54 protein-coding genes and 2 pseudogenes (1 of these 56 running past the window's edge) are annotated in these 57671 nt (G+C 45.2%); 46 read left to right on the top strand and 10 right to left on the bottom strand.

Features of this window, described 5'->3' with window-relative positions; genetic code table 11:
* From clpX to FYJ59_RS10545, 5 genes are all read left to right on the top strand, one after another.
* A protein-coding gene (gene clpX, locus FYJ59_RS10565; protein WP_154496923.1) for an ATP-dependent Clp protease ATP-binding subunit ClpX crosses the window boundary here: on the top strand, positions 1-366 show its end. The gene continues 1233 nt to the left of window position 1, outside the view; only the last 366 of its 1599 coding nucleotides appear in the window; the start codon falls outside the window, past its left edge; it ends in the stop codon at positions 364-366.
* An 849-nt stretch (positions 367-1215) separates the two neighbouring features.
* Entirely contained in the window at positions 1216-1434 is a 219-nt protein-coding gene (locus FYJ59_RS10560) for a cation transporter (RefSeq protein WP_117467562.1), read from the top strand.
* Between the two features lie 78 nt (positions 1435-1512).
* A complete protein-coding gene (locus FYJ59_RS10555; protein WP_154496921.1) occupies positions 1513-3384 on the top strand; it encodes a heavy metal translocating P-type ATPase in 1872 nt (623 codons plus the stop codon).
* A gap of 63 nt (positions 3385-3447) precedes the next feature.
* A complete protein-coding gene (locus FYJ59_RS10550; RefSeq protein ID WP_154496916.1) occupies positions 3448-4134 on the top strand; it encodes a hypothetical protein in 687 nt (228 codons plus the stop codon).
* Between the two features lie 376 nt (positions 4135-4510).
* Entirely contained in the window at positions 4511-4747 is a 237-nt protein-coding gene (locus FYJ59_RS10545; protein WP_154496914.1) for an Lrp/AsnC family transcriptional regulator, read from the top strand.
* Here the strand turns inward: FYJ59_RS10545 and FYJ59_RS10540 are convergent, their stop codons facing one another.
* On the bottom strand, positions 4748-6475 hold the full coding sequence (locus tag FYJ59_RS10540; RefSeq protein ID WP_205839520.1) for a S8 family peptidase: 1728 nt from the start codon (positions 6473-6475) through the stop codon (positions 4748-4750).
* Between the two features lie 127 nt (positions 6476-6602).
* On the opposite strand from FYJ59_RS10540, the gene FYJ59_RS10535 reads away from it, so the two are divergent.
* From FYJ59_RS10535 to guaA, 5 genes are all read left to right on the top strand, one after another.
* The gene (locus tag FYJ59_RS10535; protein WP_154496907.1) at positions 6603-8879 is read left to right on the top strand and encodes a glycosyltransferase family protein; all 2277 of its coding nucleotides are present in this window, start codon (positions 6603-6605) and stop codon (positions 8877-8879) included.
* A gap of 14 nt (positions 8880-8893) precedes the next feature.
* Entirely contained in the window at positions 8894-10354 is a 1461-nt protein-coding gene (locus FYJ59_RS10530) for a hypothetical protein (RefSeq protein WP_154496905.1), read from the top strand.
* Positions 10355-10356: 2 nt separating this feature from the next.
* Positions 10357-12675, top strand: a complete 2319-nt coding sequence (locus tag FYJ59_RS10525; RefSeq protein ID WP_154496902.1) for a glycosyltransferase family protein — start codon at positions 10357-10359, stop codon at positions 12673-12675.
* A 137-nt stretch (positions 12676-12812) separates the two neighbouring features.
* Positions 12813-13673 carry a polysaccharide deacetylase family protein gene (locus FYJ59_RS10520; protein WP_154496900.1) on the top strand — a complete coding sequence of 287 codons (861 nt, stop codon included), beginning with the start codon at positions 12813-12815 and terminating at the stop codon, positions 13671-13673.
* Between the two features lie 63 nt (positions 13674-13736).
* Complete coding sequence (guaA, locus tag FYJ59_RS10515) at positions 13737-15281, top strand: glutamine-hydrolyzing GMP synthase (RefSeq protein WP_154496898.1); 1545 nt, start codon at positions 13737-13739, stop codon at positions 15279-15281.
* A gap of 177 nt (positions 15282-15458) precedes the next feature.
* Here the strand turns inward: guaA and FYJ59_RS10510 are convergent, their stop codons facing one another.
* A complete protein-coding gene (locus FYJ59_RS10510; RefSeq protein WP_154496894.1) occupies positions 15459-16019 on the bottom strand; it encodes a helix-turn-helix domain-containing protein in 561 nt (186 codons plus the stop codon).
* A 416-nt stretch (positions 16020-16435) separates the two neighbouring features.
* On the opposite strand from FYJ59_RS10510, the gene FYJ59_RS10505 reads away from it, so the two are divergent.
* The 8 genes from FYJ59_RS10505 to FYJ59_RS10465 all read left to right on the top strand — a co-directional run bounded on the left by FYJ59_RS10505 (position 16436) and on the right by FYJ59_RS10465 (position 23846).
* Positions 16436-16615, top strand: coding sequence for a helix-turn-helix domain-containing protein (locus FYJ59_RS10505; RefSeq protein WP_154496892.1), 180 nt, complete (start codon positions 16436-16438; stop codon positions 16613-16615).
* A 15-nt stretch (positions 16616-16630) separates the two neighbouring features.
* Positions 16631-17722: a site-specific integrase gene (locus FYJ59_RS10500; protein WP_154496890.1), complete on the top strand. Its 1092-nt coding sequence runs from the start codon at positions 16631-16633 to the stop codon at positions 17720-17722.
* Positions 17707-18030, top strand: coding sequence for a plasmid mobilization protein (locus FYJ59_RS10495; RefSeq protein ID WP_154496888.1), 324 nt, complete (start codon positions 17707-17709; stop codon positions 18028-18030). The genes FYJ59_RS10500 and FYJ59_RS10495 overlap by 16 nt, the downstream gene beginning before the upstream one ends.
* The gene (locus FYJ59_RS10490; protein WP_154496886.1) at positions 18027-19184 is read left to right on the top strand and encodes an AAA family ATPase; all 1158 of its coding nucleotides are present in this window, start codon (positions 18027-18029) and stop codon (positions 19182-19184) included. Before FYJ59_RS10495 ends, FYJ59_RS10490 begins: the two co-directional genes overlap by 4 nt.
* 110 nt (positions 19185-19294) lie before the next feature.
* Entirely contained in the window at positions 19295-19528 is a 234-nt protein-coding gene (locus FYJ59_RS10485; protein ID WP_328597232.1) for a complexin-2, read from the top strand.
* A gap of 434 nt (positions 19529-19962) precedes the next feature.
* Positions 19963-21453, top strand: a complete 1491-nt coding sequence (locus FYJ59_RS10480; protein WP_408646203.1) for a MobA/MobL family protein — start codon at positions 19963-19965, stop codon at positions 21451-21453.
* A gap of 86 nt (positions 21454-21539) precedes the next feature.
* Positions 21540-21839, top strand: a complete 300-nt coding sequence (locus tag FYJ59_RS10475) for a TnpV protein (RefSeq protein WP_328597230.1) — start codon at positions 21540-21542, stop codon at positions 21837-21839.
* A gap of 219 nt (positions 21840-22058) precedes the next feature.
* Entirely contained in the window at positions 22059-23846 is a 1788-nt protein-coding gene (locus tag FYJ59_RS10465) for a flagellin N-terminal helical domain-containing protein (RefSeq protein WP_235898003.1), read from the top strand.
* Between the two features lie 446 nt (positions 23847-24292).
* Here FYJ59_RS10465 and FYJ59_RS10460 read toward each other — a convergent pair.
* Positions 24293-24529: pseudogene (locus FYJ59_RS10460) on the bottom strand (recombinase family protein); the annotation flags it as partial.
* A 447-nt stretch (positions 24530-24976) separates the two neighbouring features.
* Between FYJ59_RS10460 and FYJ59_RS10450 the strand changes: the two are divergent.
* The 15 genes from FYJ59_RS10450 to FYJ59_RS10380 all read left to right on the top strand — a co-directional run bounded on the left by FYJ59_RS10450 (position 24977) and on the right by FYJ59_RS10380 (position 35238).
* The gene (locus tag FYJ59_RS10450) at positions 24977-25780 is read left to right on the top strand and encodes an SDR family NAD(P)-dependent oxidoreductase (RefSeq protein ID WP_154496878.1); all 804 of its coding nucleotides are present in this window, start codon (positions 24977-24979) and stop codon (positions 25778-25780) included.
* Between the two features lie 144 nt (positions 25781-25924).
* Positions 25925-26464, top strand: coding sequence for a rubrerythrin (rbr, locus tag FYJ59_RS10445; RefSeq protein ID WP_154430663.1), 540 nt, complete (start codon positions 25925-25927; stop codon positions 26462-26464).
* Positions 26465-26619: 155 nt separating this feature from the next.
* Positions 26620-26985, top strand: a complete 366-nt coding sequence (locus tag FYJ59_RS10440) for a response regulator (RefSeq protein WP_154496876.1) — start codon at positions 26620-26622, stop codon at positions 26983-26985.
* Positions 26986-27080: 95 nt separating this feature from the next.
* On the top strand, positions 27081-27356 hold the full coding sequence (locus FYJ59_RS10435; RefSeq protein ID WP_154430665.1) for a hypothetical protein: 276 nt from the start codon (positions 27081-27083) through the stop codon (positions 27354-27356).
* Between the two features lie 259 nt (positions 27357-27615).
* On the top strand, positions 27616-28131 hold the full coding sequence (locus FYJ59_RS10430) for a type III toxin-antitoxin system ToxN/AbiQ family toxin (RefSeq protein WP_154496874.1): 516 nt from the start codon (positions 27616-27618) through the stop codon (positions 28129-28131).
* Positions 28132-28404: 273 nt separating this feature from the next.
* On the top strand, positions 28405-28887 hold the full coding sequence (locus FYJ59_RS10425) for an NUDIX hydrolase (RefSeq protein WP_154496872.1): 483 nt from the start codon (positions 28405-28407) through the stop codon (positions 28885-28887).
* A 100-nt stretch (positions 28888-28987) separates the two neighbouring features.
* Complete coding sequence (locus FYJ59_RS10420; RefSeq protein ID WP_154496870.1) at positions 28988-29125, top strand: hypothetical protein; 138 nt, start codon at positions 28988-28990, stop codon at positions 29123-29125.
* 150 nt (positions 29126-29275) lie between these two features.
* The gene (locus tag FYJ59_RS10415; protein ID WP_154496868.1) at positions 29276-29668 is read left to right on the top strand and encodes a hypothetical protein; all 393 of its coding nucleotides are present in this window, start codon (positions 29276-29278) and stop codon (positions 29666-29668) included.
* 167 nt (positions 29669-29835) lie between these two features.
* On the top strand, positions 29836-30270 hold the full coding sequence (locus FYJ59_RS10410) for a MarR family winged helix-turn-helix transcriptional regulator (RefSeq protein ID WP_154496866.1): 435 nt from the start codon (positions 29836-29838) through the stop codon (positions 30268-30270).
* 211 nt (positions 30271-30481) lie between these two features.
* Positions 30482-30766, top strand: coding sequence for a co-chaperone GroES (gene groES / locus FYJ59_RS10405; protein ID WP_075681758.1), 285 nt, complete (start codon positions 30482-30484; stop codon positions 30764-30766).
* A 46-nt stretch (positions 30767-30812) separates the two neighbouring features.
* Positions 30813-32426 (top strand): chaperonin GroEL, encoded by a 1614-nt coding sequence (gene groL, locus FYJ59_RS10400; protein WP_154431023.1) that lies wholly within the window; start codon positions 30813-30815, stop codon positions 32424-32426.
* A 73-nt stretch (positions 32427-32499) separates the two neighbouring features.
* A complete protein-coding gene (locus FYJ59_RS10395) occupies positions 32500-33006 on the top strand; it encodes a MarR family winged helix-turn-helix transcriptional regulator (RefSeq protein WP_075681754.1) in 507 nt (168 codons plus the stop codon).
* Positions 32984-34321, top strand: coding sequence for a citrate/2-methylcitrate synthase (locus tag FYJ59_RS10390; RefSeq protein WP_154431022.1), 1338 nt, complete (start codon positions 32984-32986; stop codon positions 34319-34321). Before FYJ59_RS10395 ends, FYJ59_RS10390 begins: the two co-directional genes overlap by 23 nt.
* 366 nt (positions 34322-34687) lie before the next feature.
* Complete coding sequence (locus FYJ59_RS10385; protein ID WP_154431021.1) at positions 34688-34972, top strand: type II toxin-antitoxin system RelB/DinJ family antitoxin; 285 nt, start codon at positions 34688-34690, stop codon at positions 34970-34972.
* On the top strand, positions 34957-35238 hold the full coding sequence (locus FYJ59_RS10380) for a type II toxin-antitoxin system YafQ family toxin (RefSeq protein WP_154496864.1): 282 nt from the start codon (positions 34957-34959) through the stop codon (positions 35236-35238). Before FYJ59_RS10385 ends, FYJ59_RS10380 begins: the two co-directional genes overlap by 16 nt.
* 228 nt (positions 35239-35466) lie before the next feature.
* Here FYJ59_RS10380 and FYJ59_RS14450 read toward each other — a convergent pair whose 3' ends face one another.
* Entirely contained in the window at positions 35467-35649 is a 183-nt protein-coding gene (locus tag FYJ59_RS14450; protein WP_328597233.1) for a DUF3021 family protein, read from the bottom strand.
* A 368-nt stretch (positions 35650-36017) separates the two neighbouring features.
* Here FYJ59_RS14450 and FYJ59_RS10370 point away from each other — a divergent pair, with 368 nt between their 5' ends.
* Genes FYJ59_RS10370 through FYJ59_RS10350 form a run of 5 tightly spaced genes read left to right on the top strand, consistent with a single transcriptional unit; the run spans position 36018 to position 41018 of the window.
* A complete protein-coding gene (locus tag FYJ59_RS10370) occupies positions 36018-37355 on the top strand; it encodes a TrkH family potassium uptake protein (protein WP_154496859.1) in 1338 nt (445 codons plus the stop codon).
* 15 nt (positions 37356-37370) lie between these two features.
* Positions 37371-38018, top strand: a complete 648-nt coding sequence (locus FYJ59_RS10365) for a potassium channel family protein (RefSeq protein WP_154496857.1) — start codon at positions 37371-37373, stop codon at positions 38016-38018.
* A 15-nt stretch (positions 38019-38033) separates the two neighbouring features.
* Positions 38034-38288 (top strand): HMG-box domain-containing protein, encoded by a 255-nt coding sequence (locus tag FYJ59_RS10360; protein ID WP_118505246.1) that lies wholly within the window; start codon positions 38034-38036, stop codon positions 38286-38288.
* A gap of 59 nt (positions 38289-38347) precedes the next feature.
* A complete protein-coding gene (locus FYJ59_RS10355) occupies positions 38348-40324 on the top strand; it encodes a DUF4118 domain-containing protein (RefSeq protein ID WP_154496855.1) in 1977 nt (658 codons plus the stop codon).
* On the top strand, positions 40317-41018 hold the full coding sequence (locus tag FYJ59_RS10350; protein WP_154496853.1) for a response regulator: 702 nt from the start codon (positions 40317-40319) through the stop codon (positions 41016-41018). Before FYJ59_RS10355 ends, FYJ59_RS10350 begins: the two co-directional genes overlap by 8 nt.
* Here FYJ59_RS10350 and FYJ59_RS10345 read toward each other — a convergent pair.
* Genes FYJ59_RS10345 through FYJ59_RS10335 form a run of 3 tightly spaced genes read right to left on the bottom strand, consistent with a single transcriptional unit; the run spans position 40994 to position 43282 of the window.
* The gene (locus tag FYJ59_RS10345) at positions 40994-41473 is read right to left on the bottom strand and encodes a hypothetical protein (RefSeq protein ID WP_154496850.1); all 480 of its coding nucleotides are present in this window, start codon (positions 41471-41473) and stop codon (positions 40994-40996) included. The genes FYJ59_RS10350 and FYJ59_RS10345 overlap by 25 nt on opposite strands.
* Positions 41466-41765, bottom strand: a complete 300-nt coding sequence (locus FYJ59_RS10340; protein ID WP_154496848.1) for a hypothetical protein — start codon at positions 41763-41765, stop codon at positions 41466-41468. Before FYJ59_RS10340 ends, FYJ59_RS10345 begins: the two co-directional genes overlap by 8 nt.
* A 26-nt stretch (positions 41766-41791) precedes the next feature.
* On the bottom strand, positions 41792-43282 hold the full coding sequence (locus FYJ59_RS10335; RefSeq protein ID WP_154496846.1) for a methyl-accepting chemotaxis protein: 1491 nt from the start codon (positions 43280-43282) through the stop codon (positions 41792-41794).
* Positions 43283-43492: 210 nt separating this feature from the next.
* Between FYJ59_RS10335 and feoB the strand changes: the two genes are divergently transcribed.
* Positions 43493-45835: a ferrous iron transport protein B gene (gene feoB / locus FYJ59_RS10330; protein WP_154496844.1), complete on the top strand. Its 2343-nt coding sequence runs from the start codon at positions 43493-43495 to the stop codon at positions 45833-45835.
* 33 nt (positions 45836-45868) lie between these two features.
* Here feoB and FYJ59_RS10325 read toward each other — a convergent pair whose 3' ends face one another.
* Positions 45869-46744: a LysR family transcriptional regulator gene (locus FYJ59_RS10325; RefSeq protein ID WP_154496839.1), complete on the bottom strand. Its 876-nt coding sequence runs from the start codon at positions 46742-46744 to the stop codon at positions 45869-45871.
* Positions 46745-46946: 202 nt separating this feature from the next.
* Between FYJ59_RS10325 and FYJ59_RS10320 the strand changes: the two genes are divergently transcribed.
* The 5 genes and pseudogenes from FYJ59_RS10320 to FYJ59_RS10300 all read left to right on the top strand — a co-directional run bounded on the left by FYJ59_RS10320 (position 46947) and on the right by FYJ59_RS10300 (position 52582).
* Positions 46947-48284 (top strand): sodium-dependent transporter, encoded by a 1338-nt coding sequence (locus FYJ59_RS10320; protein ID WP_154496837.1) that lies wholly within the window; start codon positions 46947-46949, stop codon positions 48282-48284.
* A gap of 13 nt (positions 48285-48297) precedes the next feature.
* A pseudogene (locus FYJ59_RS14520) lies at positions 48298-49139 on the top strand (aldehyde dehydrogenase family protein).
* A 139-nt stretch (positions 49140-49278) separates the two neighbouring features.
* A complete protein-coding gene (locus FYJ59_RS10310; protein ID WP_154496835.1) occupies positions 49279-50214 on the top strand; it encodes a hypothetical protein in 936 nt (311 codons plus the stop codon).
* Between the two features lie 132 nt (positions 50215-50346).
* Positions 50347-51507: an aromatic amino acid transport family protein gene (locus FYJ59_RS10305; RefSeq protein WP_154496833.1), complete on the top strand. Its 1161-nt coding sequence runs from the start codon at positions 50347-50349 to the stop codon at positions 51505-51507.
* Between the two features lie 58 nt (positions 51508-51565).
* Positions 51566-52582, top strand: a complete 1017-nt coding sequence (locus FYJ59_RS10300) for a metallophosphoesterase (RefSeq protein ID WP_154496831.1) — start codon at positions 51566-51568, stop codon at positions 52580-52582.
* Positions 52583-52613: 31 nt separating this feature from the next.
* On the opposite strand, the gene FYJ59_RS10295 is transcribed toward FYJ59_RS10300, so the two are convergent.
* Together FYJ59_RS10295 and FYJ59_RS10290 are read right to left on the bottom strand one after the other, a co-directional pair.
* A complete protein-coding gene (locus tag FYJ59_RS10295; RefSeq protein ID WP_154496828.1) occupies positions 52614-53153 on the bottom strand; it encodes a hypothetical protein in 540 nt (179 codons plus the stop codon).
* 118 nt (positions 53154-53271) lie between these two features.
* Positions 53272-54237, bottom strand: a complete 966-nt coding sequence (locus FYJ59_RS10290) for a tRNA dihydrouridine synthase (protein WP_154496825.1) — start codon at positions 54235-54237, stop codon at positions 53272-53274.
* A gap of 215 nt (positions 54238-54452) precedes the next feature.
* On the opposite strand from FYJ59_RS10290, the gene FYJ59_RS14295 reads away from it, so the two are divergent.
* Positions 54453-55763, top strand: a complete 1311-nt coding sequence (locus FYJ59_RS14295; RefSeq protein ID WP_328597229.1) for a glycoside hydrolase family 28 protein — start codon at positions 54453-54455, stop codon at positions 55761-55763.
* A 73-nt stretch (positions 55764-55836) separates the two neighbouring features.
* A complete protein-coding gene (locus FYJ59_RS10280) occupies positions 55837-57309 on the top strand; it encodes a C69 family dipeptidase (RefSeq protein ID WP_154496822.1) in 1473 nt (490 codons plus the stop codon).
* Positions 57310-57671 lie beyond the last annotated feature (362 nt).

The following is a 57671-nucleotide window of genomic DNA, read 5'->3' as shown; positions in this document are numbered from 1 at the left end:
ACTCTGCAGGGACTGAGCAAGGAGATGCTGGTGAAGATCCTGAAAGAGCCGAAGAATGCCATTTTGAAACAGTACCAAAAGCTCCTGGAACTGGATGAAGTGAAACTGGAGTTCACGGACGATGCCCTGGATGCCATTGCCGAAAAGGCCATGAAACGTGACACCGGCGCCAGAGCCCTGCGTTCCATTATTGAGGATTTCATGCTGGATATCATGTACGAGATCCCCAAGGATGACAATATCGGAAGAGTCACCATTACCAGAGAATACATCGAAGGTACCGGCGGACCTATCATTGACATCCGCAGTAATGAGATCCTGGAGCCTGTGGAGAATCTGAAGCAGATTCCGGTGGAAGAGAAATAAATTGAAAGTTAGTGAAATACCACCCGGATGACTTTGTTGTCTTCCTGGGTGGTATTTTGGTTTTGCTGTTCCGATCTTTACCGCCTGAAATCTATTTTGTGCTGTATAAGCAGTAAGTTTGAAGTGATTTTCTTTTATAGTGACTGATACTTACTGCCGGAATGGAAGCATCCTATGCCGAAGCGGTAATTGTCAGAACGTTTTCATGAATTCTTCAATAAAAATACTGCTTGGATTTCTAAAAGCACTTTCAGGGCAGTAATATGCTTGCCCTACTAAGCAGGGAGTTAGCGAAACAGCCCCGTAGCCCTCTTTCTATTGCTTTGGTGAAAATCGCATCAAAATAGCAAAATCCGTACAAAAAAACTTCTAAATCAGGAATTTTTGTACGGAATTTCTTCATTTTGCACGCTCAGCGAAAATAACAGCTTTTTACATGGCAAAATCTCCTGTTTTTGTATTTTTTTAGCAGAAAATGGTGTTTTTAATACAAACAGATCTCCCCGGGTGGCAGATGGCATCCGCAATGAGCCACGCTATTCATAAGATTGGCAGCAAAAGGCGCTGCCAATCTTATGAATAGCGCGGCGTTCGCCGCATCACGGCATAAGTAAAGACAGCGATTTGTGCGCAAGCGCCCATCGCTGTCCTCACTATGCCTATGCGCGGCTCATTGCTCGCGTAAACTTTCAATTTACAAAACATTTAAAAACAGTATTGACTTTTTCCCGGCATATGGTAATATAAACATATGAACAGTGGCTCATATGAATGAATGTTAAAACTAAATGCAAATCATTAGCATCTAAAAAGCAGGAAATGCTAATGAAGAAAGAGGAGGATATTATCATGAAGAAAACTTACAAGATCGAAGTAGATTGTGCAGCATGTGCTCTGAAGATGGAGGATGCAGCGAAGAAGGTAGAAGGCGTTACCGATGCAACTGTTAGCTTCATGACCCAGAAGATGAAAGTGGAATTCGCTGACGGCAGCGATGAGAAGGCCGTTATGGAGAATGTGGTAAAAGCCTGCAAGAGAGTAGAGGACGATTGCGAGATTTATTTATAGGATGAATTCCGGAAGGAGAGCAGATACTCTCTTTACCGGGAGACTTGATAATTTTGTAGGAAAGCAAGGAGGATTCCTATGACAAAGAAACAGAAAAAAGTATTGATCCGCATTATTGTAGCGGCAATCTTATTAGTTATTTTACATTTTGTTCCGCTGGAAGGACTGTGGCTGGGATTGCTGTACCTGATCCCTTACGCGGTGATCGGATATGATATTTTAAGAAAAGCCGTTCTGGGCATCATGCATGGTGAAGTGTTTGATGAGAATTTCCTGATGGCAGTAGCGACAGTAGGTGCTATGGGACTGGGAGAATATTCCGAGGGCGTGGCAGTTATGCTGTTCTACCAGATCGGCGAATTGTTCCAGTCGGTCGCTGTAGGCAAAAGCCGCCAGAATATCAGTGCACTGATGGATATCCGTCCCGACTATGCTAATATCGAGGCCGAAGACGGCAGTCTGGAGCAGGTAGATCCTGATGATGTAGAGATCGGAACCATTATCGTGGTATGCCCAGGTGAGAAAGTTCCCATCGACGGTGTGGTTGTGGAAGGCACTTCCACTCTGAATACCAGTGCCCTGACCGGTGAAAGTGTTCCCAGAGAGATCACTGTGGACCAGGATGTGATCAGCGGCTGTGTGAACCTGACAGGACTATTAAAGATCCGTACTACCAAGGAATTCGGAGAATCTACGGTATCCAAGATCCTGGATCTGGTAGAGAACTCCAGCATGAAGAAGTCGAAATCTGAGAACTTTATTACGAAGTTCGCAAGATATTATACCCCGGCTGTCTGCTACAGTGCCCTGACCCTGGCCATCCTGCCTCCTGTGATCAACCTGATCATGGACAACCCGGCAGCCTGGAGCACCTGGATCATCCGTGCTATGACCTTCCTGGTAATCAGCTGTCCCTGCGCGCTGGTCATTTCCATTCCTTTGAGCTTCTTCGGAGGAATCGGTGCGGCAAGTGCCTGCGGCATTTTGGTGAAGGGATCCAACTATCTGGAAGCGATGTCTGAGACTAAGTATGTGGTATTTGACAAGACCGGTACCCTGACCAAAGGTGTATTCGATGTAACGGGTATCTATCCCGGTCAGGGATTTACAGAGGAAGAACTGCTGGAGTATGCTGCTTATGCGGAGAGTTATTCCAGTCATCCCATCAGCAAGAGTCTGAAGAACGCTTATGGAAAAGAACTGGATGCCTCTAACGTCAGTGATGTGGAGGAGATCAGCGGACATGGTGTAACTGCCAAAGTGAACGGCAGACAGGTGGCAGCCGGCAATGCAAAGCTGATGAAGAGCCTGAACCTGGCTTATACGGAAAATACCGGTGTAGGTACAGTGGTTCATGTGGCGGTAGACGGTAACTATGCAGGATACATCCTGATCTCCGATGTGATCAAGGATGGCGCGAAGGAAGCAATTTCCTCCCTGAAAAATTCCGGCGTGAAGAAATGCATCATGCTGACCGGTGACAGCAAAACAGTTGCAGAACATGTGGCCGGTGAGTTAAAATTAGATGAGGTACACAGTGAGCTGCTTCCCGCAGACAAGGTAAGCTGCGTGGAGAAGCTATTGCAGGAGAAGGGTGCGAAGGAAAAACTGGCATTCGTGGGCGATGGTATCAACGATGCACCGGTATTGTCCCGTGCTGACATCGGTATCGCCATGGGAGCACTTGGTTCTGATGCAGCCATTGAAGCTGCAGACGTGGTCCTGATGGATGACAATCCTGCCAAGATTGCCCTGGCTATGCGGATTTCCCGCAAATGTCTGCGTATCGTCTACGAGAACATCGTATTTGCGCTGGCAGTCAAAGCCATCTGCCTGATCCTGGGTGCGCTGGGTATCGCCAACATGTGGGTTGCTATCTTCGCAGATGTAGGAGTGATGGTACTGGCTGTTCTCAATGCCATCAGATGCCTGCGCATTAAAAACAATTAACCGGATGCAGTAAAAATATGTCGGCGTCATGAGATAGCCGGTATTCCGGGAGAACAGGTGAACATGCAGACTTTTTTTTCAGAAATTACAGCACTGTGCAGTTACGAACAATTTCTGCACAGTGTGATGGAAAAATATCATTATGATCCGGAAGAATATCCCAATCTGAAGAGGCTGGCAGGTGAGATGATCCCCTGCCTGGAGACAGAAGCGGGATGGCAGGACAGAGAAATCAAAGAGACTTTTCCCGGGAGGGATCAGTCTTTTTTGGCTGTAGGCATTACCCTGGGAAAAGGGATCGATGCACTGCAGGAAAAGTATTTGCAGAACGGATTTCTGACAGAGAGTTATATGATCGAGTTGCTGTCCGGTGAATTATTATTAAAAAGCTACCGGGCTTATACAGAGTGGGTGGCTGTACATCGGAATCTGCATGTTGCCAGACTGCATTTTTTAGGTGGGGAGATTTCTGAGACTTCGGAACCCCAAATAGGCAGTCTGCTGCGGCTGTCGAACCTGCCCATGCTTCTGCAGGAGCTTGCATTGCCGGTTACCTGTAATGCAGCATATTGCATGATCCCGAAAAAAAGCGTGGTATTTTATGCGGAGCTGACGAAGGATCCTTTTACCAAATGTGCAGGAATCTGTCTCGGGTGCGGCAGGAGAGTCTGCCCGAACCGCCCGAACCGCCCGTTGTCCTATGGGTATGCCAGGATTTTTTCCAAAAACACTGATGAAAATGGAAGATAACGTACAAAACAGAAGCCTCTATTGCCCGAAATATTAAAATTCTGATAAGATTTATCAGACGACTTGTAAGTAAGAAAAGAATATGGTATGATGCAATCACTTTCAAAGAGGAGAGATATCGCGTGTGCGATGTTTCTCCTTTTTTTGTGTATACAATGAGACAAATACAGATTCTTGTGCAAGCACAAATCTGTATTTGGCGAATGTACATCATCGAGCTTTTAAGCGAGATGGTGTACAAGGTATACAAATCGAGTAGGAGCTATCCTACTCGATTGTAGGATGAGTTGTGCATGGGCTTGTGCCTGTGTATAGGATGGGATTTATACATGCGTATACGATGGGCGAGTGAAAGACTTGGGAAAAGAGGTGGATTATGGAAGTTTTTTTAGAGGTGACGATGCAGCATAAAAAATATCATGCCGGGTTTATGGACAAAATGCGGCAGCAGCCGGAGGTTACATCCTGCTATCAGGTGGAAGGGGAATATGATTTCCTCGTAAAAGCGGATGTGACCTCGGAAAAGGAACTGGAAAAACTGGAGCGCAGCGTGCGTAAGATTAACGGCGTCTGCAGTGTGCAGCCGGTCTATGCCCTGCAAGAGATCATATAGTCATACCCGGAGCAGGGCATTGAAGGTTTCCTCTAAATTCAGTCTGCCGTAGCCCCATTCCCGGTTGGGGTAGTTCAGATCCTGCGTACGCACGGCACCGCGTATGAAATAACTGCGGATTTCCCGGCTTTCCGCCAGCCGGTTATTGCCCTCAATGACTGACCATTGGAAAAACTGTGCTACGGCTCCGGCAGTGATAGCGGCAGCCATGCTGCTTCCCGTACGGCATCCGTCAATGGTGGAGATATTGACTCCGGGAGCGGATAAGTCCGGACGGATCTGCCCGGTGCGTCCGAAGCCTCTGCCGGATTCTGCGTAAAAACTGTTATTTTCCGCATTGTAAGCAGAAATGCTCAGAACCTCCGGCGCCATCGAGGGCTCCGTCAGAGTCATGTCGGGATCCGGATTGAGAAAATATACCGGAGTAGACAGAAATTCTGTGATAGGCAGCCACATGTGAAAATTACCGTTATATAAACTACCGGAAGCAGAGACATGAAAGGTCCAGATACCGGGGGTAGGATCCTGGATGCGTACAAGGATCAGTTCCTCGCCGGAATTTTCTTCCACAAGAGCAGAGTCGATAGTGACTCTGCTTTTTTCATAAATAAAGGAATAGGTCACACTTTGCTGCAATCCCAGGCGCAGTTCAGGAATATTTTCCCCGCCGGGAGTGCGGATGCTCAGATTAAAAGCATCCGGCAGAGCACCCCAAAGCTCCAGCCAGAATCCGATACAGCCTTCGCTGACCCGGATCTCCACATTCCGGGAATCCTCCCCAGGTGTCTGAGCGCTTAGTCTTCCATGGTAATGGTGTGAGGCGTTCCCTTCATTTCCCCCGCAGACGACGGCGGCACGGCTTCTGCGGACAGCGAGAGAAGAGAGATACCGTGACAGGGAGGAATTGCCCGCGTGATCTCCCTGGTTGGTTCCCAGACCCAGACAGATGACTACCGGACGCTCGAAGAGCCGCACGAAGGATTCCGCGTATTTGATGCCCAGCATAATATCATTTTCCTGATAGGCGGGAACACCCTCGGGCACCAGATAAAAGCTGCGCAGATATTGCTTACATTCCTTGAGCTTCACCACGACGATGTCGGCACCCGGTGCAGCACCGATATAAGGATTGCCTTGTCTGACGACACTGCCGGCTGCGACTCCGGCGAGGATACTGCCGTGTCCGTTTTCGTCCCGGGAGGGAACGATGGAATAAGGATCCTCGGAACGCAACGCCAGGTTAATATCCTCTCTGCGGTATTCAGAACCATATTTTAACCCATCAGGGGGCGCTCCGGTCTGAACCGTCTGATCCCAGATCGCCAGGACACGGCTGTTGCCGTTCTCGTCCAGAAACACAGGATTTTGGTAATCAATACCGGTATCGATAAAACACAGGATCACGCCCTGCCCCGTGAGACTTAGGGGCGGACGCTGTACCTGGGTGATCCCACTGGCGATCAGGTCTGCCGGATCAAAGGGAGCGGCACCGGGTGGCGTCTCACCGGAGGGAGATAGCTGCATGAGCCCATAAAGCTTCGGCATATTGTGATAGGGGAAAAAATCAATCTTCGGATTGCGGATTCCCAGATTGCCCAGATACAAAATCAAAAAATCTTCTCCGATGCGTTCATAACAATTATTGTCATCTCCCAGAAATTCCGATGCGGAAAAGTCTGTGATAATGTCATAGGTGTCCTCTGACAGGATCATTTCCTTGCAGTCCATGGCGTTGCTCCATACCATACGAAGGAGTTAGATTAACCTATGCGTAAGGTCCGTCTTTGTTGCATATTGATTGATATAATGATAGAATAAATTGAATATTATAACGAAAGAAACAGGGGCTTTACATATGGAATTTATTCAGAAAATCAGAGCACTGCAGATAGGGAAAAGAAAAACTTTCCGAAGAGTTCTGCTGGTGGAAATACTGCTGATGCTATTGGGGATCGTCGGCTTGTTTGGCAGAAATGAGGTGTATGAATATCCGTCCGAAGGGGTAACGGTAAATACCGGAGTCTATCAGGACAATATGACGATAGAGCATATTTCATTAAAGCCGGGTCTCTACCGGATCCAGCTGCATTATGATACGGATACCAATATGAAGAATTTCTGTATCATTGAGGATGATACTGTGGGATACCGGATGCTCCGCAACAGCGGAGAGCACCTCTATCAGGGACTGCATGAGACGGATTATCCGTTATGGCTGCTGCAGAAGTCGGATAATATACGTGTTACTGTTACCTACGGTGGAGAAGGGAGCTATACGATCACGGGGCTTACCATTCGGGAAACCAACGGTCTGGCAGTCATTTTCCTGTTTGGTGTTGTGGTGCTCTCCATTCTGTGGAATCTGTTATATACTTATGTGCAGTACGACAGAGAGTATTCGTTATCTGTTCCGCAGAAGGGAATTCATTTCGGTCTGGTACTTCTTTTGCTGTTCAGTTCTCTGCCTCTGTTGCAGGATGCCATGCTGTCCAGTGGAGACCTGGGATACCATATGCTTCGTATGATGGGCATCAAGGATGGCATTCTGGCAGGACAGTTTCCGGTGCGGATCGCCCCCAAATGGCAGCAGGGTTACGGCTATGCATCTTCGATCTTTTACGGGGAGACACTTTTGTATGTGGGTGCACTGTTCCGTCTGATCGGCTTTTCTTATATTACCAGCTACCGTCTGTTCCTTTTGTTCATCAACGCACTTACCATACTGATAGCTTATTACAGCTTTCGCAAAATATTTGAAGACCGTTATATCGGTTTTTTGTGTACAGTACTTTATACTTTGTCGGTATATCGTCTTTCCAAGACGTTTATCTGTGGATCATTGGGGGAGACCTTCGGAATACTCTTCCTGCCGTTGATCGCTTATGGATTTTATCGTGTGTTTACTCAGGACATAGCGAACAAAGAATATCGTTATTCCTGGATTCCGCTGACGATAGCTTTTACCGGACTGGTGCAGTCGCATCTGCTGACGGGAGAACAGGTGGGAGCATTTACTATCCTGCTTTGTCTGATCCTGATCAAAAAGGTATTCCGCAAGGAGACGTTCTGTTCTCTGGCAAAAACGGTGATCTACAGTGTGCTGCTGAGTGCGTGGTTCTTAGTACCTTTTGCTGACTATATGCTGCGGGGTGATTTTACGATCCAGAATGTCTCCGGCAGAACGATCCAGTACAGAGGCTTATACCTGCCCAACATATTGTTTACCTTTTTCCGGAACGGCTACAATGTATTCTATGCAGATAACGGAATGGCAGAGAGTCAGCCGATGGGAATGGGAATCGCACTGACTGTGGCACTGTTACTTTGGGCGGGAATGCTCTTTTTCCGTAAAACCGCACACCTGCGAAAGGAAGAAAAGGCACTGGGCAACATTGCAGGAGGCTTTGCCGTTCTGGCTATGTGTATGTGTCTGTCGGTCTTCCCATGGGACAAGATCCAGAGCCTGAATGGCATTACCGCGATGCTGGTGTCCAGTATTCAGTTCCCTAACAGATTTCTGACGATTGCAACACTGTGTGCAGTACTGGTGGCAGGTGTTGTGGCCAAAGAGATCAAGGGACAGTACGAGACGCACGGATTGCAGCTCTATTTTGCCGGAATGATGGTATTGACTCTGTGCAGCAGTATTTACCTGATGGATGATATGCTTCAGACGGGCAACAGTTACCGGATCTACGGAGAAGAAGGAATGGGAAGCGGTTATATTGCCGGGGCGGAATATCTTCCCTACGGCGCAGATGCTACATTGTTCTGGACCCATGATCCTTATGCCGGAGAGATGGTCGCTATTACAGATTATCATAAGGACGGAATCAAAATTGAAATGCATTGTCAGAACCGGGGCGATAAAACAGAAATTGTGGAATTACCGCTTTTGTATTATTATGGCTATCGGGCATATGACAAGATTACCGGACAGGAACTGACTATCACCACCAGTGATAATTTCGCAGTGTGCGTGGAAGTTCCGGCAGGCTATGAGGGAACTGTTCAGGTAACATTCGTAAGCCCTTGGTATTGGAGAGTGGCAGAAGTGGTGAGTTGTCTCAGCCTGCTGGGTCTGATCGCGGGTGTGGCGATGGAGAAAAAACGGGAGAGAAAAAATTCATGAGGATGATAGAAAAAATGAAATCAAAGGGAAATAGTACCTTCTGGTGTTTGGTTGGTATTTTTCTGACAGGAGCGCTCCCGTTGTTTACAAATTATTGCCTGAATTCCGCAGAGGTTCCGTACCAGCTGGTACGTATTGAGAATATGAAGGATTATCTATCGGCGGGGATATTCCAGATGGCAATGCCTGTAAACTGGCAGTATGAGCATGGTACGGCAGGACTTGACGGAAATCTGTTCTGGCTGCTGCCTGCGCTTCTGCGAATGACAGGAGCTACACTGGAAAGTGTTTACCGGATGTTTCTGGTATGTATTTATGCAGTGACAGTGTGTCTTTCCTACAAGGCACTGGCAGAAGGCTTTCCGAGTAAAAAAATAGCGGTGATCGGTACGGCACTGTATTGCTGGGCACCGTGGTATCTCGATACTCTATATGGAAGGGCCGCTATCGGGGAAGCATTAGGCTACGCTTTTCTGCCGGTGATGCTACTGTTCCTGGTAAGGGCAGTCAGCCGGAAACAGGGAAAACTGCCACAATGGCTTCTCCTGGCCATAGCAGTCACTTTATTGCTGCAGTCCTCTTTTGCAGTACTGGAAGTGGGAATGCTGTTGTTAATATTCTGCTGCATATATTATCGCAGACAACTGTTAGGAAAAGAAGGATGGCTGACATTAGGAAAGGCAGTGGTGGCGACACTTGTGTGCAATCTGTGGTTTCTACTGCCGCTGCTAAGATACCTTGTGGCGTACCGTGATGTGGCGAGATATGTGGGAAGCCGTCCTTTTCAGGAAAAGGGAGCTTTTCTCCTGCATTATCTGACCTTCTTTTTGCGGGGAGGCGCCACCTACGATTATAAGAGTAATGGATTATTGGATACGGCAGCCATTGGTGTCGGTCCGGCACTTACGGGACTCTTCTTTTTCCTACTGTGGCTGAAATTCAGTGGAGTGCTGCAGAAGAAAAACAGTAAAGAAGACAGCACTGCCGGATTATTCTGGTGTGGAATGTTGGGAATCCTTCTCAGCCTCGGAAGCTTTCCCTGGGATTGGCTCAGACAGAATGCCGTGTTCCAGATATTGACATTTAGCATGCAATCTCCCGTGATCTTTATGATTCTGGCAATCTGTGGACTTACGTTTATGGGATGTGGTCTTATGAAAGATTATCGGCAGAGAAGGTCTGCAACGGAAGCGACGATTCTGGAGGCAGCAGTGATCGCAGTGGCTTTTGTAGCAACACAATTCCTAACGAATAAACTGCTGCTTGACAGAGCTCCTCTGTGGATCCGTCAGAAAGAAGATCTGCCGGATGTGGTTCTGGTCGAAGCTTCGCAGTTTCAGATGAGTGCCGCAGCCGGTGCAACGCAATGGGGAGCGGTGATGATCAGTACGCTTGGTATTGCGGGAATTATTATCTACTGTATTATTGTACGGAAGAAGGATACAAAACAAAAAGTACGAAAGGAGGCAGCATAAAAATGGATATGTGGAAGAAATCCGAAATTCTGAACAATAAGAAATTCCGCATCCTGCTGCTTCTGGAAGTCCTGTTGCTGCTGGTGCCTGTGATCGGAATTTTGCGCGGCAACAAGACCATCAGTACTCTGTCAGATGCGCAGGTGACAACGGAAGAAGGAGTGGTCCGGGAGGAGAACGGATATTCGGTGGATGGAAGCATCAATATCGATGGTCCCTGGCTCGAAATGAGCGGTTTTTCCATGGCACCCGGCACCTATTGCTATTATGTGACATATGAATCGGAAGATAACGGTGTAAATAAGATCAATATTACAAGCAATGGTAAAATCTACAGAGAACTACTGGAAAATGAACTTTCGCTGTATTCCGGAAGAACGGAAAGCTCTTGTGAGGTCTATGTGACAAGCCGTCTGAAAGCGGATGAAGTAAACATCCACGCAGACTACTACGGAACCGGAAAGCTTACTATTACGGATATCCGACTGGTGAAAACCACTGCGTCCTACAGAATGCTGCTTGTGATGTTCCTCCTGGGATTTTTGCTGCTGGATTCTATGATCATGTTGTATGTGTATATGGGAAAATATCCTCTTGCACTGGAAAAGAAACTGGTATACTTCGGAATTCCCGCATTGGCGATCCTGGCTTCCCTGCCGTTATTTGTGGATTATATTATAGTGGGAGCCAATCTGGGCTTTCATCTGCTTCGTATCGAATTTCTAGGGCAGAGTATGGCACAGGGCATTTTCCCTACCAGAGTAGAGCCAATGTGGCTATACGGGCATGGCTATGCCAATTCGCTGTTTTATTGTGATACATTTCTGGTGATTCCGGCACTGCTTCGTCTGATCGGATTCCCTATGAGTGTTTCTTACGGCGGATATATCTTTTTGGTCAATCTTGCAACGGCAATCGTGGCATATATCAGTTTTCGTGGAATTTTTCGTGACCGCATGACCGGAATGCTCGGAAGTATGTTGTATACTCTGGCGCCGTATCGTGTATACAATATTTACAACCGCAGCGCTGTGGGGGAATATACGGCCATGATCTTCCTGCCGTTACTGTGCTATGGTTTTTATCTGATCTTCGCGGAAGATACGGAGAAAAAGGAGTACCGTCATTACTGGCTGCTTCCGGTGCTTGGCTTTTCCGGTATCATCCAGAGCCATGTATTAAGCTGTGAGATTGCGGGTGCATTTACAATTCTGTTGTGCTTATTGTGTATCCGTAAGGTATTTCGCAAGAAAACGTTTCTGGAACTGGTAAAGGTCGTGGTGGGAACAGTCCTGGCCAATATTTGGTTCCTGCTTCCGATGTTAGATATGATGCTGGCGGATCAATACCGTTATTCCAATAACAGCGGCGTATATATTCAGGATCGTGGGATTCTGGGGGCACAGATATTTTTCACCATGCAGAATGCCGGAAGCAATTCCAGATTCCAGGAGCTGGGAATGGTGGATACGGAGCCTATTTATATCGGAGCTGCCGTATTGTTGGGAGTGATCGTGTATTTTGCTATCCGCAACAGAGAAAAGGAACAGGATCCGGCACATGATAAGGCGGCCAAGGTTGCATTTGTTCTAGGATGTGTGGCAATTGCGGTAAGTACTTACTATTTCCCCTGGAATGCGCTGAAGGAAGCCAATTCCGTGTTGGAGCTTCTGACGACGATGATCCAGTTCCCTACCAGACTGACGATCATTGCAGCAATAGCCATGACGCTGGTGGCTTGTACTGCGGGATACTGGATGCTCCGGTGGAAGGATAAAGTGGTTAAATATATTTTTTTTGCCGCAATCTGCGGCGGATGCATTTTATTCTCCATGTACCAGACCAATGACCTGCTGCTGACCAGAGATCAACCTTTGAGATTAAATTCCATGGCATCCATGGGACATTCCGGCATTCTGGGAGCTGAGTACCTGCCTCTGGATGTGGAATGGGATTTCTATTATCATGATGCATGGCCGTCGGACGGAGTGACAGTGGAAGCTTTCGAGAAGGAAAATCTGAATACTCTGACAACAGTGACGACTTCTGCAGAGGATGGCGATCATTATATCGATCTGCCGATGCTTCTATATAAGGGATATCATGCCAAGGATGCAGCAACGGGTGAAGTATTCCCGGTGACTGTAGGTGGGAACGGTCATGTCCGGGCAATCCTGCCGGCGGGCTATCAGGGAACTGTCAAAGTGTGGTATTCCGGCATGTGGTACTGGCGTGTGGCGGAAGGTATTACTTTCCTGTTCTGGGCATTTGTGTTTGCAGGAAAGGTTGTGCAGTGGAAGAAACTGCGCAAGACTAAATAGCTGATGATCTTTTATTGAAAAGTGAAACAGATAAAGATGTATCAATGCAAAAGGGAAGTAGAAGTAAGAGGATGCGGTTATGCCGGACAGAACGACTGCATATAGTAGTAGCGGATAGTTCTGAGAGGAGATACCACATGAAACGTTTTTTCACAGAACACGGAAAAACACTCTGGCTTCTGCTTCTTTTTGTGTGTATGTTTATTCTGGGAAGAGGAATAGGAGCCATTACTTACGGCTTACGTGTGCAACATGAAAACAAGACACAGGAGACGACGGGAACTGTGTTAGAGAACACGGAGACTTTACTTTTTGCTGAGAACTGGGGACTGGGATTCGGAACGGAAGGAACGCGGCCCACCGGCACGGCATCTGCGGAAGAACTAAAAGAGTACAATGCCTATTATGTGGGAGATGCGGAGGAGAAAAAGATCTATCTCACTTTTGATTGTGGCTATGAGAACGGTAATAGTTCCGCTATATTGGATGCATTGAAAAAGCATGATGCACCGGCGACTTTTTTTGTGGTAGGACATTTTCTGGAGTCGGCGCCGGAGATGGTGAAGCGCATGGTGGAGGACGGACATACGGTGGGAAACCATACCTATCATCATTATGACATGTCGAAAATTTCTGATCCAGCGGTTTTCCGGAAGGAGATGGATGACGTGAGAACTCTTTTTCAGGAGACCACCGGCACGGAGATGGCGATGTACTATCGGCCGCCCCAGGGAAAATACAGTGAGACGAATCTGCAGATGGCAAAGGATCAGGGGTATGCCACTTTTTTCTGGAGTCTCGCGTATGTGGACTGGAACGTGGATGCCCAGCCCAGCCACGAGGAAGCTTTTTCCAAGCTGACAGGCAGGATCCACCCCGGAGCGGTGGTGCTGTTACATAATACCTCGAAGACCAATGGGGAGATTCTGGATGAACTGCTCACAAAATGGGAAGAAATGGGTTATACCTTCGGAAAATTGGAAGAACTGGTGCAGTAGGGTTTGACTTCCCCTGCACCATACCCTATAATAGAGGACAGAAAAATATACTGGAGGACAACCATGGAAAAAGAACTGGTAGTTGTCATTGATTTTGGCGGACAGTACAATCAGCTGGTCGCCAGAAGAGTCAGAGAATGCAATGTATATTGCGAGATCTACTCTTACAAGACAGACTTGAATAAGATAAAAGCGATGAATCCCAAGGGAATCATCCTGACCGGCGGCCCTGCAAGCTGCTATGAACCCGGTGCAGCTACCTGCTCCGAGGATCTGTTTAACTTAGGAGTTCCCGTGCTGGGACTCTGTTACGGTGCACAGCTGATGACCCATGTGCTGGGTGGTAAGGTAGAACGTGCAGCCGTTCGGGAATATGGCAAGACTGAGGTGAAGGTAGACCGCAGTTCCAAGCTGTTTTCCGATGTATCCGAGAATACGATCTGCTGGATGAGCCATTTTGACTATATTTCGAAGCTGGCACCCGGTTTCCGTGCCGTAGCAACCACTGCAAACTGCCCTGTGGCAGCAGCAGAGTGTGTAGAGCGCGGACTGTATGCGATCCAGTTCCACCCGGAAGTACTCCACACGGTGGAAGGCTCCAAGATGCTGTATAATTTCGTACGTAATATCTGCGGATGCTGCGGTGACTGGAAGATGGATTCCTTCGTGGAAGAGTCCATTAAGGCAATCCGTGAGAAGGTTGGTAATGGTAAAGTCCTCTGTGCATTGTCCGGCGGTGTGGATTCCTCCGTGGCAGCAGTACTGTTATCCAAGGCAGTCGGCGAGCAGCTGACCTGTGTCTTCGTAGATCACGGCCTGCTCCGTAAGAATGAGGGCAATGAGGTAGAAGCAGTCTTCGGTCCCAACGGCAATTACGATCTGCACTTCATCCGTGTGAATGCGCAGGAGCGTTTCTACAGCAAGCTGGCAGGTGTATCCGAGCCGGAGCATAAGAGAAAGATCATCGGCGAAGAGTTCATCCGTGTATTCGAGGAAGAGGCGAAGAAGATCGGTGCTGTGGACTTCCTGGTACAGGGAACCATCTATCCCGATGTGGTAGAGAGCGGACTGGGCGGTGAATCTGCAGTGATCAAGTCCCATCACAACGTAGGCGGCCTGCCCGACTATGTAGATTTCAAGGAGATCATCGAGCCTCTGCGCAACCTGTTCAAGGATGAGGTCCGTAAGGTAGGACTGGAGCTTGGCATTCCGGAGCATCTGGTATTCCGTCAGCCGTTCCCCGGTCCCGGACTGGGTATTCGTATCATCGGCGAAGTGACCGCTGAGAAGGTCAAGATCGTACAGGATGCAGATGCCATCTACCGCGAGGAAATCGCTAACGCAGGTCTGGACCGCGAGATCAACCAGTACTTCGCAGCCCTGACCAATATGAGATCCGTAGGCGTTATGGGTGATGAGAGAACCTATGATTACGCCATCGCACTGAGAGCCGTGAAGACCATTGACTTCATGACCGCAGAGAGCGCACAGATCCCTTATGAAGTATTACAGAAGGTGACCAGCAGGATCATCAATGAGGTGAGCCATGTGAATCGGGTAATGTATGATATTACCAGTAAGCCGCCCGGAACGATTGAGTTTGAATAAGGAGAAGCTCCAAAAGAACCCAGTATTTATGCGACTTCCAAACAAATTTGTTTAAGCATTGGCAACAATTTGGCAACAGATTTCCTTTATTCAATGAATAAGATTACTTTATGAGCATAAGAAAACCTTACTGATTTTCAGATATGACAACTGAAAATTGGTAAGGTTTTTTCATGCTTATTTTTTCTTTTTGCGTTTCGTTTCTTTCTTTTCTTCTTTTTCCATTTCTTTTAATCCGGCGAGAAGCATATCACTGATTTCCTGTGAAGGAACCTTAGCCCAGATTTGGTGTGTATCCAGTTCCGGATATTTGTAACGCCAGTCATCATATTCCTCTTTGGTGCATTCTCCGTTTTCCAGTTTCTTAGCTTCGGCGAGCCATGCACGGAGCATTTTATTCATGGAGGAATAGATGGAATAGTCGGACTTATCCAGACGTAAGACTACTTCACTATCCATTTCGTCAATTTTCAGTCCATACATATCTTCCAATGCGAAAAAGGTGTGCATAAGACCGATGTGGGTATCTATATCCGGTACGGTAAGCGCATGGGGGCTGACATCAAAGATATTCGCCATTTCTTTTACGAGGTCATGCTTGGGTACTCTTGCTTCTGATTCGTATTGTGCCATACGGACATCAGAAGTCTTGCCAAGAAAGCCAAGGACTTCTCCAAGCTGCTTTTGTGTCATGCCTTTTCTGTTACGGAAAAATCGAATTCGTTGTCCGATTGCCATAGTTATGCCTCCTTGTTTTCCGAAGGAAAATGCAACTGCTATTGCAGGAGCAGAGGCATTGCCTCCTGTCATGTTGTTGCCATTAATCTGTTAAGTAAAACAGAAATGTTTAAGTAGAGTATAACATGTGTCAATAAGGATAGCAAGAAGAACTTAAATAAAAATATTTAAGAATTTTCTGCAAACCACTTGACTTAACGGAAAATGTTTAGTATTATACAAAACAGAAACTTAAACAAAACAAGTTAAGTTAAAACTGAATGACCGTCCGAGCAGATACCATCCGGAAAAATATGCGATGACCGAAAGTGAGCGTACGAAGGGATGGAAACACGACAAAGTACCACGCAAGGCAACCTGTCAGGAAGGTGTAAGGGAGAGCGGCAAACAATATTTTGAAGAAAGGGGGAATCCACATGGAGAGTAAGAACTTTATGACTGTGGACGAAGTGGCACAGGAACTTAATGTTTCCAAGTCCTATGCCTACAAGGTTGTTAGAGAGTTGAATGCGGAAATGCAGAAGCTCGGCTATCTGACAGTTACCGGAAGAGTGAATACCAACTTCTTCCGCAAGAAGTTATGTTACAGCGAATAGAGAGGAGATGATGTTATGGCTGTATATAAAGACGGTGACAAATGGCGTGTCATTTATCGCTATACCAATTATAAGGGCGAGCGGAAACAGACACAGAAACGTGGTTTTTCAACCAAACGAGAAGCACAAGCATGGGAGAGGGAGGTGATGTTAAAAAGTGAGTCCAAGCTGGATATGACTTTTGCCAGCTTCTTTGAGATTTATGAAGCCGACAAGAAAAAACGGGTAAAGGAAAACACATGGGAATCCAAAAGCCATATTATCCGTACCAAGATACTTCCTTATTTCGGGGAGCGTAAGATTGCGGAGATTGAGCCAAAGGATGTAATTGCCTGGCAGAATGAGCTTCTTGCCTATAAGGGAGAGAATGGGGAAGTGTATTCTCCGACTTATCTTAAAACCATTCACAGCCAGCTCAGTGCAATTTTCAATCATGCAGTAAGATATTATCATCTTCCTACCAATCCGGCGCAGAGAGCCGGATCTATGGGAAGCGAGGAACACAAGGAAATGCTGTTCTGGACGAAGGAGGAATATCTGAAATTTGCGGATGTGATGATGGATAAGCCTGTTTCCTATTATGCGTTTGAAATGCTCTACTGGACGGGAATCCGGTGTGGGGAGTTGCTTGCCCTTACACCAAATGACTTTAATTTTGAGCGTCAGGAGCTGACCATTAATAAGTCCTATCAGCGGTTAAACGGTAGGGATGTGATTACCACACCGAAAACCAAGAAAAGTAACCGGACAATCAAAATGCCGAAGTTTTTGTGTGAGGAAATGCAGGAGTATATCGGTATGCTGTATGAGATTGGGGAGGATGAAAGGCTGTTCCAGATTACTAAGTCATATCTGCACCATGAGATGGACAGAGGGGCAAAGGCTGCAGGAGTAAAGCGTATCCGTATTCATGATTTAAGGCATAGCGCAATTTCATTACTAATTGAAATGGGATTTTCTGCTTTGGCGATTGCGGAAAGGGTAGGACATGAAAGTATTGATATTACTTACCGGTATGCACACTTATTTCCGACGAAGCAGACGGAAATGGCAGATAAACTGGATGTGGAGAGAATGGAAGGAGACGAAGCATGGACAAGAACTTAGATTACAAGGGTAGATGGAGAAACAAGGCAGTAGCGTTTCGGGTATCAGAGGAAGAAGCAAAGCTGATTGACGATCTAGTGACGTTATCCGGCCTTACCAAGCAGGACTATATTATCAGACGGTTGCAGTGCCGGGATGTGGTGGTACAGGGCAATCCGAGAGTGTATAAGGCACTGCGCAATCAGATGGCAGATATTTATGAGGAATTGAAGCGTCTGGAGCGTTGCAGTGAAGCAAATGATGAATTGCTTTACACAATCCAACTGATAGCGGAAACCATGAATGGATTGAGAGGAGAGAGTGAATGAGTGTAAAAGAAAAAGCGACTGCTCCGGTTTCATCTGTTGGCGCAGATGGGAAGCAGCCACTATGTAAAACTAACAAGGAAAGTATAGCAGATTTGCCCGATAGGGGCAATCTGCAAGCCACAAATAATCGTGGCTGTGGTACAGAAGTTTGGACAGAGAAAAGAGATAGAATTGATGGATTAGAGACAGTATCCATGACAGAACTTTACGATACTGTTTATCCACCCAAGATACCGATTGTGGATGGACTGATCTATGCAGGTACTTATCTATTTGTGGGTGCACCAAAGGTAGGTAAATCCTTCTTTATGGCACAGCTTGGCTACCATGTAAGCATGGGGCTTGATTTGTGGGATTATCAGGTGCGGAAGGGCACTGTTTTGTATCTGGCATTAGAGGATGATTATGCAAGATTGCAGAAGCGTTTATCAAGGATGTTTGGTATGGAAAGCAGTGAAAATTTCTACTTTGCCACACAGTCCAAAACTCTAAATGAGGGATTGGAAGAACAGCTTAACCAGTTCGTAAAAGAGCATACGGACGCAAGGCTGATTATCATTGATACCTTGCAGAAGGTAAGGGAAGTTGGTGGAGATAAATTCAGCTATGCCAGTGATTATGAGATTGTAACTAAGCTGAAAGCCTTTAGTGATGAGCATAGTATCTGTCTGCTGGTGGTGCACCACACACGAAAGATGGAGTCCTCTGACAGCTTTGATATGATTTCCGGCACAAACGGACTGCTGGGAGCTGCGGACGGAGCATTTGTGATGCAGAAGGAAAAGAGGACGGATAATAAGGCGGTTTTAGAGGTGGCAGGGCGTGACCAGCAAGACCAGCGACTGCTTCTTGATTTTGACAGGGAACAGTGTGTGTGGAAGCTGACAAAAGCAGAAACGGAGCTTTGGAAAGAACCTGCTGATCCGGTGCTGGAAGCGATTGCAAAGGTGGTATCAGAGGAACAGCCACAGTGGAGCGGAACCGCTTCGGAATTGTTACAGCTTTTGCCGGAGATGGATATGCAGCCAAACATCCTTACAAGAAAATTAAATATCAGCATGGAGCGTTTATTTGTGGATTATGGTATCCGGTACGAGAGTAAACGAGGACACAGTTCACGAATGATTAAACTGACATTAGAACAGAGAGCGTGACGATTAGCGACGGTTGCGACGGTATTTTATATAGCGGTATTGGTATAGAAATAATCGTCGCAATCGTACGCAACCGTCACAGAAGATGATGGAAAGGATGGATTGATAGAGTGAAAAACATACAGATTTCCGAGGAACTGTTCTTCGCACTCTTGAAGTATCATTTGGTGGAAATAGATGATGTTTTGCCGGATATTAAGAAAGGCTTGGAGGACAAACTGGAAGCTATGGTCAGGCGGGATTTATATACAAAATACAAAACTGCACCGACCGAGGAAGAACGGGAAAAGGCACGGCAGGAGTATCTGGAAAAGGTAGGAATGCATCGTGATTTCAGGTGGTAAATTTTTCCCTTCGGTGTGTATGACGGGAGCGTGGCACGCTCCTGTGAATATGGTTAAGGAAAAAGCATTGCGAGGGAACAAACGGCAGGAGTCGGACTTCTCTCACAAGCCCTCGGCGTTTGAGAGCGAAATACACCCATCGCACAAATCGGAGATTTGTACTCTGTGTATTTCGCCCTTGCAGGGGGCTGACATTCGCAATCCGCTACGCTACTTGCTCATGAACGCGGCTGCTTCGCAGTACAGCGAAAGAGCATCGCTGTATAAGCATTTACAATGCTTACCTGCGTTCAAATGCTGTCGCATTTGTGTCCATGCCGGATACGGCAATAAGTTCGTAAACGGACACCTATGTGTCCACTCACGATGGCATAATTTCCACCATTTTTCAAAGGAAGGGGGCAATGCCTATTGTAAGAAATTCATTTATACAGATGTCAAAACTGCCAAATGTAAAAGGCAGAATCAGTTATATATCGAGCAAAGCAAGACAGGAAAATTTGTACGCAGTTTATGAAACAACTGACCGCAAATTTTGGACAGAACTTGCTAGGTGCAATCAGGAGGAATTTAAGAAAAGCGGAACGGAAGGAACCTGCATTGAAGCGAGGGAGCTTATCATTGCTCTGCCGGAAAGTTTCGTTGATTATGAGCCGGACAAGTTGCTGAAACTTTTTACGGAACACTTCAAGCAAAAGTATGGTGTGGAGTGTATCGCTGCCCTGCACCACAACAAACGCAAGACCAATTATCATATTCATCTTATCTTTTCGGAGCGAAAGCTACTTGATGAGCCTATGGAGAAGATTGCCACAAGGAACATGTTTTATGATGAAACCGGAAAGCATGTACGCACCAAAAAAGAGATATTGGATGAAGCCGGACAGTTTCGTTGTGGCTGTAGAATCATTCCCAAGGGAGAGGTGTATGAGCGCAATATTTTTACCATCAAGGACAGCCGATTTAAGTGCGACAGTTTCCTTGATGAAGCAAAGCGTTCCTATACAGACCTTATCAATATTTATGTGCGGGATGACGAGGAGAAGCTGAAAGTGTTTGATAAGAATGGTGTGTATCTGCCCATGAAGAAGGTTGGCAAAAATAATCCGAAAGCAGAGCAGATAGAAGCGGACAATCGGGTTCGTACCATGTGGAACCAGACGGTGGACAGGGCATTAGTGAGTGGTGTGCCGGAGAAACAGATTCTGGAAGTGAAGCAGAGTGAAATCGCACGGAAAGCAAAGGCTTCCATTCAGAAGTCAGGGAGAAATCCGGCACTGTTTAAAAGCCTGATTATGACGGCAATATATGCTTTGGAGCTTCTGATTAGTAAGGTGCTTAAAATGGCTTTGGAAAAGGCTGATAAGGTTACGGAAGCGTTTGCAAAGTCAGAACCAGAGCAGACGAAAGTTCAGACAGTCAATGAGCCTGTGATGGCGAAAAGTGAACCGATACCGGAAATGCCTAAGAAATCTGAACTTGCTTCCAAGTATCCAAGGCTTGCGGATATTTATAATAAGCTGGAGAAGCAGAACGAAGCCATTTATCAAAGGGAGCAACAGCTTGTAAGTTTGGAGAAGGAGATTGCCGGAACAAAGGGTATCTTCAAGGGAAAACAGCGCAAGGAGCTTCAGGAACAGACGGAGCAGTTAAAAATGCAGATAGCCAGTATGAAGCAGTATCTATCAAGTATTGTGCAGGCTTATGGTTATAAGAATGTAAAGGAGTTCTTGGCTGAATACAGAGCTTCCAAAGCTAAATACAGCGATTATCAGTCGGCAGTTACAAGGTGGGAACAGAAGACCGGAAATAAGGCAGAGTCGGGCAGCTTTAGGGCAAGGTTACAGCAGAAGCAAATGGAAGTAAAGGAGCGTGAAAATAACAGACAGAGCCACTATTACAGGAATGACAGAGGTGGCAGATAGGAGCAGATTATGGAGAAGCATATCATTGGAGAAAACGGAATAGGGTACACCCTTGGGTAGACGAATTATATTATCCGGATTTAGAATTGCCGGAGGGTACGCATTATGAGATTGGTAGATATGGACGGATGCGGTGGGAGTATTTGAAAAACCACCGCAGAGGGGAATATATCAGACTTCTCATGAATGGAAAAATAAATGAGTACCTGCATGTGGTTGATGAGGAATGTTATGAGAGAATGGAGCTTCTTATGGAGCAGATGAAAGACGGTGCGGGGATTACGGAAGAATTAAAGGCAAGCGACCAGATGAAGTGGGTAGGACTCATGAATAATGTGCGGAGTGTAGCAGAGGAGGCTGTGATAAGAGAGCTGATATATGTGTAATGTGGTGCAGAGCAGGAAGTTTGCTCTGCATTTTTGGAATGAGAATGTAATTTATGAATTGATATGGCATAATTCTTGTATGCTAGAGAGCGACAACTTTGTATTTCAGTAAATAATGGTCAAATAAATAATACTAAGAAAGAATACCTCTCTAAATAATTTTGAACAAAAGACCGATATTATAAAATGAAACAATAGTGTATGCTACGAGGAAAGACCATGAATATTGTTGCACATAATCTTACTGCTATAAATGCACAGAGACAGTTTGGGATAAATTTAAAAAGTAAGACAAAATCAACTGAAAAGTTGTCATCAGGATATAAAATCAGCAGGGCGGCAGATGATGCCGCAGGCTTAGCTATTTCTGAAAAAATGCGCAGACAGATACGAGGTCTAAAGCAGGGGGTAGAGAACACTCAAGATGGGGTCTCTCTTTGCCAGGTGGCAGACGGGGCACTGGCAGAAGTGAACGATATGTTGCATCGTATCTCCGAACTCTCCGTTCAGTCTGCCAATGGAACAAACAGTGACCAGGACAGACAGTATATTCAAGAAGAAGTCAGCCAGATTCTGCAGGAGATCGACAGGATTGGGGATACTACAGCATTCAATGAGCGAAAAATCTTTACTGGTGATGAAGAAGAGCAGAGACGTCTGAATTCCATTCTCAAAAGTTTTTCGATTGATGACAGTGGGACAACCCTATACGGCGTATTGTTTAATACTCCGAAAGACTTACCGAATAGGGGAGATGGAGTCATAACAATGCACGCCGATACCACTAAAATATGGCTGAGTGATTCGGGAAATAATGTCATTGCTGAAACTACCTGGGATATTGTGGGCTTGGATGCTAAAAAACCAGCTGCAGGAACTTATAATATTCTCTTAGATTATACCAAAAGTTCATTTCAACTGAATGGGATTGAAGATATAACCCAAATTGCTAATGCTTTAGACGGAGTAGAGTTTGAGTATCTGGTAAGGTGTGGGGCCGATATGGCGGTTTCTTCGAATATACAGAATTACATTGATAACAGCGGTAATGCCTGCTTTTATAATACAGGTATAGAATGTAGCTATGAATTCATCCATCTCGAATATTCTGATTTAGAAGCCATGCTGGGGGAGAACGTGGATATAAAGGATACCGATAAAATGCTGTATTTTAAGTATATTACAGATGATACAGATAGACTTGGAATGGCTTTTTGTAAAGCAGAAGATTCAACGGCTACTAATATAAGTAATATAGCGACGAGTCCGGCTGACCTTACTCCGAATGATGATATAGTATTTTGGCTGGATGACGAAAGCAATGAGAAACTAAACAATTTTAATTTTAGCATTCAAAATGATAGTGACTATTTGCATTTTGTGCATGGTGACAGCATTATATCTGCTACAGTGTTTTCTCATGGAAATACGACTAAGGATAATTTGTATCGTGCACTTGGGGTAATGGCTGCTCCTATTGGTAATCCGGCTAATGTGGCTGGTTGTAATATCAGATTTAATAGTAAAACCAGCCCATCATCAATCTTAAGTGGTAAAGCCTGGTTGGATGTAAAATATAATCCATCAGGTTCTATCAAAAAGGCATCGAAGCCTCAAAGCATTTGGATTCAATCCGGCTGCGAAGCAGGCGTGGGAATGTACGTTACGATTGATGCAATGGATACGGATATCTTAGGCATTCGTAAACTGAATGTTTCAACAGTAGCAGGTGCAGAATGTGCCATGGATTCTGTAAAAGGAGCTTTGCAAAAAGTCTCTGCCAATCGCGCTAAAATCGGTGCGCAGCAGAATCGTTTGGAGCACACCATTGCAAACGAAGAAAATATTGTGGAGAACACAACTGCTGCAGAATCCCGAATTCGGGATACAGATATGGCAGAGGAAATGGTAAAATATTCTAAGGATAATATTTTGGAACAGGTGGGATATGCTATGATGGCGCAAGCTAACCAGAGCAATGAGGGTGTGCTTGCATTGCTGAGGTAACATCAAAATGATTATGAGCGACATATTCCGGTTCAGCTGTATCATGTTGAAGAAAAGGAGTTGCTTTCTTTATGAGCTTTGGTATAATTAGTCATGGCAACACTTTGGCAACAGAAAATCAGCAAGCCAAAATAAAATGTATAAATGAAGTAAAATATCGGCAATTTTCAAATCAAACTTAAACAAAATAATTTAAGTAAGATAAACAACTTGCCGAGTTTGAATAACCTTTTGTGAAAATCGAGCCTTTATTTACACATCTTCCAAACAAAAAGTGTTAAGTTTTGGCAACGATTTGGCAACAGAATCTAACGCAAATGTGTTAAGTGAAATATGATATTAATTGCATTTAAAGAAGACCTTACTGAAGTTCTTTTCCAAACTGGAAAGGAATTTTGGTAAGGTCTTTTTCTTTATCTGTCTCTTATTTGTATGGTCTGTTGCCACTAGAAAATGGAATTAAAGCAGACATTAAGAAACTTATTGCTGGTGAAACAGGAAAACTTAGGACGGTGCTTGGTTTCACGGATTTTCTGAACAGTAATCCGTGTTTCTTCGTCCACAATTGTTTCCTGTGTGTTTTCAAAAATAATCCAGTCCTCCGGTGAATTGTGCACAGAATTCTTATCCTTATAGGATAGTTTCTTGGTGCGGAAATTCACGGTATGCCCCATATATTCAGGTTTTCTTACAAGGTCATTCTACCACGAATAAGAAAATAGCTGAACAGAACCATTGCTACAAGATGATGCTGCTTACCGGTTCGAAGGAGGAAAGTACATTGAATTTCTATCGAAATGCGGGTTATAACAGTTCGGATAAAACTGCGTTTATTCAGTGGATAAATTAGTAGTAGCAAAACCTCTGCCTGCATCACCACTTCTTGAAGCTTCAACCGCAGCATTCATAGCAATAAGATTTTAAAAATAATGTCTCTGAAAAGTTACCTTTGTTGTGAATAGTGTTGTATAATTTGTAATTTGTCTTTATTTTTTTTATGAGAAATGCTATAATATTCAGAGTGGGATGTCTCATTTTTATAATATAATTTGTATACTTAAAAATGCGATGGACAACCTATTTTATGTAACTGTTTGGTGATTTGTAAGTATAATTTCAGGAGGTTTAGAATGGAGCGTTTAAAGGATAAGGTTATCATTGTAACAGGCTCAACAAGTGGAATTGGAATTGGGATTGCGAAGCTTTGTGCTAAGGAAGCAGCTACAGTTGTCATTACGGGTCGTAATGTAGAGCGTGGACAGAAGGTGGTCGATGAAATTACAGCAGAGGGCGGCAAAGCATGGTTCCACGCATTTGATTTGACGAATACAGATTCTATGCACAGCTTGATTACTGATGTTGCAGAGAAGTTTGGCCGCATCGATGTGTTAATTAATAATGCTGCAGGAATGGGTATGAAGGATGGTCGTGTGGACGAGCTTAGCTTAGAAGAGTTTAACGCCGTGGTAGCAACCGATTTAGGTGGAACCTTCAACATGATTAAGGAGGCTTTGCCAATCATCATGAAGAATGAGAAAGGTGGCAATATTATCAATATTGGTTCTATGGCGAGTGTTGCTGGAGATCTGGGAACAATTGCTTATGCCTGTGCCAAAGCGGGAGTTGATAAGCTGACGGAATATGTGGCTTGTATGTATGGTCCAAGTGGAATCCGTTGTAATTGTGTTCGGCCGGGACTGATTGTCACACCACAGAATGAGGCTCGTATTCCGGATGCATTAAAGGATATTTTCCTTTCTAACATTCTTGGCAAGCGCTATGGTAATCCGGAGGATATCGGTCATCTTTGTGTTTACCTTGCAAGCGATGAGGCAGAGTATATGAATGGACAGGTACTTACCTGTGATGGTGGTCTTAATTCACATACACCTACCGTTGCACAGTTTAGACAGATGGCAAGTCGCACTTGGTAAAACATAGTATATAGAAAGTAAACGATTCAGATACCAAAATAGGATTCACACTAAAGCCTGTTTGAATACAAGCTGGTTAAGAAGTTGAATCGTCTTAGCTCTGAACAGTTTAAAAATAAGAAAGTAGAAAGCAGGAGGTTTTTTATGGCTAACAAGTATGCAGGAACAAAGACAGAAAAGAATTTATGGGAAGCATTTGCAGGTGAATCACAGGCAAGAAATAAGTACACATATTTTGCTTCGGTTGCAAAAAAAGCAGGGTATGAGCAGATCGCTGCATTGTTCTTAAAGACAGCAGAGAATGAGAAGGAGCATGCCAAGCTTTGGTTTAAAGCACTCGGAGAGTTGGGTGATACGCCTGAGAATCTTTTGCATGCTGCACAAGGCGAGAATGCTGAGTGGACAGATATGTATGACAGAATGGCTAAAGAAGCAGATGAAGAAGGATTTCCGGAATTGGCAGCACAGTTTAGAGGTGTTGCAGCGATTGAGAAAATGCATGAGGAAAGATATCGTGCTCTCCTTCACAATGTGGAAGCAATGGAAGTGTTTAAAAAGAGTGGAGTTACGATGTGGGAGTGCAGAAACTGTGGTCATGTTGTAGTTGGACTGGAAGCTCCGGAGGTTTGCCCGGTTTGTAATCATCCACAGGCGTTCTTTGAAGTAAGACAAGAGAACTATTAATTCGTTATTGAATCAGATTAGACCAATTACCATTCTTAGAATGCCTGCATTCAAAAGAATGGTAATTCTATTATGGAGTAATAATTATGTTTGCAATAGTATTTTGCGAATGAAGGCTTTAGTAACATGATTTATAATTATGGGGAATAAGGAAAATGGATAGACCGGCAGTTTTAATTGTAGATGATATGGAAGTTAACCGCGATATTTTAAGCTTTTATTTCCGCAAAGAGTATACTGTTTTAGAGGCGGCGGATGGGGAAGAGGCAATTGATACCATCAAAAAATATACAGATAGGATTGCTCTCGTTTTTTTGGATTTTTATATGCCGGGGAAAAGTGGACTCGATGTTCTTTCGTTTATGCAAACGGACAATTATAATATACCAGTCATTATGGTTACCGGTGAACCGGATAATGAGCTTGAAAAGCAAGCTTTTGCTCTTGGTGCGGCAGATATTATTTATAAACCTTTTGACCCTGATGTTGTTTATGGTTTCGCTTCTAAGTATATTCAATGATAGGAAACTGAAAGAATAATTTAGTTTTACAAATAGTATTAACGCCTTTTCACACATAAAAAGAACCTATTATTATTGATCAGCCTGAGGATGACTTGGACACAAAAAATATTACTGATTTTATTGTAAAAGGAATTAATGAAAAGAAACAAAGTCAGCAAATTATTGTGGTAACACATAATCCCAATATTGTTGTGAATACAAATTCAGAACAAGTGATTCATATGGAATTTGCAGGTGGAGAAATAAATGCATCTCATTCAGGTGCTTTACAAGATTTTGAGATAAGAGATGCTATATGTGATGTAATGGAAGGAGGAAGAGAGGCTTTGGAGAGCAGATATTATAGAATTACTAAAGCTCTTGAATAGGAAGAAAAAGTAACGCATATTCGCATATTTAAAATTTTTATTGATTTTTGCGACAGAACTGCATATAATATAAGTGAGCAAAGAAATTTGCTCGATTTAAGTGCGTTGCTACTTTGAGTGCAAACCTTTAATTTAAGTGCTTCACTACTTTGAATGTGAACCTTTAATTTAAGTGCTTCGCAGCTTAAAATGCGAATCGTTAATTTTCAGGGAGATAAGCATCTTATCTCCCTGTTTTGTTATACTATGGAGGATATAAATGGATTTTTACCGCATAAACGAGGAGTATAATAAATTTCTCCAAAGATACGAAAAGGAAAAAAGAGGAGTTACGAAAGTACCGAATATCCGGTATACAGACCGTAATAAGTTTGCATTTGGTGCTGTTATGCAAGTAAATGGGATGAATTATTATGTGTCTGTATCATCTTTTGATAAGAAGCAGGAGGCGAACATTTTGATTCGTGTTCCGGGAGATGAAAAAGAAGTGAAAGGCTCTTTGCGCTTTAATCATATGGTTCCGGTTCCGGATGAATGTATTGAAAAATTGGTGATCAAAGATGTTGAGGATGAGAAATATAGACTATTGTTAAATAAAGAATATCAGTTTTGTATGAACAATGCAGAGCGAATTCATAAGAAGGCTAATAAAATATATGAGATGGTTACAACAAACCGTAAGCAGATTTTAACCGACAATAGCTGTGCATTTCATATTTTAGAGGATGGGTGCCGGGAGTACATAGAGAAATATCTGAGGAGTGATTCGAAGTAATAATGATTGCAAAATGCTTGCAAAAAGTGCCAAAACGATAAAGAATGCATAGAATATTAAGAATAATAATACAAAATATAGCAATATATAATTTGATAGACATAATATATAGTTGCCAAAATCGAGTTTGAATAACGGACTAAAATGCCGAAAGCCTGTATTTATGCGGGTTTCCGGCATTTGTTTTACAAAATGGCTCTACTTTGGCTCTATTTGTGGGCGGAGTAATGATTAGGGAATATGTAATAGTATGTAATGATTGGAGGCGATTATATGGATATTCTATTTAAAAATGATGATTTTGTGTTTTCATACAGAGTTGGCGGTATATTGATACATGATGGGAAAATTCTGTTACAACGTCCGAAAAATGACAATTATGCAATTATCGGCGGACATGTTGCAGCTATGGAAACAAGCATGGAAACTCTTAAGCGGGAATTTGAAGAAGAGCTTCATGCTAAGATAGAGGTAGATAATCTATTGGCAATAGGTGAAATCTATTTTCCATGGGGTAAAAGACCGTGTCATCAGATAAGCTTATATTATAATGTGCATCTGGTCGATGATAATATTCCATTAGATGGAGTGTTTCATGGATATGATGAGCTGGATAATGAGAGAATTGACTTGGATTTCTGCTGGGTTCCACTAGAGGATTTAAAGAAAGGTACTAAGGTATATCCTTTGGAGTTGATACCATATATTCTTGAGCCGGGGAAAGAAATTGTACATTTTGTTTCAAAGCAGATTTAATTGGATTTATGTGGAGAAGGGAAAAGAGATATGCTAGAAGTCAAGTTTTATGATTCAGTGGATGATTAATTATTAAAATTTCTTTAATGTAAAAGGATTAGTGGAAGAGTTCAAGGAATTTGTAAGGCCGAAGTCTATAAAAGAGCGGATGGAGGCTAAGCAGAAGGTTGTTGAAAAACAGAAATGCGAACAGGTAGTGAATTCTACAGCGAGGAGGGAAAAGGACATTGCAATATAAATATCAATGTCTGTTCGATGAGGGGATTTAGGGTAGCCTTGTTTAGAAATTAGTCATCATAGCAACGAGGATGAGTTAAAGGAATTATTCATTAAGGCAGCCAACAAGTTATTTTCTGAAAGAGATGAGATTCTTGCCAATACCAAAGTTATGATGGAAATGGTCTGTGAGACGGATTCACTTGACAGGGATTTACAGGATAGCATCACAGAACTTAATATCATCTCAGAGCAGATGCAGATTGCCATTGCAGAGAACAGCCGTGTGGCATTAGACCAAGATGAGTATGAAAAACGCTATGCCGAACTTACGGCAAGGTATGAAAAGTCAAAAGCTAAGTATGATGACATCGCCGAGCAGATAGAAAGCAAGAAGGCAAAGCGAGAATTGTTTAAAGGGTTCATTCGCACTTTGGAGAAGCAGGACGGCATAACCTGCGAGTTCGATGCCGGGATTTGGAGCAGCTTTGTGCAGGAAGTGGTTGTAAAAGCTAAGGATGATATAAGATTCATATTCAAGAACGGATTTGAAGTAAGAGTATAGAAATAGGATTTGATGGCACTCGGGCAGTGAAATACTGGGGTGGTTTATGTGGAAAAAATGTAGGCGATATGATATGATAAACGATAAGATGTCCCATGAAAAAAATTTTGATGGATTAATTTGATATTTTGTAAAAAGAGTAAAAACAAAATAGGAGTGAAATTTTGATGAATATTGAAAAAAATTTGAGAGGTGGAAAGTTTAATCGTCTTCTTGAAAAAGCTATGGTTGATGTAAAAAATAAGACAAACCTAAACAGATTGGAACTGGAAGTTGTTTATTTGCTATCTCATTATGATGATATAACAACATTGACGGATATATGTCGGTACACGCAGATGAATAAAGGTCATATGTCTACTACTTTAGAGAATCTTGTTAAACAAGGATACATTGTATGCAAAAGAGATGATAAAGATCGTAGATATGTGAAATATGAGCTGACTGATGCGTCGGAACATCTTTGTCAGGAAATGGAGATTCTCTGGGCAGAGTTAACCGCCAAGGTGGTGGAAGGAATTGATGAAAGTTCTTTGGCGGTATTTAACCGGGTGTCTGAGCGGATTAGTCATAATATAGACAGATTGTTGGAGAATGACTAGGAATTGTTACACCGAGTAATCGGTGTGCAATTTTTTTATTTCTTTTGAAAAAATGGGTTGACATAGGTTTTTTATGTGCTATAATCCTTTTTAAACAAACAGTTTGGAAACAAACTGTTTATATATGCTTCATATGAAGCATATATTTTTTACAAAATAAGTAGCACTCAATACAAGAGAGTGCTAACAATAAAGAAAAGAGGTAATGATTATGCAGTTAAAACCATTAGGAGAGCGTGTTGTTTTAAAACAGCAGGAAGCAGAAGAAAAAACCCAGTCCGGAATTATATTACCGGATAGTGCAAAAGAAAAGCCACAGACAGCTGTTGTCATTGCAGTAGGACCTGGAAGTGAAAAGAATGGAAAGAAAACAGAAATGCAGGTAAAAGAAGGCGACCGTGTGATTTATTCTCAGTATTCCGGTACAGATGTTAAGTTGGAGGATGAGGAATATATCATCGTAAATCAGTCCGATATTATTGCAATTGTGGAGTAGTAAAATAAAAATACAGTTATTTTATATGTAGAAAGAAGGAATTAACATGGCAAAGGAAATTTTGTTTGATATCGATGCAAGAAAAAAGATGGAAGCAGGCGTTGATAAGCTGGCAGATACTGTAAAGGTGACAATCGGACCTAAGGGACGTAACGTTGTATTGGATAAATCTTACGGAACTCCTTTGATTACGAACGATGGTGTTACGATTGCAAAGGAGATTGAACTGGAAGATCCTTATGAGAATATGGGTGCACAACTTGTGAAAGAGGTCGCAACCAAAACGAATGACATTGCAGGAGACGGCACGACAACGGCAACTGTTTTGGCACAGGCTCTAGTAGGCGAGGGTATGAAAAATATAGCAGCAGGTGCAAATCCAATTATTTTGCGAAAAGGAATGAAGAAAGCAGCAGATACAGCTATTGAAGCACTGGTTAAAATGAGCAAGCCTGTAACCGGAAAAGATCACATTGCAAAGGTTGCTGCAATATCTGCAGGTAATGATGAAGTCGGAACAATGATTGCCGATGCAATGGAAAAGGTTGGAGAGAATGGCGTCATCACAATAGAAGAATCAAAGACGATGCAGACAGAGATAGAGGTTGTAGAGGGAATGCAGTTTGACAACGGTTATTTATCTGCTTACATGTGTGATGATAAAGAAAAGATGATAGCTAATATGAATCATCCATACATTTTGATTACGGACAAAAAGATATCTAATATAAAGGATATTCTTCCTATATTGGAGCAGGTAATGCAGCAGGGAAGAGAAATGCTGATTATTGCAGATGACGTAGAGGGTGAAGCACTTACAACACTAATCGTAAACAGGTTGAGAGGCACACTCAAGGTCGTAGCTGTAAAGGCACCGGGGTATGGTGATGGTCGTAAGGAGATGTTAAAGGATATTGCAATTCTGACAGGTGGACAGGCAGTACTCGATGACCTTGGCATGCAATTAAAGGATATCACAGTTGATATGCTTGGACAGACTAAATCAGTTAAAGTAACAAAGGAACATACAACCATCGTGGATGGCGAGGGCAAGAAACAGGACATTGAAGAAAGAATCGCAATGATTAAGAGACAGGCTGCAGATGCTTCTGAGTACGACAGGGATAAGCTGGTAGACCGGGTGGCTAAGCTCGGCGGTGGTGTTGCAGTTATTAAGATTGGAGCTACAACTGAAACAGAGATGAAGGAAGCTAAGTATCGTATGGAGGATGCATTAAATGCCACTAGGGCTGCTGTGTCAGAGGGCATCATCAGTGGCGGCGGATCTGCTTATGTTCACGCACAAAAGGCAGTATATGACATGATATCAAGCATGGAGGGTGATGAGAGAACAGGAGCAGAGATTGTAGCCAAGGCATTGGAGGCTCCGCTTCGTGCCATTGCTGAAAATGCAGGCCTAGAGGGTGCTGTCATCATCAATAAGGTAAAGGAGTCAGATGAGGGCATAGGCTTTGATGCAATTTCTGAACAGTACGTCAATATGGTCGATGCAGGAATTATTGATCCTGTCAAGGTTACAAGAAGTGCACTTTCCAATGCGATTAGTGTGTCATCAACCTTATTAACAACGGAGGCTGCTGTGGCAAATATTAAGGAAACAGCACCTGCAATGCCGGCACAACCGGAAATGGGCTATTAAAATAATCCATTCTCTTTTACGAAGGGAAGTGACAGTCTGTTGCTTCCCTTATTTTAAATAAAGGAGGAGTAATATGGCAGAAACTATAGGAAATACAGATATTATAAAGCTGTCCAACGAATTGATATACCAAAGGCACTTGTTTAACCGGGAGCATAGAAAAGATGTCTTTATGAAAATGAGTATCCCGGAATACATTGCATTACAATATATTGCAATGGAGGAGACATCCGACATTTATTCAGGACGAGTCTATCTGAAGGATTTAGCGGACAAGCTTCAGATGACGATGCGACAGATTTCTAAAATGGTAGAAAAGCTACGAGACGTAGGATATGTATTATGGTCTCATGACGGTAACGGCAGTGAGGGCACCTATGTTACAATTACTGAAAGCGGACGAAGCCTGTTAAGGGCGCAGGAAGAAACACTTAAGAAGTATTACGGGAAGGTGTTCGAAAAGTTTGGAAAGGATAATTTGATTCAGTTACTACAGCTTATGAAGCAGTTGGAAACTATTATGAGCAGTGAGGTGGAGAATCTGGAGGTGAATAGAGATGACAACGGAGCAGATGAATGATTATTTTGAAGAATTGGAAGCAGTTTGTCTGAAAAATGATAACATTGCTCCGCGGTTATTTGAAGAATATGGCGTAAACAAAGGGCTTAGAGATGAAAATGGGAAAGGTGTCCTTACAGGACTTACCAACATATCAAAAATAGTGTCTTCAAAAATTGTTGATAATCAGAAGATTCCCTGCGATGGGGAATTGTGGTACCGGGGCTATCGAGTGGAAGATTTGATTCATTGTTTAGGACAAAATGAGTTTGGATTTGAAAAAATAGCATATCTTCTTTTGATGGGAAAACTGCCTGATGAAAGAGAGAAGGAAGACTTCGATAGAATTATTGGAGAGTGTAGGACATTGCCAACCAATTTTACAAGGGATGTCATTATGAAAGCACCTTCGGAGGATGTCATGAATTCCATGACCCGAAGTATTCTTACCCTGGCATCTTATGATAAAAAGGTAAAAGAACCAAGTGTCAGCAATTCGCTGCGTCAGTGCATCCAGCTCATCAGTGAGTTCCCATTGTTGGCAGTATATGGATATAATGCTTACAATCATTATGAAAAAAATGAGAGTATGTATATTCATCATCCCGATAAACAGCTTTCCACCGCGGAAAATCTATTGATGCTTCTGCGACCAGACAGGAAATATACCCTTACAGAGGCAAAGGTTTTAGATACGGCACTCATTTTGCATATGGAACATGGAGGAGGTAATAATTCTACATTTACCACAAGAGTCGTTACGTCATCCGGGTCTGACACTTATTCTACGATGGCAGCAGCAATGTGTTCGCTAAAAGGACCAAAACACGGAGGCGCCAACATTAAGGTAATGGAAATGATGGATGATATTAGGGCGCATATAAAGGATTATTCAGATAAGGATGAGATAGAAGCATACTTAAGAAGGATTGTTGATAAAGATGCATTTGACCAAAAGGGCTTAATCTATGGAATGGGACATGCAGTATATTCTATTTCTGATCCGAGGGAGAGAGTATTTAAAGATTATGTAAAACAACTGGCAGAGGAAAAGAAAAGGCAAAAAGATCTTGAATTGTATGAAAACATAGAGATGCTTGCTCCAAAGATCATAGCAGATAAAAGACATATCTATAAAGGTGTCAGTCCCAATGTAGATTTTTACAGTGGATTTGTCTACGATATGCTGGGTATACCGGTAGAACTTTATACAGCCATGTTTGCAGTAGCTAGAATCGTAGGTTGGAGTGCACACAGAATAGAAGAGATGATTTGCACGGATAAAATCATCAGACCAGCATATATGAGTGTTATGGAAGAAAAAAGACTCAGTTAGAGAGCTTTCTAACCAAGATTTCAGATGGTGTAATAATAAAATAATGCGTCAGCATATACATAAAATTAAAGAGCAGCAGACTTCATAGGGGTGTTCATTTGAACCCCCTTTTTGCTGTCTAAAGGGTTCATCGTTGAATTGTATCATTTTCTTTGTCCCAACGAAATGATATGGACATCCAACAAAAGAAATCCTAAAATAATAGGTGCTACATTAAGGAATGTTAATGAGTATTGGAAAACAGAATAATACATTTGGATTACAATGTAAACCTAAATATTGACAAAATGATGGTTTTCTTCATATAATAGGTATTAAGAAATGAGTATATACTATAGGAAAATGTGTTATATGGGAGGTGTTCAAATGGCTACAGTACCTACTCAGGTAAGAATTGATGAAAATTTAAAAAAGCAGGCTACAGAGCTCTTTTCGCAGTTAGGAATGGATATGTCCAGCGCAATGAATATATTCCTCAGACAGTGTGTTATGAGAGGTGGTCTTCCATTTGATGTAGTAGTTCCACAATATAAGCCAGAGGTTATTGAGGCTATGGAAGAAGCGAAAAGAATTAGCAAGGATCCTAAAACAAAGAGATACAGTAGCTTTTCTGATGCCATGGAGGACCTTGATGGATGCAGTATGAATTGATACTTACTGGCAAATTTAAGAAAAGCTTGAAATTAGCTAGGAAGAGAGGCCTTGATATATCTCTTTTAGAGGATATCGTCACTATGCTTCAGAATAATATTCCTTTAGAAGAAAAGTATAGAGACCATGAATTAAAAGGAAAATACCAAGGATTTAGAGAGTGCCACATTCAACCGGATTGGCTACTAATATATTTAAAAGAAGATGGTATTCTGACATTGACCTTGGTCGATACAGGAACACATGCAGATCTATTTAACATGTGATAACATAATACTGATAACAATTTGATAACATTAGCTCATACAGCACATGTGATTGGTGCAGATGAAACCAAATGGAGCCAAATCATAACAGAACGCCTTAACAAAAATGTTTAAGACAAGGATTAAGTTAGGGAGTTTGAGTGATATAGAAATAGCGGGAAGCCTTATAAATCAAGGCTTCCCGTTTTCTGTGCTTGCAAAATGCTTGCAGTTTTTTTAAAGAAATTTTTAATTCTTATACGTTATCTTAGAATTGATTTTTGAGATACGTCTTTTCCAAATTACAAATTGAATTACCCATACAATTATAAAAATGGCAAAGAATATTGCAAAGTAGCATAATACACCCCTAACAGAATGCTCCATCCACTTGCATACATAGGCAACTGTCATCATAAGAACTGTAACAATTATCTTACTTTGTTACGGTTCTAATTCAGGTGTCGGCTCGTACACTTCCATCATCAGCCGCGATGAAAATCGAAATCCGTTTGTGAACGCTTGTAGCTCATGCCGGTCGTAATTTCTGCATCCGTTTTTTTAATTTGTTCGAACGGAGCCTTTTGCTGTTCTGTGAGAGTGGCTCTGAGCTTTGTTTCAAGCCGCACAACGGTTACAAACGATCCGCCTTTGTCTGTGCCGTTTGCTATACTCTGCACTGTTTTTTCAAAGAATGAGCGCCTTAATGCAATCTTAATACAGCACACCGGATCATTACACCGTTTTTTTATATTTCATAATATACTCTTTGTAAACAAACAAAAACAGGAGAAGTATATATGCCTGAAATTACACATAGAAAAAAGCGACTGTCATCCTTTAAACTGATCGTTTTGGGCTTTGCCGGGGTTATTCTGCTCGGAGCACTGATATTGATGCTGCCGTTTTCATCGACTGCCGGAGTTGTTACGCCGTTTCACGAGGCGCTGTTCACATCGACCTCGGCCGTTTGCGTTACGGGGCTGGTTGTGCAGGATACGGGCAGTTATTGGTCCGCTTTCGGGCAGACGGTAATACTGCTGATGATCCAGATAGGCGGGCTCGGTGTTGTGACAGTTGCGGCATTTTTCGCTATGCTGTCCGGCAGAAAAATATCGCTGATGCAGCGCAGTACCATGCAGGACGCCATCTCTGCCCCGAAGGTCGGCGGGATCGTCCGCCTGACCCGCTTTATTGTACGGGGAACTTTTTTGATCGAGCTTATCGGAATGATCGTCATGCTGCCGACATTTTGCGGAAACTTCGGTATCAAGGGAATTTGGATGGCGGCATTTCATTCGATTTCCGCTTTTTGCAACGCCGGCTTTGACATACTTGGCACCGCAGAAAACAAATACCCGTCTCTTACGGGATACATCGGAGAGCCTACAATAAACATTGCAATTATGCTTTTAATTATTGTGGGCGGTATTGGATTTTTGACATGGGACGATATTTACACAAACAAGTGGCATTTCAAAAAATACCGTATGCAAAGTAAGGTCATATTGGTAACAACGGCAATCCTCATTATCGCTCCCGCAGTATTCTTTTTCTTCTGTGATTTTACGGGGCTGCCGCTCGCCGAAAGGATTCTTGCGTCGCTTTTTCAGTCTGTCACACCGAGAACCGCCGGTTTCAATACCGTTGATCTTCCCACTATGACCGGTTCCTCTAAGGCAATTATGATTCTGCTGATGCTTGTCGGCGGATCGCCCAGCTCCACGGCAGGCGGTATGAAAACAACCACGCTTGCCGTTCTGATTCTGAGTGCATTCTCCGTCTGTCGCAAAAAGGACGATGCCGAAGTCTACGGCAGGCGCATTGATGGTTCGGCAGTGAAAAACGCCGCAACCGTTGCCGTAATGTATTTCCTGCTGTTTTTTGTCGGCGGCATTGTTATCAGCACGGCAGAAGGTCTGCCGCTTAGCACCTGCCTTTACGAAACGGCGTCCGCTGTCGGAACGGTCGGGCTTACCCTTGGAATCACACCGCAGCTCGGTGTTCTTTCTCAGCTTATTTTGATCGTCTTGATGTATCTCGGCAGAGTCGGCGGACTTACCCTGATTTACGCGGCGATTTCCAACAAAAATCAGAGCGGAGCAAAGCTGCCGCTCGAAAAAATCACAGTCGGGTAAAGGAGTTACTATATTATGAAAAACATATTGTTAATAGGTCTCGGCAGATTCGGTAGGCATATTGCTTTACAGCTGAATAAACTCGGGCATGAGGTGATGGCGGTAGACAGCAACGAAGAAAGGGTCAATGCAATTCTGCCGATCGTTACTAACGCACAGATAGGTGACAGCACAAACACGGAATTTTTAAAGTCGCTCGGAATCGGAAACTTTGATGTGTGCATAGTCACCATAGGAGGAAATTTTCAAAATTCGCTGGAAACCACTTCTTTGCTGAAAGAACTCGGCGCAAAATTTGTTGTGTCCCGCGCCGAGCGTGATGTTCAGGAGAAATTTCTTCTGCGTAACGGAGCGGACGAAGTAATTTACCCTGAAAAGCAAGTAGCAAATTGGGCTGCTATTCGCTATACCGCCGATCACATACGGGATTACATCGAGGTCGATGGGGCTCATGCCATTTTTGAGGCAGAGGTTCCGGAGGGTTGGATCGGAAAAACCGTCGGAGAGCTGGATATCCGCAGAAAATACAGCATCAATATCATGGCGACCAAGGAGAACGGAAAGATAAATATGGCAGTTTCACCGGAAACCGTTCTTACGGACAATATCACTCTTTTGGTTCTCGGTGCTTACAAAGAACTGCAAAAGTGTTTTCGCATTTAACAGAGGTGAATGAGGATGGCTGAGCTATTGCTGATCGTCAGTCTGCTTGGCATATTTGCTTTCGGATTTTATATCATGTGCAGGCTGGATCGATTTCTTGAAGAAAACAGAAAAGCACTGTTGAAGGAAAACGAATCCCGTGAGCCTTCCGAAATTCTGCTACCGCAGGGACTGTCCGAAAGTGAAATATTATGTGCGATCCGCCGTTTTCGTGAAACGCACGGAAATGTCGATATTATTCTTTCCGACGGGAAAGAAGATGAGTATTAGTTTGCGGTATATTATTTCACGATTTTGATGTATAATAAAACAAAAGGACGGTGAACCGGATGAGAACACAAACCGAGCAGTCAAAAAAAGGCGCAGACGAGCATATCCTTGTCTGCCTATCCTCTTCGCCGTCCAATGCAAGGATCATACACACCGCCGCAAAGATGGCTAAGGTCCTTCATGCAAGATTTACCGCCATCTATGTGCAGACGGATACGGTCATAAATGATGAGGATCAGTCCCGACTTTCGCAGAACATACAGCTCGCACAAAGGCTCAGCGCCGAGATCGTTATGACGCACGGCGAGGATGTACCGCTGCAGATCTCGGAATATGTCCGACTTTCCGATGTCACAAAAATCGTGATCGGGCAAAGCAGTGCCAGACGCAGAGGGCTGTTCGGAAGACCGACTCTCACCGAAAAGCTGATCGCCTCCGCCCCTGATGTTGACATTCATATTATTCCCGATGCGCTGAACTATACAAAGCCGCACAGACGCCGTTTGTTCCTTAGTGCAGAGATACCGTCGCTGCGGGATATTGCCATAACCGTCCTGGCGCTTGCCGTATGCACGGCGATCGGGTTTCTGTTCGATCATCTCGGCTTTCCCGATACCAATATCGTTACGGTATACATCCTCGGTGTGCTGATGATCTCCGTTTTGACCAAAGGATACCTTTGCAGTATGGCAGGCTCACTTCTAAGTGTTGTATTGTTCGGATTTTTCCTTACCGAACCCAGGTTGTCCTTTCAGACCTATGCCGTAGGCTATCCCGTTACCTTTGCAGTCATGCTGGCGTCTTCCGTTCTCACCGGCACGCTTGCCTCGAAGCTGAAAGATCATGCAAGGCTCTCGGCTCGCTCCGCGTTCCGTGTGCAGGTGCTGTTTGACACTGACCGTCTGCTGCAAAAAGCAAAAAGCAACGATGATGTTTTAAGCGTGACATGTATGCAGCTCTCGCGGCTGCTTGACCGCAGTATTGTTGCCTATACGAAAGGCGAAAACGGAATGTTGTCCGGGCGGCTGTATGCCGAAAAAAAGGATATACACGCTGAAAAGCTGCTAAGCGATGCAGAGCGGCAGACCGCAGAATGGGTGCTTCAAAACGGCCGCCGTGCAGGAGCAACGACAGCACAGTTTGGCAAATCCGAATGTCTTTATCTTGCGATCCGTGCAGGCGGCAGAGTATACGGTGTAATCGGGATACCGATGAGACCCGAAAAGCCCGATTCGTTTGAGAGCAGCATCGTGCTGTCGGTCGTGAACGAATGTGCGCTGGCAATGGATAATGCTCACAACGCCGCCGAAAAGGAACGGGCGGCAGATCTTGCGAAAAGCGAGCAGCTGCGCGCCGACCTTTTGCGGTCGATCTCACACGATCTGCGCACGCCGCTTTGCTCCGTTTCGGGTAATGCGGACACGCTTTTGCATAACGGGGGCTGCCTGGACGAAGCAACCAAGCAGCAGATCTATAAAGATATCTATGATGATTCCGAATGGCTGATCGGCGTGGTGGAAAATCTGCTGTATGTTACACGGCTGAATGACGGACGCCTGAAGCTGGAGCTTACCGACCAGCTTGTAGACGAAGTGGTCAACGAAGCCGTTTCGCATTTGAAGAAAAAATCCGTCGGACACAAGGTGACGGTAAGGTGCGACGATTTGATCCTTGCCCGTATGGACGCACAGCTTATCGTGCAGGTCATTGTCAACCTTATTGATAATGCTTTGAAATATACCGAACAAGGCTCCGAGATCTGCGTAAGTGCCGAAAAACAGGGCGGGGATGCCGTGATCCGAGTCACCGATAACGGAAACGGAATTGCAGACGATATGAAACCGCATATTTTTGAAATGTTTTACACCGGGAAAAATACCGTCGCAGACAGCCGCAGAAGCTTCGGGATCGGGCTTACCCTGTGTAAATCCATCGTAGAGCTGCACGGCAGAACGCTGACGCTTACGGATAACGTACCGCACGGCTGCATATTTACCTTTACTTTACCGCTCAGCGAGGTGACTCTGAATGAATAAACCCCTTGTACTCATCGTGGAGGACGACCGTCCCGTCCGCAATCTGATCGTAACAACATTAAAGGCGCACGATTACCGCTACCTGACCGCGGAGAACGGACACGGTGCCATTATGGAGGCAACCTCCCATAATCCGGATATCGTTCTGCTGGATCTGGGTCTGCCGGATATCGAAGGCACGCAGGTAATCGAAAATATTCGCTCATGGTCAAATATGCCCATTATTGTGATCAGTGCGCGCAGCGAGGATAAAGACAAAATCACGGCGCTGGATGCCGGGGCGGACGACTATCTGACAAAGCCCTTTTCCGTAGAGGAACTTTTGGCACGCCTTCGGGTCACGCAAAGACGGCTGCTGCTTCTTCAGGCAAGCGGCGACGCCGACTCACCCGTTTTCCAAAACGGCAAGCTTAAAATTGATTATGCCGCCGGCTGCGCTTATCTAAATGGGGAGGAATTGCACCTGACCCCGATTGAATACAAGCTTTTGTGTCTGCTCTCTCATAATGTCGGAAAGGTGCTGACGCACACCTATATCACGCAGCAGATTTGGGGCAGCAGCTGGGAAAACGATATTGCTTCCCTGAGAGTATTTATGGCGACACTGCGCAAAAAGCTGGAGCCGCAAAAGGACAGTCCGCAATACATTCAGACGCATATCGGCGTCGGTTACCGTATGCTGCGGGTAGACTGAGAAAAGCTAGGAAACAAGGAATTGAACCGATATGCAATAGAAAAATCCAGCACATTATCATTTTGATCCATACTGAAGGGTAAATTGAAAAAGACTTCAGGGTAGTGTTCATCAATATAGCAATAGCACAAATTATACTGGCTTTCCAGACCATCATGATTATAGGCCTTAGATTTATATACAACCTCGTTTCGGGGCTCTCCATAAGCAGCAATTACCTGTTCCCTGGAGTCGCCTAACTTTATACCACGTGAGTCCGTCGTGTCGGATGACATTTGCGCGGGGTATTCCGTATATGCCGTACAATTTGTAGCCATAATAGCAATACGTTCTACATCTTCATAGCCATTTCCGGCTCCATATAAGTCCACGTAATTACTATAGCCAAATCCATTGATATTGAAATCCTCATAGGAAAGAGGAGAAATGATGTTATTCTCTGCTTCTTTAGACACTTCCGCTGTTGCGGGGAGTCTCTGTGGAGTCTTTGGTTATCACCTCTGTGGTTTCGGTGATTTCGTTTTCAGTGGTTGTTTCATTCTGCCCAGCTTCTGCTTCTGTGGCGGTAGATGTGTTTTCTGCTTCGACAGTGGTGGATATTTCTTCTGCTTCGGCAGCGGTGGACGTTGTTTCTGCTTCCGTAATATTGGGAATAGTTTTGAATTCCCCTGCATTGTTTGAGCCACAGGCCAGTAGACTCAAAGAAACCATTGCCGTCATTAGTATGGAAATAATTCGCTTATTCATTTGCTTCGTCTCATTTTCATTGATAATTAGGAGATCCCCATCTCATCGGTGGTAGAGCGGATATGTTCTACTGCCGTTTTTACTTGTTCTGCGCAATCCAGGTTGTTCTGGCTCATGGTGTGCACCTGCTCGGCATTGGCGGTAACTTCTTCAGTTACAGCGGACAGCTGGGAGATGTTTTCCATAATCTTATTATTGGATTCTGACAAGCCCAGAATGTGGTGATTTACTTCTTCCACCTGGGAAGCCAGTGCTTCCATATTTTTGTTCAGCTGTTCGAAAGTCTCGGAAGCGGCCAGGATCTTTTCGCCCTGCTGTTCGGTAGCTTCAATGGAACCGTTGATAGTGTTGACTACCATGTTGGCATTGACATTCAGCTCGTTGGTAATCTTGGTGATCTCTTCGGTAAAGCTCTTGGTCTGCTCTGCGAGCTGACGGATCTGCTGTGCTACAACGGCGAAACCGCGTCCGGCTTCACCGGCACGGGCACTTTCGATGGAAGCGTTCAGGGCTAAAAGATTTGTCTGACTGGAGATTGCCATGATGCTTCCGGCGATAGTTTCCACCTCTTTTGTCTTTTCCTGTAATTTTGCCATGGCGTCGGTGACGGAATGGTTGGTATCCTTGATCATGGCGGACTGCTGTTTTAAAGATTCCATAGCAGCCATGTTCTTACGGATGCTTTCGTTAGATTCTTCGGCGATCTGCACCATCTGCTCGGAGATATGACCGGTCTGCTCGATAGCATTCTGAATCATACCGGTCATCTGGCTCTGTTCTTCGATGCTGGTGGCAGTCATATTGGTGGCAGAGGAGATCTCCTGCATACTGTTGGCTACAGATTCCGTAGTTTGTACCAGCTGGTTCATAAGATCTGTGGTTTTGGTGGTTTCCTGATGTACGATCTGGGATACGTCCAGAACATTATCCAGTACTTCTTTTACATGGTTATGTTCTTCCCGGGAAAAACCGATGGCATCATTGTTAAATAATATAGCAATCTTACCGGTTTCCAAAATAATGATTCCAATCAGGAATACCAGCAGGGTAGAGCAGACGGCATTCACATCTTGACCGTAGATTCCCTTCGTAGCCTGAACGATCATGACGATCAGGTAGAGCACGAATAATCCCACAGCGGTTTTCTTCAGAGATTTTTTCTCATAATAAGGAATCTGTAATATGAAAATGGCAATCAGCGCATAGTGAATGAAACTTGCATCTGTCTGTAAACCGACTAACAGATACTCAATGCCGATCTCGATGGTAGCGAAGACTTTTAATAGTTGTGTCGCCTTATTTCGAAGGTGTGTCACGACATTTACCACACAGAAAACGGCGATCAGAATGGTATTTGCGTATGTAACAATGGGTGCAATGTTGTGATTTACCAGTTTTAACCACAGATAAAACAGGAACACGATCGCCAAAAGCGAAGTAGCGATAATATAGAACCGGTTCATTCTGATATTGCGTTCCGCGGTATCCGTATAACGATATTTATTATTTTCTTTCATATTTATAAGTTCCCTCCCTATTTTTATTGATGCTATTTTAAGTATAACTGCTTTCGTCAATTTTTTCTACATTTTTGAACAATTTTTTGAAAAAATCATGGAAATAAAAAATGCAAATTGATACTGATTTTCAATACCAAATGCGCTATAATACTTCTGTTACAACACAGTACATTAAAATGTTGAGATACGAAAGGATACAGAAGTGTTATGACACTGAAAGAATTGGAAATCGGCAAAAGCGCCGTGATCGAAACTGTCGGTGGTTCCGGAGAACTCAGACAGCATTTCCTGGATATGGGTATGATCCCGGGAGCAGAGGTGACGGTGGTAAAGCTGGCTCCGATGGGGGATCCCATGGAATTGCAGGTGCACGGCTATGAACTTACGTTACGGCTGGCGGAAGCGGATCAGATCGAGATCGCACCCATATCGAAGAGAACAAGAGAACATAAGGGGCTGGATCGGGTGACGGATGCGGAGCACCCGGGTTTAGGTGAGGATGGAAAATACCATTCGAAAAAAGACGAGAATCCTCTGCCGGAGGGAACGACACTAACGTTCGCCCTGGCGGGAAATCAGAACTGCGGCAAGACTACACTGTTCAATCAGCTCACCGGCTCGAATCAGCATGTGGGAAATTTCCCCGGAGTTACCGTAGACCGTAAGGACGGTTCCATCAAAGGGTATCCGGATACTTTGGTGACAGACCTGCCCGGTATTTATTCCATGTCCCCTTACAGCAGTGAAGAGATCGTATCCCGTAATTTTATCCTGTATGAGAAACCCAGAGCTATCATCAATATCGTGGATGCGACGAATATCGAGCGTAATCTGTATCTGACCATGCAGTTGTTGGAAATGAACATTCCCATGGTCGTAGCCCTGAACATGATGGATGAAGTCACCGGCAATCACGGCTCCATCGATGTGAACGCCATGGAAGCGTTCCTGGGAGTACCCGTAATCCCCATTTCCGCTGCGAAAAACGAAGGCGTGGATGAACTGATCCGTCATGCAGTCCATGTGGCAAAATATCAGGAACGGCCGCTGCGGCAGGATTTCTGCGATAAAAACGATCATGACGGTTCCGTACACCGCTGCATCCATGCGGTATGCCATCTGATCGAGGATCATGCGGAGACTGCGAAGCTGCCCCTGCGTTTTGCAGCCAACAAAGCCATTGAAGGAGACCATCTGATCCTGGAGAAGCTGCAGCTGGATGAAAATGAAAAAGAAATGCTGGAGCATATTGTCTGCCAGATGGAGGCGGAGCGTGGCGTGGACAGAAGTGCGGCCATTGCCGATATGCGTTTTGATTTTATCGAGAGATTATGTGAGCAGACAGTAGTAAAACCCAAAGAAAGTAAGGAACGGATCCGAAGTGAGAAGATCGACCGGATCCTCACCGGAAAATATACGGCAATTCCCTGTTTTATCCTGATCATGGTGCTGGTATTCTATCTGACTTTCAATGTCATCGGAGCATGGCTCCAGGGACTGCTGGAACTGGGAATCGGAAAATTGACGGAGATCACTGATGTGGCATTGACGGCAGCTCATGTCAACAGTGCGGTCCAAAGCCTTGTAATAGACGGTATCTTTACCGGCGTGGGCAGTGTACTGAGCTTCCTGCCCATCGTGGTCACTCTGTTTTTCTTCCTGTCTCTGATGGAGGACAGCGGCTATATTGCCCGTGTGGCGTTCGTTATGGATAAGCTGCTTCGAAAGATCGGTCTGTCCGGACGAAGCATTGTGCCGATGCTGATCGGGTTTGGATGTACGGTCCCGGCGGTCATGGCCACGAGAACACTGACCAGTGAGAGAGACCGTAAAATGACGATCCTGCTGACACCGTTTATGAGCTGTTCTGCAAAATTACCGATCTATTCGTTCTTCGTGAGCGTATTTTTCCCGGGAAAGGGCGGACTGATCATGTCGGCATTGTATCTGTTTGGTATCCTGATGGGAATTCTGGTAGCATTTTTATACCGGAGCACGTTATTCCAGGGAGAACCGGTGCCCTTTGTAATGGAACTTCCGAACTATCGTCTGCCGGGAGCCAAAAATGTAGGGCAGCTGTTGTGGGAAAAGGCAAAAGACTTTTTACAGAAAGCATTCACTGTGATCTTCATTGCCACCATCGTGGTATGGTTCCTGCAGAGCTTTGACCTGAAACTGAATCTTGTTGAGGATTCGGCAAACAGTATGCTGGCTATGGTATCCGGTCTGCTGGTACCGCTGTTTCGACCGCTCGGTCTGGGTGACTGGCGGATCTGTACCTCTCTGATCAGTGGATTCATGGCAAAAGAAAGTGTGGTAGCAACCCTGGAAGTATTGTTCGGCAGCAGCATTGCCACCGTACTTACCCCGCTGGCAGCCGCTACATTACTGGTATTCAGTCTGCTATATACTCCCTGCGTGGCAGCCATCGCTTCTGTACGCAGAGAACTGGGTGGAAAATGGGCCATTGCCGTGGTACTCTGGCAGTGTTTTGTGGCATGGGTGGCAGCCTTCCTGGTACATGGTATTGGCCTGCTGATGGGATTCTAGGAATAAGAAGACAAATAGAAAACCTGCAGGGGATTATTCCTCCTGCAGGTATTTTATTACGCATTTCAATTCCGGTGAGATCCATTTGTTCCTATGATATAAAAGCTGTCGCCAGATATCCGGATGAATCTCTGTCATGGGGAGACTGACGAGATTTCCTTTTGCCAGATCTTCCGCTACAACGAACTCCGGCAGATAGGAGATGCCGAGATCCTGACACAGAAGATTGCGGATCAGCTGGGTATCGCCCACCTCCATGATAGGCATGGTCTCCCTACCGTTTTGGGAGAGCAGATCATCCAGAGCAGCCCGGTAACTCATGTTTTTCTCTGTCAGGATCAGCGGATATTCCAGAATCTGTTCCAGGGTGATCTGAGTCTGTCCGGCTAAGGGGTGACCGGCACCGGTGACGAAGTGAATATCCACCGGAGCTTCGAAAGCGGTCACATAATTGTGATTAAAAATACGGCGGTCCAGCGTGTATACAATGTCCACCTGATTCTGTCCCAGCATCTGGAACATTTCATCGGTGCTGGTAGCAATGATCTTCAACCGGATTCCGGGATATTTTTCATGAAAATCTTTAAAACGGCTGTGAAATTCCCAACTGGCCAGGGATTCTGCAATGGCGATCCGCACCAGACCCTCCGGGGCGGTGTTGCCGCTGATGTGGGTGGCTTCAGCGGCGAGACGCAGGATCTGCTGGGCCAGGGGCAGCAGCTTCTCCCCCTCATTGGTCAGGGTTACGGTATGCCCGATCCGTTCAAACAGAGGGATGGACAGCTCCTTTTCCAACTGTTTGATCTGAAAGGATACGGTGGACTGGGTATAACCCAGACGTCCGGCCGCCAGCGTAAAACTTTTCAGTTCGTTCACCATAACAAAGGTTTCCAGATTTTTGACATCCATAGGGTAGATACTCTTTCTACATTGTAAATTCAATTCTTCGATCAATGCAATGTAAATAATTTGTTTTTCAAATATTTAAGAAAATTATATAATGAGAAAATAGGGCTGTCAATGCGAAAAGATGGCGAAAATATGGGAAAACAGCAAAAATATATGCCGTATCCCGTGTTTAGAATAAGTGGTTTTGGGAAGGATCAGAGGTATGGAAAACAGAGAAAGACTGGGGAGTCGTTTGGGATTTATCATGCTGTCGGCGGGGTGTGCCATCGGCTGCGGAAATGTGTGGAAATTCCCGTGGATGTGCGGGCAGAACGGTGGCGGAAGCTTCATGCTGATCTACGTGATCTGCCTGATCGTGCTGGGCCTGCCCACCATGATCATGGAATTTTCCGTGGGGCGTGCGGCGCAGACGAGTCCACTTTATATGTATCGGAAATTATCCGGCGGCAGGGGAAAATGGAATCTGTGGGGCATCGTCTGTCTCATCGGAAACATTGCGTTGATCGCTTTCTATGCGGTGGTGTCCGGATGGATCCTCTATTATTTTGTAAAATTTCTGACAGGGCAGAATCAGGATTTCGGTTTTGAAAAAATGATCACGACGCCCTCGGTGAATGTGACATATCTGTTAGTCACCTTGCTGATCGCTTTTGTCATTTTAAGCTTCCATCTGCAGGGTGGGCTGGAGCGTATTACCAAATATATGATGTCAGCATTGATCGTGCTGATGCTGGTGCTGGCGGTGCACAGCTTTACACTTCCGGGAGCAGGAGAGGGATTGAGCTTCTATCTGATCCCACATTTCTCCAAAATCACCGGTTCTGTGGTGGTGGGCGCCATGAATCAGGCATTTTTCACATTGTCCGTGGGAATGGGCGGTATGGCGATCTTCGGAAGCTATGTCGGCAAGGACCGTTCTCTCATGGGTGAGTCTATCCATATTATTATCCTGGATACACTGGTGGCAGTGATCGCCGGTATCATTATATTTCCGGCATGCTTCACTTATGATGTGGAAGTGACGGCGGGTCCCAGTCTTCTGTTCGATACTATGGCGACCGTATTTAACAACATGGCAGGCGGCAGATGGTGGGGAACCTTATTTTTCCTGTTCATGGTGTTCGCAGCCATGTCCACAGTGCTGGGTGTGTGTGAAAATATTCTGGCCATGGTCCGGGAACTGACCGAATGGTCCAGACCGGCAGGGTGCGTGGCGTGTGGTGCCGGATGTTTCCTGTTGGCCCTGACGACAGCACTGGGCTTCAGTGTATTTCATTTTCAGCCGTTTGCAGCGGGGACGACCTGGCTCGATTTCTGGGATTTCCTGGTGTCGAATAACATCATGCCCATAGGTTCGATCCTGTTGGCGGTATTTTGCTGCTATAAGGTCGGCTGGGGCTGGGACAAATTCCTGGAGGAAGCAAATGCCGGCAAGGGCTTAAAGGTCCAGCCGTGGATGAAACCGGTGTTTAAATATTTTGTGCCGGCGGCAGTGCTGTTCATCTATGTGTACGGAATGGTAAATTTTGCATGGAGATAAAACAGGAGGCACTATGACAGAGCAGGAGATCCGGACGATATTACGCAGACAAAGAGAATATTTTGCTACGGGAGCCACGCTTTCCCGGGAATTCCGGGCAGAACAGCTGGGCAAGTTAAAGGATTCCCTGCAGCGCCATGAAACAGAATTGAACGATGCACTGCGACAGGATCTGGGGAAAAGCCGGATGGAAAGCTACATGTGCGAGATCGGACTGACGCTCTCGGAGCTGACCTGGATGCAGAAACACCTGCGGGGGCTGATGCGGGAAAAGAGAGTGCCGACACCGTTATCGCAGTTCGCGGCGAGGAGCTTCCGGTCTCCGTCACCCTATGGCACCGTGCTGATCATGAGTCCATGGAATTATCCGGTGTTATTGACACTGGATCCGTTGATCGATGCTATTGCCGCAGGGAATACCGCAGTGGTAAAACCCAGTGCCTATGCTCCGGCGACGGCAGCGGTGTTAAAAATGATTTTAGCGGGGAGGTTTCTGGAACCCAAGCTGCCGAGGGAGATTTTGCGGATTGGGCGATCCGCTGTGTGGAGGAACATCCCCATCCGTTGGCACTGTATTTCTTCAGTGAAGATAAAAAAGCCCAGAGACGGATCCTGGATCACTGCCATTTTGGCGGTGGCTGCATCAATGACACCATTATTCATCTCGCCACCAGCGCCATGCCTTTCGGCGGCGTGGGTGAGAGCGGCATGGGTGGGTATCACGGCCGTACCGGATTCGAGACCTTTAGCCATTATCGGAGTATCGTGGACAAAAAGACATGGATGGATCTGCCGATACGGTATCAGAGGTATGATGAGAAAAAAGAGAAGTTGTTGCGGCGGTTTTTGAAGTAACGTCCTGAAAAGTGTGAGATGGCACGAGATTACGTCCTGAAAAGTGTAGTGTATAGCCTAAATTACGTCCTGAAAAATGTAATAGCAGGATATTTGCGTGAAATAATATAGAAATCGTGAAGGAAAGAAGGTAATTAGTATGAACTTTGTCAAACAGAAATGCATTACAGCAGCAGTATTATTGCTGGTTGCTATTTTATCCATAACGGTTGTAGGAAAATACGCCTCCGCCCCGGAGAATCATCAGAAGACCATTGCCTCTCTGGATGAGAAAAAACAGACTGTCATGGAGCTGACGGCGGCATCCACGGTGACTTCGGCGCTGATCACCTTGCTTCCGGGCGACACGGCAACACCAATCGCGGAGAAAATGGCAGATGTCAGCGGATACCTGCTAGTGGTCCTCTGCGCTATCTATCTGGAAAAATATCTCGTGACGATTACCGGTTATGTGGCATTTACCTACCTGATTCCGATTGCCTGCGGCTTGTGGATACTCAACCTGATTTTTGCAAATGCCACCGTGCGAAAACTGGCAGCAAAACTGGCGGTGTTTGGCTTGGCGATCTCCCTCGTGGTTCCCGCCAGTGTGAAGATCTCCGACCTCATCGGTGACACCTATCAGGCCCAGATCGAAGCAACCATTGAAGATGCCAAGAACACACAGAGCATACTGGAAAACAGTGGTGTGGTGGATGATACTAATGCGACGGAAACAACCGGAATCGGAACAACAGAAGCTTCTGGAACTGTTACAGGTAATGTGCAGGAGAAGGAAAACAATAACTCCGGATCTGTCTCAAACATTTTCGACTGGGCAAAAGATGCCATTTCCGGCGCTAAAGATTCGGTGACAAATGTTGTGGAAAATGTGACAATTTCTACCGAAGAACTGGTACAGAAGGTGGAGAATTCCCTGAATCACTTTATCGAGGCGGTTGCCGTGATGATCATTACTTCCTGCGTGATCCCGATGCTGGTACTGTTGTTGTTTTTCTGGGTGGTGAAGATCGTGCTGGATGTGGATCTGAGTGGCGTGAAGATCAAGGGGATGCTACCGGAGCCGAAGGAATAGAAGTAATCTCGCAGAGAGACATTCCCCATTTAGCAACAGATTTTTTTGTACCTATCCGGGTAGACACGGATGAATATCGAAAGAATTATATTGCATAGTAAAGTAGTGTTTTTATACAAAGGAGGCCTCCCTATGTCCCAACCTATCCAATCCGAAGCCCATCTCACGACCTTTGAAGCCATCAGCATGATCGTCGGCAACAGCATCGGTACCGGCATCATCGCCGTTCCGTATCTTGCCACGAAGAACAGCATGCTGGATGTCGTGTGGATGGTATTGATCGCCTATTGTGTGAACGTGATCCTGCACCTGATCATTGCCGAACTGTCTTATAATAACGGTGGTGTCCAGCTGGTGAAAAGCTTTGAAGGAGAGCTGTTTCATGGGAAAATGAAGCAGATCTTCAGCTGGAGTGTATTTATTGTCTATGGACTGGCAATTATGATCGGTGTCAGCGGCAACATCAACGGTGGCGCCCAGATTTTTGTGAACTGGTTCGGAATGCCTTTTGTGGCGGCGCAGGTTTTGTACTATGTGATCGCCGGAGTTGTGGTGTTTATCGGCATGAAAGCCGTGGGCATCGCGCAGAAGTACGCAGTCATTGTCCTCATGGGCATTGTGGCAGTGATGACGGTAGGAACTTTTCTGCATCCGCTGAATTCTTTGCAACGGGCACAGTTCCACTGGAATAATCTGCTGGCGCTGTACAGCATGGTGGTATTCGCCACATCTGCCAATCAGGCAGTGATCCAGGTGGTGAAAGGTCTGGATGGCAACGCGAAACAGATCCGCCGCTCCATCTTCATCGGTTTTGGGCTTTCCTCAGTGTTTGTCCTGATCGTGACGGGTACGGTTCTCCTGGGAACCAAGGGAGCACTGGAAAAAGAACTGGCATACATGCAGTTGGGAGAGAGCATCGGTACCTGGGCAATGATCCTGGCAGGCGTATTTTCCCTGTTTGCTTTACTTACCACGTTCTGGAGCAATACTCTCGCCCTCCGCGATGTGGTTCATGAGCAGATCGGCAGCGGCAACCGCATCAGCTGGCTGATCGCCACAGTCCCCTGCATCCTGTTTGCTGTGTTTGGCGTGAACAGCTTTATCGTTCTGACCCGGATCATGAGTGGCGTTGTGGTACTGGTGAGCATCATGCTGGTGCTGACCTATGGAAAGTCCAGGAAAAAAGCCGGCAGCAGTCCTATCTGCGGCGTGATCGGCACAGTGCCGTTTCAGGTGCTGATGGTGCTGTCTACGCTGCTGTCTGCAATCGGTGCGTTGATCCCATTGAGCTGATTTCAAAAAAACTCAAATACAATAGTGAAACAGATTAAGTGACAGAAAAGAGATTCCTATGTATACCTCTCAAAATTTTCAAATTCGGGACGAAGAGACTTTTTCCCTTCGCATCCCGACGGACAGAGATTATAAAATATTACAGCTGACAGACCTGCACCTTGGTTTCGGCATGTTTTCCGGGAAAAAGGACAGACTGGCGCTGGCAGCGGTGACGGAGCTGATCCGCCGGACGGGACCGGATCTGATCGTCCTGACCGGGGATTCCGTGTTTCCGTTTTTCCCAAAAAGCGGGACGATGAATAATAGAAAACAGGCGCAAAAGCTGTTAGCGTTTCTGGATGGTTTTCAGATTCCCTATACGTTTGTCTTCGGCAATCATGACTGTGAGATGGGGGCTGCATGCAATAAAGAGCAGCTGGCGGAGATTTTTGCAACGGGAAAATACGCTGTTTTTACCAAAGGAAGATATGAGCATAGTCCTCAAAACCCCATTGCAGGCGTCGGAAATTTTGTATTAGATCTGATCGATGGAGAAGGCAGAATTCTCCTGCCACTCATCCACCTGGACTCTAACATGTATGGCGACGGCTGGTTTTTCAGCGGTTTCGACTGCATCCATGAGGACCAGACGGACTGGTGTATGGAGAAATTGAACGAGAGAAAAGTACCGGCTATGGCATTTTTCCACATGCCGCCCGCGGAGTTCAAGGAAGCCTACAAGAAGATGAAACTAGGCGATCACAGTGTGAGTTATGAACACGGCAGTATCGGAGAAAAGGATGAGTATTTCGGAATATCGAACCGACCACCCCATTTTTTCGAAAAAGCGGTGGATAACGGCTGGCTGAAATGGATCTTCTGTGGACACGATCATCTGAATACGTTGTCACTGACCTATAAAGGTATCCGCATGACTTACGGAATGTCCATTGATTATCTGGGATATTCCGGCATCGCGAAGCAATATATCCAGCGGGGAGCAACGCTGATCACACGTAAGACAGACGGGAACATAGACATCACTATGGTACCGTTGACAACAGTAGTTTCGACACGAGTAAGGGGAGCCTGATGAAAGGCTCCCCCGATTTGTACGAGAATGATTAGTAATTGATACCGCTGATGCCGAGTACTCCGTTCTGGACATTGAAGGTGATGTTAGGACCGTCACCGGTGCTGTAGAGGGTGAATCCTGCCATACTGGGGCTTAATTCGGACAGATCAGCATTAGCCATAGAATCTTTCAGCTCAGGGGTGAAGATTTTGTCTGCACCTAAGGCAATCAGATCTTCCCTGGTTTCGATCATACTGCCATCGCCCAGAGCAACATAGACCGGATAATTGACCAGATCAGCGAGAGCATTCAGGTCTTCAGCGGCTACGGCATCCTGGATCTTTTTAGCGAAAGCGGTAGCATCTTCTGTGGGAACTGCAAAGTTGTCTTCATAGGCTCCTTCCGCCGTAGAGGTGCTTTCGGTGGATGCGGTTTCAGTATTGGCTTCTGTATTGCTTTCTGTAACCTGACTTTCGGAAGCTACGGTGCTTTCCGCAGAGGCAGCAGCTCCGTTTCCCTCATTGCCGCAGGCAGCAAAAGATAATACCATAACAGTGGTTAAAAGTGCACAGATAAATTTGTTTTTCATAATAAAACTCCTTTCGTAATAAAACCATTTCTTACAGGTCTCTGATGATTAGACTGTACAGTCTTCAGAAAAGTTGCATAAGAAATAAATTTTTTTTAAAAGGCGCAAGAAAATTATTTTAGGATGATTTGAGAGCGCACTCCCTAAACAGTGCATTGACTGCCAGTTTATAGTCACTGACATCCGTGGCTTTGCGGATCTTTTTTACGTATTTGTCAGGAGATTCGAAGCTGCGGCTTAAGAAAGTCCAGAGATCCTTCATTTTATACAGAGTATTGGTATCGCCGGACATGATCACCTGATATCCCGCCAGGAGAGAATTATGGAATTCCTTCAAAACATCCAGACAATCTTCCGAAGACGGCAGGGACACCCCATCGAAATCAGTGGAAGCAGCCTTCAACTGCTGTAACAGTCCCGGATTCTGCAAGATCCCCCGACCGATCATGACGGTATCGACCATGGGCAGTTTTTCCAGGACGTACGCGAGTGTCTTCGGAGAGGTAATATCCCCGTTATAACACAGCGGGCATTGTAAGGTGTCGGCAGCTTCCGCAAAAGCCTCCAGATGGGGCACCCCCTGATATCCTTCTTTTTGCAGTCTGGGATGGATGATCAGCTCTTTCAAGGGGAATTTCTGATATATTTTCAGTAACGGAGCCCACTCATCCAAATACTCCATGCCGATGCGGGTTTTGATGGAGATTTCCAACGGACATTTTTCAAAAATTTCGTCCAGAAAAGTCTCCAGTTCCCGGGGCGTACCTAAGAACCCGGCACCGCGATTTCTTGCTACCACTGTTCCGGAAGGGCAGCCCAGATTCAGGTTGACCTCATGGTAGCCGTATCCGGCAAGCTGTTCTGCAAGCGACAGGAATTCCTCTGACTTATTGGTCAGAATCTGCGGCACCGTGTACATGCCCTCGTTATGTTCCGGCAGCACATCGTTGCGCTCTCTGCTGTTCATGTGCCGGTTGGAGATAAACGGGGTAAAATATTTATCCATACCGCCGTAGTAGCGGTTCCAGTTGGTGCGGAAATTATAAGTGGTCAGTCCCTCCATGGGGGCAAGATAATATTTCATAATGCTATATGCCTTTCCGTGACCGGTAAAATAAACCGGTAATGCAAATATCATTATAATAGATAGTGGAAAAAATGAAAAGAAAACAATCTCACAAATACGCAGTAGAACATATGGGAAAAACAAAAAAACCGCGTAGAAATCCGATGCAGAAAATGATAGAATCAAAAAACGTGAAAGCAATATAATAAAAAGATTTCAAGGAGATAATAATTGTGTATAATCAGGATTATAAAGTAGAACTCCCCTGTTTCCCCGAAAGGGAGGTATCCATAGCGGAGTATGGTGCAAAGAGCGGAGAATTCAGTGAGGAAGCCGGCAGGCACAATGCCGAAGCCATCAATCGTGCCATCCATGAGGTGTCTGAGCAGGGCGGTGGTATGGTGAGAATTCCCGCAGGTATCTGGGCGGTGGCACCGATCCGTCTGTTAAGCGGTGTTAATCTGCACCTGGACAGTCAGGCTATGTTAAAATTCATCAAATCGAAAGAGGATTATCCCCTGCGCATTACCAGTTACGAAGGGCAGGACTGCATCCGAACCGTATCTCCGATTACTGCGGAAAATGTGGAAAATATAGCTATCACCGGAGAAGGGATCATTGACGGCAGCGGTGATAAATGGCGACCGGTCAAGAAATTCAAGATGACGGCAAAACAGTGGGATGCGCTGTTTCAGATCAGTCCTTATGTGATCGAGACAAAAGAGACTGAGATTTGGATGCCTACTGAGTCCATTCTGGAAGGCAATCGCCATAACATCCAGGGAACCACCGAAGAGGCACTGGCTGCTGCGGCACCTTATTATGATTTTTACCGTCCGGTAATGGTCAGCCTGCGTTATTGTAAAAAGGTATTGTTACAGGGCGCAACGTTTATGAACTCTCCGGCATGGAACATACATCCCTATTTTTGCGAGGACCTTACTGTGGACGGTGTGAAGATCCGCAATCCGTACTTTGCACAGAATGGTGACGGCATCGATGTAGAATCCTGCACCAATGTGCACATTCACCACAGCACCTTTGAGACCGGTGACGATGCTATCTGCATGAAATCCGGCAAAAATGCCATTGCCCGCAGGATTGAAGGCCCCTGCAGCAATGTCTACATTCATGATTGTCTCGTGAATGAAGGCCATGGTGGTTTTGTCATCGGCAGCGAGATGTCACGTGGGGTAAAAGATATTCTGGTGGAGAACTGTACTTTCGTGGGAACCGATGTGGGTGTCCGCATGAAGAGTGCGCTGGGACGCGGCGGTGTAGTGGAAAACATCACACTCCGCAATATCCATATGAGCGAGATCAAGGGCGAGGCAGTGATCCTTACGATGTCTTATGTCCTGAATTCTCTGAACCGTAATGAGACCATTGCCATGGAAAATGAGGAGGACATTCCGTATTTCAGAGATTTGTCTATGGAAAATATCGAAGTCACCGGCTGCAGACAGTTTACGAAACTTGAGCCCCTGCAGGGCAGACCGGAGACGATCCGGAATGTTGTGGTGAATGGACAGAAGCTGGTGTAAGGTTCCAGACAGGAAACAGATTTTTGCTACTCACGGGAAACTTTTTGTAGCATAATAGCAGGAGGTAATGATTATGCCATGTACAACCATATTAGTAGGAAAAAAAGCATCTTATGACGGATCCACCATGATCGCCCGGAACGATGATTCCCCCTCCGGACAGTTTACCCCGAAGAAATTTGTGGTGGTACATCCGGAAGAACAGCCGAGAAAATATAAATCTGTGCTTTCTCATGTGGAGATCGATCTGCCCGAGGAGGCTTTGCGTTATACCGCAGTGCCCAATGCGCTGGAGGGAGAAGGTATCTGGGCGGCACACGGTATCAATGCGGCAGGTGTGGGCATGACGGCCACGGAGACTATCACTTCCAATGCCAGAGTCCTGGGAGCAGATCCGTTGGTGGAATATGTTCCGGCGCAGGATGGTGCAGAAGAGATTCCCGGAGGTATCGGTGAGGAGGACATTGTATCTGTGGTGCTCCCTTATATTCATAGTGCCAGAGAAGGTGTCACGAGGCTGGGAAGTCTGTTGGAAAAATACGGCACCTATGAGATGAACGGGATTGCTTTTTCCGATAAAAACGAGATCTGGTGGCTGGAGACGATCGGCGGTCATCACTGGATTGCCCGCAGAGTGCCGGATGAAGCATATGTGGTGATGCCGAACCAGTTCGGAATCGATGCTTTTGATCTGGAGGATGCCCTGAACGCACAGGAGAATCATATGTGCTCTGCGGATCTGAAAGAGTTTATCGAAAAGCATCATCTGGATCTGTCACAGGACGGCAGCTTTTCTGCCAGAGATGCCTTTGGCAGCCATGACGATTCCGACCATGTATATAATACCGCAAGAGCCTGGTACATGCTGCGGACCCTGAATCCCCGGACACTCGTCTGGGATGGTCCGGATGCGGACTACACTCCTTTTTCGGATGATCTGCCCTGGTGCATGGTGCCTGAGAAGAAGATCACGGTGGAGGATGTAAAATACGTGCTGTCTTCCCATTATCAGGGAACCCCCTATGATCCGTATGCTTCGTATGGGGATAAAACTATGTGCGGAGCATACCGTTCCATTGGCATCAACCGTAATGATGTCATGGCTCTGATCCAGATGCGCCCGGAGGGCGAGCCGCTCCAGTGGTTGGCGTTTGCATCCAATGCATTTAATGTACTGGCTCCGTTCTACACTGACATAGATACGACACCCGGCTACATGTCCGGAACCACCGGAAAAGTCTCCACCGAGAACTTCTACTGGATGAGCCGTATGATCGCAGCCATGGCCGATGCTTCTTATAGCAAATCCGTGTTCCATATCGAACGTTATCAGGAAAAGGTGGCAGCGAAAAGTCACGAGCTCCTGAACCGTTACGATACATTGCTGGAGCAGGAGACCGATGAGGAAACTCGTAAAAAAATACAGGAAGAGGCCAACGAAAAGATTGCGGGGATGCTTCAGTGTGAGGCAGCCGATACTCTGGACAAAGTCCTGTATGAACTCAGTGGGCAGATGAAAAACGCCTATGCCAGATCGGATGCGTAAATGTTCCGGGGGGATCTGCTGGCAGGCATCTTCTCCGCGGATGCTGCAGTGGACATTGTTCTGAATGTGGCATTTTTCCTCTAGCTGGGACATGCTGCCAAGCGTAGTTAATGGAAAGATACGAAAGCATAGCCGCACATAGGCATAGTGAGGCTCATTGCGGTGGACTGCCGTCTTCCATTCAGGGAGTTCATTGTTTTAAAGTTTTTACACCAAACTAACTTGAAAGTTAGTGAAATAATCCCGTAGCCCTTGGCAGGGTATAAGAAACGCGACACGCTCGCGCTCTGTCGCAGAGCGTAACGGTACATAAGCGAGGAAAGTACCCTCGCTAAGTACCGACGTCTGCTTACGGTCTGCTT

It is taken from the genome of Waltera intestinalis, assembly GCF_009695995.1.
In the GTDB taxonomy this organism is placed as follows: Bacteria; Bacillota; Clostridia; order Lachnospirales; family Lachnospiraceae; genus Acetatifactor; species Acetatifactor intestinalis.
The sequence above is the reverse complement of the archived record's forward strand: the minus strand, read 5'-3'. Positions and strand labels throughout refer to the sequence as shown.

Bases quoted from the DNA above. Each gene is read 5' to 3' on its own strand.
- FYJ59_RS10550 (WP_154496916.1), top strand. From the start codon at position 3,448: ATGCAGACTTTTTTTTCAGAAATTACAGCACTGTGCAGTTACGAACAA.
- FYJ59_RS10370 (WP_154496859.1), top strand. From the start codon at position 36,018: ATGCCTGAAATTACACATAGAAAAAAGCGACTGTCATCCTTTAAACTG.
- FYJ59_RS10355 (WP_154496855.1), top strand. From the start codon at position 38,348: ATGAGAACACAAACCGAGCAGTCAAAAAAAGGCGCAGACGAGCATATC.
- FYJ59_RS10490 (WP_154496886.1), top strand. From the start codon at position 18,027: ATGAGTGTAAAAGAAAAAGCGACTGCTCCGGTTTCATCTGTTGGCGCA.
- FYJ59_RS10335 (WP_154496846.1), bottom strand. From the start codon at position 43,282: ATGAAAGAAAATAATAAATATCGTTATACGGATACCGCGGAACGCAAT.
- FYJ59_RS10325 (WP_154496839.1), bottom strand. From the start codon at position 46,744: ATGGATGTCAAAAATCTGGAAACCTTTGTTATGGTGAACGAACTGAAA.
- guaA (WP_154496898.1), top strand. From the start codon at position 13,737: ATGGAAAAAGAACTGGTAGTTGTCATTGATTTTGGCGGACAGTACAAT.
- FYJ59_RS10365 (WP_154496857.1), top strand. From the start codon at position 37,371: ATGAAAAACATATTGTTAATAGGTCTCGGCAGATTCGGTAGGCATATT.
- FYJ59_RS10290 (WP_154496825.1), bottom strand. From the start codon at position 54,237: ATGAAATATTATCTTGCCCCCATGGAGGGACTGACCACTTATAATTTC.
- FYJ59_RS10480 (WP_408646203.1), top strand. From the start codon at position 19,963: ATGTCAAAACTGCCAAATGTAAAAGGCAGAATCAGTTATATATCGAGC.
- FYJ59_RS10390 (WP_154431022.1), top strand. From the start codon at position 32,984: ATGACAACGGAGCAGATGAATGATTATTTTGAAGAATTGGAAGCAGTT.
- FYJ59_RS10540 (WP_205839520.1), bottom strand. From the start codon at position 6,475: ATGGACTGCAAGGAAATGATCCTGTCAGAGGACACCTATGACATTATC.
- FYJ59_RS10360 (WP_118505246.1), top strand. From the start codon at position 38,034: ATGGCTGAGCTATTGCTGATCGTCAGTCTGCTTGGCATATTTGCTTTC.
- FYJ59_RS10520 (WP_154496900.1), top strand. From the start codon at position 12,813: ATGAAACGTTTTTTCACAGAACACGGAAAAACACTCTGGCTTCTGCTT.
- FYJ59_RS10530 (WP_154496905.1), top strand. From the start codon at position 8,894: ATGAAATCAAAGGGAAATAGTACCTTCTGGTGTTTGGTTGGTATTTTT.
- FYJ59_RS10505 (WP_154496892.1), top strand. From the start codon at position 16,436: ATGGAGAGTAAGAACTTTATGACTGTGGACGAAGTGGCACAGGAACTT.
- rbr (WP_154430663.1), top strand. From the start codon at position 25,925: ATGGCTAACAAGTATGCAGGAACAAAGACAGAAAAGAATTTATGGGAA.
- FYJ59_RS10310 (WP_154496835.1), top strand. From the start codon at position 49,279: ATGAACTTTGTCAAACAGAAATGCATTACAGCAGCAGTATTATTGCTG.
- FYJ59_RS10500 (WP_154496890.1), top strand. From the start codon at position 16,631: ATGGCTGTATATAAAGACGGTGACAAATGGCGTGTCATTTATCGCTAT.
- FYJ59_RS10545 (WP_154496914.1), top strand. From the start codon at position 4,511: ATGGAAGTTTTTTTAGAGGTGACGATGCAGCATAAAAAATATCATGCC.
- FYJ59_RS10525 (WP_154496902.1), top strand. From the start codon at position 10,357: ATGGATATGTGGAAGAAATCCGAAATTCTGAACAATAAGAAATTCCGC.
- FYJ59_RS10380 (WP_154496864.1), top strand. From the start codon at position 34,957: ATGCAGTATGAATTGATACTTACTGGCAAATTTAAGAAAAGCTTGAAA.
- groL (WP_154431023.1), top strand. From the start codon at position 30,813: ATGGCAAAGGAAATTTTGTTTGATATCGATGCAAGAAAAAAGATGGAA.
- FYJ59_RS10440 (WP_154496876.1), top strand. From the start codon at position 26,620: ATGGATAGACCGGCAGTTTTAATTGTAGATGATATGGAAGTTAACCGC.
- feoB (WP_154496844.1), top strand. From the start codon at position 43,493: ATGACACTGAAAGAATTGGAAATCGGCAAAAGCGCCGTGATCGAAACT.
- FYJ59_RS10415 (WP_154496868.1), top strand. From the start codon at position 29,276: ATGATGGAAATGGTCTGTGAGACGGATTCACTTGACAGGGATTTACAG.
- FYJ59_RS10280 (WP_154496822.1), top strand. From the start codon at position 55,837: ATGCCATGTACAACCATATTAGTAGGAAAAAAAGCATCTTATGACGGA.
- FYJ59_RS10510 (WP_154496894.1), bottom strand. From the start codon at position 16,019: ATGGCAATCGGACAACGAATTCGATTTTTCCGTAACAGAAAAGGCATG.
- FYJ59_RS10410 (WP_154496866.1), top strand. From the start codon at position 29,836: ATGAATATTGAAAAAAATTTGAGAGGTGGAAAGTTTAATCGTCTTCTT.
- FYJ59_RS10535 (WP_154496907.1), top strand. From the start codon at position 6,603: ATGGAATTTATTCAGAAAATCAGAGCACTGCAGATAGGGAAAAGAAAA.
- FYJ59_RS10560 (WP_117467562.1), top strand. From the start codon at position 1,216: ATGAAGAAAACTTACAAGATCGAAGTAGATTGTGCAGCATGTGCTCTG.
- FYJ59_RS10305 (WP_154496833.1), top strand. From the start codon at position 50,347: ATGTCCCAACCTATCCAATCCGAAGCCCATCTCACGACCTTTGAAGCC.
- FYJ59_RS10340 (WP_154496848.1), bottom strand. From the start codon at position 41,765: ATGAATAAGCGAATTATTTCCATACTAATGACGGCAATGGTTTCTTTG.
- FYJ59_RS10450 (WP_154496878.1), top strand. From the start codon at position 24,977: ATGGAGCGTTTAAAGGATAAGGTTATCATTGTAACAGGCTCAACAAGT.
- FYJ59_RS10430 (WP_154496874.1), top strand. From the start codon at position 27,616: ATGGATTTTTACCGCATAAACGAGGAGTATAATAAATTTCTCCAAAGA.
- FYJ59_RS10300 (WP_154496831.1), top strand. From the start codon at position 51,566: ATGTATACCTCTCAAAATTTTCAAATTCGGGACGAAGAGACTTTTTCC.
- groES (WP_075681758.1), top strand. From the start codon at position 30,482: ATGCAGTTAAAACCATTAGGAGAGCGTGTTGTTTTAAAACAGCAGGAA.
- FYJ59_RS10495 (WP_154496888.1), top strand. From the start codon at position 17,707: ATGGACAAGAACTTAGATTACAAGGGTAGATGGAGAAACAAGGCAGTA.
- FYJ59_RS10395 (WP_075681754.1), top strand. From the start codon at position 32,500: ATGGCAGAAACTATAGGAAATACAGATATTATAAAGCTGTCCAACGAA.
- FYJ59_RS10385 (WP_154431021.1), top strand. From the start codon at position 34,688: ATGGCTACAGTACCTACTCAGGTAAGAATTGATGAAAATTTAAAAAAG.
- FYJ59_RS10350 (WP_154496853.1), top strand. From the start codon at position 40,317: ATGAATAAACCCCTTGTACTCATCGTGGAGGACGACCGTCCCGTCCGC.
- FYJ59_RS10320 (WP_154496837.1), top strand. From the start codon at position 46,947: ATGGAAAACAGAGAAAGACTGGGGAGTCGTTTGGGATTTATCATGCTG.
- FYJ59_RS10465 (WP_235898003.1), top strand. From the start codon at position 22,059: ATGAATATTGTTGCACATAATCTTACTGCTATAAATGCACAGAGACAG.
- FYJ59_RS10425 (WP_154496872.1), top strand. From the start codon at position 28,405: ATGGATATTCTATTTAAAAATGATGATTTTGTGTTTTCATACAGAGTT.
- FYJ59_RS10555 (WP_154496921.1), top strand. From the start codon at position 1,513: ATGACAAAGAAACAGAAAAAAGTATTGATCCGCATTATTGTAGCGGCA.
- FYJ59_RS10295 (WP_154496828.1), bottom strand. From the start codon at position 53,153: ATGAAAAACAAATTTATCTGTGCACTTTTAACCACTGTTATGGTATTA.